This window comes from Porphyromonas sp. COT-052 OH4946 (genome assembly GCF_000765965.1).
In the GTDB taxonomy this organism is placed as follows: Bacteria; Bacteroidota; Bacteroidia; order Bacteroidales; family Porphyromonadaceae; genus Porphyromonas; species Porphyromonas gulae.
Genome location: NZ_JQZY01000002.1, coordinates 167,672 through 225,342 on the forward strand (window position 1 = coordinate 167,672; position 57,671 = coordinate 225,342).

At 51.5% G+C, this 57,671-nt stretch carries 50 protein-coding genes (2 of these 50 running past the window's edge); 39 read left to right on the top strand and 11 right to left on the bottom strand.

The window, feature by feature from the left end; all coding sequences use genetic code 11:
- From HQ50_RS00835 to HQ50_RS00935, 22 genes are all read left to right on the top strand, one after another.
- A protein-coding gene (locus HQ50_RS00835; protein WP_039427603.1) for a C10 family peptidase crosses the window boundary here: on the top strand, positions 1-710 show its 3' portion. It extends 430 nt beyond the left edge of the window; the window shows 710 of its 1,140 coding nt (coding positions 431-1,140); its start codon lies beyond the left edge, outside the window; it ends in the stop codon at positions 708-710.
- A gap of 101 nt (positions 711-811) precedes the next feature.
- Entirely contained in the window at positions 812-1,561 is a 750-nt protein-coding gene (locus HQ50_RS00840) for a hypothetical protein (protein WP_039427605.1), read from the top strand.
- Between the two features lie 392 nt (positions 1,562-1,953).
- Positions 1,954-2,487: a histidine phosphatase family protein gene (locus HQ50_RS00845; RefSeq protein ID WP_039427688.1), complete on the top strand. Its 534-nt coding sequence runs from the start codon at positions 1,954-1,956 to the stop codon at positions 2,485-2,487.
- A gap of 91 nt (positions 2,488-2,578) precedes the next feature.
- Positions 2,579-3,040 carry a hypothetical protein gene (locus HQ50_RS00850; protein ID WP_039427606.1) on the top strand — a complete coding sequence of 154 codons (462 nt, stop codon included), beginning with the start codon at positions 2,579-2,581 and terminating at the stop codon, positions 3,038-3,040.
- Entirely contained in the window at positions 3,037-3,558 is a 522-nt protein-coding gene (ybaK, locus tag HQ50_RS00855) for a Cys-tRNA(Pro) deacylase (RefSeq protein ID WP_039427608.1), read from the top strand. Before HQ50_RS00850 ends, ybaK begins: the two co-directional genes overlap by 4 nt.
- Before the next feature lie 33 nt (positions 3,559-3,591).
- Entirely contained in the window at positions 3,592-6,144 is a 2,553-nt protein-coding gene (locus tag HQ50_RS00860; protein ID WP_039427610.1) for a zinc-dependent metalloprotease, read from the top strand.
- Between the two features lie 414 nt (positions 6,145-6,558).
- Positions 6,559-7,500, top strand: a complete 942-nt coding sequence (locus HQ50_RS00865) for a glucosaminidase domain-containing protein (protein ID WP_039427612.1) — start codon at positions 6,559-6,561, stop codon at positions 7,498-7,500.
- Positions 7,501-7,528: 28 nt separating this feature from the next.
- The gene (locus HQ50_RS00870) at positions 7,529-8,695 is read left to right on the top strand and encodes an AIR synthase related protein (protein WP_039421692.1); all 1,167 of its coding nucleotides are present in this window, start codon (positions 7,529-7,531) and stop codon (positions 8,693-8,695) included.
- A gap of 24 nt (positions 8,696-8,719) precedes the next feature.
- On the top strand, positions 8,720-9,805 hold the full coding sequence (gene prfA / locus HQ50_RS00875; protein ID WP_039427614.1) for a peptide chain release factor 1: 1,086 nt from the start codon (positions 8,720-8,722) through the stop codon (positions 9,803-9,805).
- A 16-nt stretch (positions 9,806-9,821) separates the two neighbouring features.
- Entirely contained in the window at positions 9,822-10,652 is an 831-nt protein-coding gene (pyrF, locus tag HQ50_RS00880; protein WP_039427616.1) for an orotidine-5'-phosphate decarboxylase, read from the top strand.
- 92 nt (positions 10,653-10,744) lie between these two features.
- Positions 10,745-11,794 carry a UDP-3-O-(3-hydroxymyristoyl)glucosamine N-acyltransferase gene (gene lpxD / locus HQ50_RS00885; protein ID WP_039427618.1) on the top strand — a complete coding sequence of 350 codons (1,050 nt, stop codon included), beginning with the start codon at positions 10,745-10,747 and terminating at the stop codon, positions 11,792-11,794.
- Complete coding sequence (locus tag HQ50_RS00890; RefSeq protein WP_039427620.1) at positions 11,773-13,161, top strand: bifunctional UDP-3-O-[3-hydroxymyristoyl] N-acetylglucosamine deacetylase/3-hydroxyacyl-ACP dehydratase; 1,389 nt, start codon at positions 11,773-11,775, stop codon at positions 13,159-13,161. The genes lpxD and HQ50_RS00890 overlap by 22 nt, the downstream gene beginning before the upstream one ends.
- Positions 13,158-13,952, top strand: coding sequence for an acyl-ACP--UDP-N-acetylglucosamine O-acyltransferase (lpxA, locus tag HQ50_RS00895; protein WP_235317894.1), 795 nt, complete (start codon positions 13,158-13,160; stop codon positions 13,950-13,952). The genes HQ50_RS00890 and lpxA overlap by 4 nt, the downstream gene beginning before the upstream one ends.
- Positions 13,953-13,956: 4 nt before the next feature.
- Entirely contained in the window at positions 13,957-15,471 is a 1,515-nt protein-coding gene (locus tag HQ50_RS00900; RefSeq protein ID WP_039427622.1) for a bifunctional ADP-dependent NAD(P)H-hydrate dehydratase/NAD(P)H-hydrate epimerase, read from the top strand.
- Positions 15,472-15,541: 70 nt separating this feature from the next.
- Complete coding sequence (locus HQ50_RS00905) at positions 15,542-15,961, top strand: DUF6769 family protein (RefSeq protein WP_039427624.1); 420 nt, start codon at positions 15,542-15,544, stop codon at positions 15,959-15,961.
- Between the two features lie 540 nt (positions 15,962-16,501).
- Complete coding sequence (locus HQ50_RS00910; protein WP_039427626.1) at positions 16,502-17,725, top strand: efflux RND transporter periplasmic adaptor subunit; 1,224 nt, start codon at positions 16,502-16,504, stop codon at positions 17,723-17,725.
- 19 nt (positions 17,726-17,744) lie between these two features.
- The gene (locus tag HQ50_RS00915; RefSeq protein ID WP_039427628.1) at positions 17,745-20,864 is read left to right on the top strand and encodes an efflux RND transporter permease subunit; all 3,120 of its coding nucleotides are present in this window, start codon (positions 17,745-17,747) and stop codon (positions 20,862-20,864) included.
- A 16-nt stretch (positions 20,865-20,880) separates the two neighbouring features.
- On the top strand, positions 20,881-22,059 hold the full coding sequence (locus HQ50_RS00920; protein ID WP_039427630.1) for a TolC family protein: 1,179 nt from the start codon (positions 20,881-20,883) through the stop codon (positions 22,057-22,059).
- A gap of 431 nt (positions 22,060-22,490) precedes the next feature.
- The gene (locus HQ50_RS00925; protein WP_039427632.1) at positions 22,491-24,470 is read left to right on the top strand and encodes a urocanate hydratase; all 1,980 of its coding nucleotides are present in this window, start codon (positions 22,491-22,493) and stop codon (positions 24,468-24,470) included.
- Between the two features lie 395 nt (positions 24,471-24,865).
- A complete protein-coding gene (locus HQ50_RS00930; RefSeq protein WP_039427634.1) occupies positions 24,866-25,528 on the top strand; it encodes a class I SAM-dependent methyltransferase in 663 nt (220 codons plus the stop codon).
- Between the two features lie 46 nt (positions 25,529-25,574).
- A complete protein-coding gene (locus tag HQ50_RS11775; RefSeq protein ID WP_200880420.1) occupies positions 25,575-25,742 on the top strand; it encodes a hypothetical protein in 168 nt (55 codons plus the stop codon).
- Positions 25,743-25,778: 36 nt separating this feature from the next.
- Positions 25,779-26,300, top strand: coding sequence for an isoprenylcysteine carboxyl methyltransferase family protein (locus HQ50_RS00935; RefSeq protein ID WP_005874835.1), 522 nt, complete (start codon positions 25,779-25,781; stop codon positions 26,298-26,300).
- Between the two features lie 398 nt (positions 26,301-26,698).
- Here HQ50_RS00935 and HQ50_RS11655 read toward each other — a convergent pair whose 3' ends face one another.
- Positions 26,699-26,884, bottom strand: a complete 186-nt coding sequence (locus HQ50_RS11655; RefSeq protein WP_161780798.1) for a hypothetical protein — start codon at positions 26,882-26,884, stop codon at positions 26,699-26,701.
- Between the two features lie 292 nt (positions 26,885-27,176).
- Here HQ50_RS11655 and HQ50_RS00945 point away from each other — a divergent pair, with 292 nt between their 5' ends.
- The 16 genes from HQ50_RS00945 (at position 27,177) to HQ50_RS01020 (ending at position 44,526) form a co-directional block, all read left to right on the top strand.
- On the top strand, positions 27,177-30,401 hold the full coding sequence (locus HQ50_RS00945) for a leucine-rich repeat domain-containing protein (protein WP_235317895.1): 3,225 nt from the start codon (positions 27,177-27,179) through the stop codon (positions 30,399-30,401).
- Positions 30,394-30,840: a hypothetical protein gene (locus HQ50_RS00950; RefSeq protein WP_039427640.1), complete on the top strand. Its 447-nt coding sequence runs from the start codon at positions 30,394-30,396 to the stop codon at positions 30,838-30,840. Before HQ50_RS00945 ends, HQ50_RS00950 begins: the two co-directional genes overlap by 8 nt.
- 12 nt (positions 30,841-30,852) lie before the next feature.
- Positions 30,853-32,013 carry a glycerate kinase gene (locus HQ50_RS00955; protein ID WP_039427641.1) on the top strand — a complete coding sequence of 387 codons (1,161 nt, stop codon included), beginning with the start codon at positions 30,853-30,855 and terminating at the stop codon, positions 32,011-32,013.
- A gap of 138 nt (positions 32,014-32,151) precedes the next feature.
- The gene (locus HQ50_RS00960) at positions 32,152-32,649 is read left to right on the top strand and encodes a flavodoxin (protein WP_018964526.1); all 498 of its coding nucleotides are present in this window, start codon (positions 32,152-32,154) and stop codon (positions 32,647-32,649) included.
- A 169-nt stretch (positions 32,650-32,818) separates the two neighbouring features.
- The gene (locus tag HQ50_RS00965) at positions 32,819-33,172 is read left to right on the top strand and encodes a DUF2023 family protein (protein ID WP_018964527.1); all 354 of its coding nucleotides are present in this window, start codon (positions 32,819-32,821) and stop codon (positions 33,170-33,172) included.
- A gap of 86 nt (positions 33,173-33,258) precedes the next feature.
- Positions 33,259-33,708 (top strand): dCMP deaminase family protein, encoded by a 450-nt coding sequence (locus HQ50_RS00970; RefSeq protein WP_018964528.1) that lies wholly within the window; start codon positions 33,259-33,261, stop codon positions 33,706-33,708.
- Positions 33,709-33,715: 7 nt separating this feature from the next.
- Positions 33,716-35,317, top strand: coding sequence for a S41 family peptidase (locus HQ50_RS00975; protein ID WP_039427644.1), 1,602 nt, complete (start codon positions 33,716-33,718; stop codon positions 35,315-35,317).
- The gene (locus tag HQ50_RS00980; protein WP_018964530.1) at positions 35,310-35,867 is read left to right on the top strand and encodes a 5-formyltetrahydrofolate cyclo-ligase; all 558 of its coding nucleotides are present in this window, start codon (positions 35,310-35,312) and stop codon (positions 35,865-35,867) included. The genes HQ50_RS00975 and HQ50_RS00980 overlap by 8 nt, the downstream gene beginning before the upstream one ends.
- A 355-nt stretch (positions 35,868-36,222) precedes the next feature.
- Complete coding sequence (dnaN, locus tag HQ50_RS00985; protein ID WP_018964531.1) at positions 36,223-37,356, top strand: DNA polymerase III subunit beta; 1,134 nt, start codon at positions 36,223-36,225, stop codon at positions 37,354-37,356.
- Between the two features lie 12 nt (positions 37,357-37,368).
- A complete protein-coding gene (locus HQ50_RS00990) occupies positions 37,369-38,148 on the top strand; it encodes a 3'-5' exonuclease (protein WP_039423953.1) in 780 nt (259 codons plus the stop codon).
- A gap of 25 nt (positions 38,149-38,173) precedes the next feature.
- On the top strand, positions 38,174-39,388 hold the full coding sequence (gene coaBC / locus HQ50_RS00995) for a bifunctional phosphopantothenoylcysteine decarboxylase/phosphopantothenate--cysteine ligase CoaBC (protein WP_039427647.1): 1,215 nt from the start codon (positions 38,174-38,176) through the stop codon (positions 39,386-39,388).
- Positions 39,385-40,293: a DUF4835 family protein gene (locus tag HQ50_RS01000; protein ID WP_039427649.1), complete on the top strand. Its 909-nt coding sequence runs from the start codon at positions 39,385-39,387 to the stop codon at positions 40,291-40,293. Before coaBC ends, HQ50_RS01000 begins: the two co-directional genes overlap by 4 nt.
- Before the next feature lie 14 nt (positions 40,294-40,307).
- A complete protein-coding gene (gene recN / locus HQ50_RS01005; RefSeq protein WP_039427651.1) occupies positions 40,308-41,963 on the top strand; it encodes a DNA repair protein RecN in 1,656 nt (551 codons plus the stop codon).
- Positions 41,960-42,712, top strand: a complete 753-nt coding sequence (gene rlmB, locus HQ50_RS01010; protein ID WP_039427653.1) for a 23S rRNA (guanosine(2251)-2'-O)-methyltransferase RlmB — start codon at positions 41,960-41,962, stop codon at positions 42,710-42,712. Before recN ends, rlmB begins: the two co-directional genes overlap by 4 nt.
- A 22-nt stretch (positions 42,713-42,734) precedes the next feature.
- Positions 42,735-43,115, top strand: a complete 381-nt coding sequence (locus HQ50_RS01015; protein ID WP_039423963.1) for a RidA family protein — start codon at positions 42,735-42,737, stop codon at positions 43,113-43,115.
- A gap of 208 nt (positions 43,116-43,323) precedes the next feature.
- Entirely contained in the window at positions 43,324-44,526 is a 1,203-nt protein-coding gene (locus tag HQ50_RS01020; protein ID WP_039420897.1) for an aminopeptidase C, read from the top strand.
- 121 nt (positions 44,527-44,647) lie between these two features.
- Here HQ50_RS01020 and HQ50_RS01025 read toward each other — a convergent pair whose 3' ends face one another.
- The 5 genes from HQ50_RS01025 to HQ50_RS11060 all read right to left on the bottom strand — a co-directional run bounded on the left by HQ50_RS01025 (position 44,648) and on the right by HQ50_RS11060 (position 50,418).
- Complete coding sequence (locus HQ50_RS01025; protein WP_039427656.1) at positions 44,648-46,684, bottom strand: M3 family metallopeptidase; 2,037 nt, start codon at positions 46,682-46,684, stop codon at positions 44,648-44,650.
- A 16-nt stretch (positions 46,685-46,700) separates the two neighbouring features.
- Entirely contained in the window at positions 46,701-48,185 is a 1,485-nt protein-coding gene (locus tag HQ50_RS01030) for a DUF3943 domain-containing protein (RefSeq protein WP_039418744.1), read from the bottom strand.
- A gap of 31 nt (positions 48,186-48,216) precedes the next feature.
- A complete protein-coding gene (locus tag HQ50_RS10290; protein WP_052073441.1) occupies positions 48,217-50,055 on the bottom strand; it encodes a C10 family peptidase in 1,839 nt (612 codons plus the stop codon).
- An 86-nt stretch (positions 50,056-50,141) separates the two neighbouring features.
- Positions 50,142-50,336, bottom strand: coding sequence for a hypothetical protein (locus HQ50_RS01040; RefSeq protein ID WP_018964542.1), 195 nt, complete (start codon positions 50,334-50,336; stop codon positions 50,142-50,144).
- A complete protein-coding gene (locus HQ50_RS11060) occupies positions 50,326-50,418 on the bottom strand; it encodes a DUF1661 domain-containing protein (RefSeq protein WP_160224176.1) in 93 nt (30 codons plus the stop codon). The genes HQ50_RS01040 and HQ50_RS11060 overlap by 11 nt, the downstream gene beginning before the upstream one ends.
- Between HQ50_RS11060 and HQ50_RS10465 the strand changes: the two genes are divergently transcribed.
- A complete protein-coding gene (locus HQ50_RS10465; RefSeq protein ID WP_152566838.1) occupies positions 50,387-50,536 on the top strand; it encodes a DUF1661 domain-containing protein in 150 nt (49 codons plus the stop codon). The two genes, HQ50_RS11060 and HQ50_RS10465, sit on opposite strands and share 32 nt — an antisense overlap.
- A 26-nt stretch (positions 50,537-50,562) precedes the next feature.
- Here the strand turns inward: HQ50_RS10465 and HQ50_RS01045 are convergent, their stop codons facing one another.
- From HQ50_RS01045 to HQ50_RS01065, 5 genes are all read right to left on the bottom strand, one after another.
- Positions 50,563-53,037, bottom strand: a complete 2,475-nt coding sequence (locus HQ50_RS01045) for a glycoside hydrolase N-terminal domain-containing protein (RefSeq protein WP_039427657.1) — start codon at positions 53,035-53,037, stop codon at positions 50,563-50,565.
- 26 nt (positions 53,038-53,063) lie between these two features.
- Positions 53,064-54,857, bottom strand: a complete 1,794-nt coding sequence (locus HQ50_RS01050; protein WP_081960018.1) for a right-handed parallel beta-helix repeat-containing protein — start codon at positions 54,855-54,857, stop codon at positions 53,064-53,066.
- A gap of 128 nt (positions 54,858-54,985) precedes the next feature.
- Complete coding sequence (locus tag HQ50_RS01055; RefSeq protein WP_039427659.1) at positions 54,986-56,353, bottom strand: TolC family protein; 1,368 nt, start codon at positions 56,351-56,353, stop codon at positions 54,986-54,988.
- Complete coding sequence (locus HQ50_RS01060; RefSeq protein ID WP_039423982.1) at positions 56,350-57,456, bottom strand: efflux RND transporter periplasmic adaptor subunit; 1,107 nt, start codon at positions 57,454-57,456, stop codon at positions 56,350-56,352. Before HQ50_RS01060 ends, HQ50_RS01055 begins: the two co-directional genes overlap by 4 nt.
- A gap of 69 nt (positions 57,457-57,525) precedes the next feature.
- Positions 57,526-57,671: the 3' portion of an ABC transporter permease gene (locus HQ50_RS01065; RefSeq protein ID WP_018964548.1), read on the bottom strand. 1,117 nt of this gene lie beyond the right edge of the window; 146 of the gene's 1,263 nt are visible here — the last part of the coding sequence; its start codon lies beyond the right edge, outside the window; the stop codon is at positions 57,526-57,528.

Sequence of the window (57,671 nt, forward strand, 5' to 3'; positions counted from 1 at the left end):
ACTATCAAGAGATAGGACAAAGAATCATTGATTTTGGCTTGGCGACACGGGAACAAGTAGCAAGCTATACAAGGAGCGACTTACTTCAGTTCACGGACCAATTAGAACCTCTTGGCGACATTCCCTCTCCTCTGATTCCAATCAACATCAATGATTACCTCAATGGAACAATCACATCATCTACTGAGATAACTTATAATGAGGTCGCAAATATGCTTACAGTGAATTGGGGGCAATGGGAACCGTTCAACCTCTTCGCAGAAGTGGTATTGTGCAATGGACAATTGATGCGAGCTCCTGCCGGCTGTGTCGCTATAGCAGTCGCCCAAATTACCACACGCCACCAACACCCTCGAGTGCTGAATGGACAGACATTAGACTGGACTGTATTGTCCAAACCCTATGCCCAAAGCTTCGTAACATCTTACGAGAAAAATACGATTGCTTCCTACATCCGATTTATAGGAGATTTTTGTGAAAACGACTGGGGTTGCGGTGCCACGTCGGCATCTAGTTCGATCGTCCCTCGTGCATTCAGACTATTAGGATACACCTCCTCTGGGTTGAGAAGTTATGGAAAAAATCGGGTAAACGAATCCCTACAACGAAGTAAACCTGTATATATATCGGGTAATAGTAGTGCTGGAGGTCATGGTTGGGCCATTGATGGTAGCCTCGAAAAGGTTATGAAAGAGTACTATTTATGGTAGCGACGGGGAATTGCAACCCAATCAATCTACTCAGTCTGGCTATTATTTCAATGAAAGGTTGAAAGTAGTAACGAACATAACACCGGTAAATTGACAAAGCTATGAAGACAAAACTCTTACTCCATGCCGCTCTGATAACCGCAGTTGCCTTTTTGGCGATCGGAGTATCGGCATGTGACTATGAAGAGGAAGAACCTCCTCAGCCGGGGAGTTATATAAAAGGATATGTCGATGCAACCGGAATATGGCTTAAGCAGAGAGGGTTCTATGAGGAAGGCATATGGTGGCATTACGAATTGATCGGGAAATACTACGGACCCGAATCTGAGCGGTTTAAGGAACTCAGCATCATGTATGGAGACACGGCTTTCTACGACAATATGCTGCCACCTGATGATCCCACGAAGAAGCCGGAAAGAGCTTTGTCTCCTCCTCCCACTTATCTCAACCCGGAGATGCTGTCGGTTCGTATGCATCCTCCTTTCTTTGCTCTATCTATGCCCGTAGTGGCAATAGATGCTATTGCTATGGACGACTATGACGACGAGCATCCCAAAGGAAGTTCTCTGAACGATATTACTTATTACTACTTCATAACAGCTTGGGAGTATATCCAAAGCGGATATGCTCTTGAGGCCTATATGAATATTTATCCCAGATATGTCCGATTATCCGAATTTCCGGCAGATCCGATCAAACTAATCCATAGTATTGTTCTGAATCGTATCCTGATAAATAAAATGCCGGCCACAGAAGGGAACAAGAGGATAAAGATTATTTATCGTTTCGAAGGTGGTGGAGAAGCATACGGGATATTACAGACCGTGGAGGGGAACTATCCGACCTATTAGCACACATATCCTCCGACAAAGGTGAATATAGTATGCAGGTAACATTGACGATGGAGAGTGGGCGCAAGCTGAGCAAGGTCATATCTATCACGATCTGAGACAGAAAGCGCATCCCCTGATAGCATCAGGAGATCGATCAGAAGAGCCGATTGTAATCAGAGAGGGGGACACAGGACACGACAGTCTTCTGTGCCCCCCTCTCTTTATTATATATAACTCCTTAGCCGGTCAAACCGGGAAGGTTATTTTCGTGTCGAAGTGAAATACAAACAACAGAGCCGGGAGCAGAGATACAACGATTGAGCGGCTCTTCAAGCAAGAGAAAGCTCTTTCTACTATCTTTGTGGGACTCGGAAGGCTTTTTTCCGACCGATACTCTCAATAATCCACTGATGAAAGTATATCTGATGCGCCACACTTCCGTGCTGCTCAATGGGAATGAGCATTGCTACGGATACACTGATGTGGACGTTCGCGACACCTTCGAAGAGGAGGCGACGGTAGCTTGCGCCCGACTGAAAGGCCTCGATCCCGAGGCGGTCTTTACCAGCCCCCTGCAGCGTGCTGCCAAGTTGGCGGCCTTTTGCGGCTATCCCGATGCCATCCGAGACGACCAGCTGAAGGAGATGAACTTCGGCGATTGGGAAGGGAAGCCCTGGGAAGAAATCTTGGACACGACAGACATAGAAGCTTTTTTCCGCCGCTATATAGACGAACCCGTACCCGGCGGAGAGTCGCAACGAGAGCAGTTCGATCGCGTGCGGGACTTCATACTGGAAAAGAAAGCTGCCGGCTACCGCTCCATCCTGATATTCTGCCACGGCGGGGTGATCAATTGTGCCCGTACGCTGGTCGGCCAGTGCACGCTGGAGAGTGCTTTCGCATCGCTCCCCCCATTCGGCTCCCTGACCGAATTGATTTTATAAAGGCCGCATGGCTATGGTCTTGCTCGGCACTATGCCGGCGGGGAGGCCTTGTTGTTAAACAAATTGAACCGAATATTGTCATACGAAAACAATGGAGAAACCATTACACGAGAAAGCTCAATCCGACAGGAAGCAAGGGCTGACGCCCCGTTTCTATCTTTACTGGCTGGGAATCCTGATTTTCGCAGCTGCATTCACCGGCATGCTGCTGGATGATTTCAATTCGGAGGGCAGATCTGCCGGTTTGGAGCTGTTCTTCCATATCAGTGGAGGTGTAGCATTTTGTTTCGCTCTGGCAGAGCAGAGCGCCGTCTTTATCGGCCACAAACATGGGCGCATCGATCGAGCTACGGCTATGCGCTATGCAGGCTTCATGGACAGAAACGGCTCGTGGAGTGCCTTGCTGATATGCCTGACTTTCGTGGCTTTCGGGCTGATGAAAATCGGAGACGAAGCGAGTAAGGCCTGGGACCTGGCACTCGGATGGCTCTTTGTGGTAGGCTTCGGCTATGCCATTATCCGTTTTATCCTCAATCGTTTTCGCCGGAAATGACCGGAAAGATGCCCAAGACCAATGTGGCGCGTCTGCTGGATGCAGCACATATACCCTACGAACTTATCTCCTACGAGCCGGACGAGAGAGACCTCTCGGCCGTCCATGTAGCAGAGCAGCTGGGCGAGGACGTCAGGCAGGTGTTCAAGACATTGGTATTGCGCGGCAATAAGACCGGACTGCTCGTCTGCATCGTACCGGGCGATGAGGAGGTAGACCTCAAACTGGCAGCACGGGCATCGGACAACAAAAGCGTGGAGATGATCAGACAGAGCGAGCTCCTTCCGCTCACGGGATATATCCGTGGCGGCTGTTCGCCCATCGGGATGAAGAAGACCTATCCGGTTTACATTCATCATACCTGTATGTCTTTTCCTTATATATACGTCAGTGCCGGCGTGCGCGGCTTACAGCTTCGTATAGCTCCGGCCGATCTCCTGACATACACGGGTGCCCGGTCGGCTTGCCTCTGTGGTGCTACGACAGAAGAAAAATCAACCATACATCAAACCCTATAATCAAGCATGAACAAAAGAATCTTTACTGCGTGCATGGCTGTTGCCTGCATCCTGCCCGTTTTCAAGGCTGAAGCGCAGAGCGATTACTTCTTTCGCTCGAAGAAAAAGAAGCCCGCAACGGAAGCTCCGGCTCAGAAATCCAAATTCGATCAGACCGTAGCCGGTGCAAAAAAGAGCGAAGGCCCTTTCACCGTTTACTTCACGAAGAAGAATGAGATCCTGTTTGCCATGCCCGACTCCGCATTCCGTCGGGAGTATCTCCTCAGCAGCCGTGTGGCCGCTACGAGCAATACGCGCGAAGCCGTGGCCGGACAGATGAGCACGTCTCCTTTCCTGATCAAATTCTCACGTGACAGCATCAACGTCTATCTCCACACGCCTCAGCTGGGTGCCGTGGTCAGAGAAGACGATCCTATCGTCCCCTCGTTCAAGAAGAACTTCTTCGACCCCGTCCTCAAAGCATTCCCCATCGTGGATACGAAAGACGGCAAGGTGCTGATCGACGTAACCAAATTTTTCCGCGAAGATGAAAAGAGCATTACGCCTCTGACGATCCTGCCACCCACGATGCAAAATGTCAATGTAATCAAGGGTATGCTCGACCCGACGGCCAGCATCGTAACGGAAGTCAAGAGCTTCCCCCGAAACGTGGAGATCAAGAGTATGCTCACCTACAAGACTCAGCCCTATTCCGAGCCATACACCCTGATCATGCAACGCTCCATCCTGCTCCTCCCGGAGAAACCGATGCGTATGCGTTTGCAGGACAATCGTGTGGGATTTTTCAATTCTCACCGCCAATACTTCACGACAGACAAGGACAAAGTGGAGTCATACAAGCTGATCCACCGCTGGGATCTCCAGCCCAAGGACAGTGCAGCCTATATGCGAGGCGAACTGGTGGAGCCTGTGAAGCCTATCGTTTTCTACGTGGACTCCGTCTTCCCCGACAAATGGCGCGCTACGATCAAGCAGGCTATCGAGGACTGGCGTACGGCTTTCGAAGCAGCCGGATTCAAGAATGCCATCATCGCCAAGGACTATCCCACGAAGGCGGAAAACCCCGATTTCGATCCGGACGACATTCGCTTCAGCTGTTTCAAATATGCCACTACGGCCACAGCCAACGCCATGGGCCCGAGCTTCGTAGACCCCCGAAGTGGCGAGATTATCTGTGCGGATGTGATCTGGTACCACAATGTGCTCTCCCTCGTCCACAACTGGCGCTTCGTACAGACCGGGGCCGTGGATCCGCGCGTTCGCAAGGCTGTATTCGACGATGATGTGATGCGCGAATCGCTCCGCTATGTGGCGGCTCACGAGATCGGTCATACCATCGGTCTGATGCACAACATGGGTGCCAGCTACTCCTTCACCATCGAGAACCTGCGCGATCCGAAGTTCACGCAGAAATACGGTACTACGCCGAGTATCATGGACTATGCCCGCAACAACTTCGTGGCGCAGCCCGGTGACTTGGAGCGCGGTGTACGTCTGACGCCTCCCATCCTCGGTGTGTACGACATTCATGCCATCAACTGGGCTTATCGTCTCGTGCCCGGAGCCAAAACGGCCGAAGCGGAAAAGCCGACACTGAACGCTTGGATCGCCGAGAAGAAAGACGATCCCATGTTTACCTTCGGTGCACAGCAGTTCCCCTACACCATTGACCCCACAGACCAGACCGAGGACCTCGGCAACGATCACTTCCGCGCCGGCGACATGTCCATCAGCAACCTGAAGATTATCGCCAAGAACATGGACAAATGGCTCCTCGAAAAGGATGCTCGCTACGATGACCTGCGCGACATGCACGAACAGCTCATGTTCCAATACTACCGCCACGTAGGTCATATCATGCCTTATATCGGAGGTGTGGAGCACTTCGAAATCCGTCAGGGCGAAGAGAATACACTTTCCCGTCGTTTCATCACCAAAGACAAGCAACGCAAAGCCATGGATTGGCTCCTCAATCAGGCTCGTACCTACCGCCAATGGCTGGCCGAACCGGCTTTCCTCCACAAGGTGGAACAGAACTCTACGATGACCGACCTCTTGGGCAAGGCCATGGTGGCAGCACTCTTCAATCCGGGCAGTATAGGACGCATATACGAAGCAGAGCAGTCCGGACAACCGGGAGTGTACAAGCTCACGGATTATGCCAACGAGCTGATCGATGTCATCTTCAACGTAAAGGGCAATCTGACCGATGCCGACCGTTCTATTCAGAACCTGGCCATCGACCTCATGTCAGCCTATAGCGGTCTCTCCACGGAAAGCAAGAACACGGCACGCCGTCTGTCCGAAGAGCTGGACGCCCTGTCGCACAAGCTCAGCGAGGACAACCTCCCGTGTGCCCTCGGTTGCAGCGGTCACCACGCAACGGAAAAGGGAGCCAATTCATTCTTCCGTCTTACGGTCTTCTCCAAGCCGGCTCCGAGTGAAGTGATTGCACCCCTCCTGCTGCAACAGCTCAAGCGCGTGCAGACCATCTACCGCAATCGTAAGGCCACCGGCAACGCTGCCGACCGCTCCTTCTACGACTACCAGCTGCTCCGTCTGGAACGCCTAATGAAGACCAACTAAGAGTACGGATTTCCCCGTACCTCGGATCGCAAGGGGGCTGTGTCAAAATTCGTTTTGGCACAGTCCCCTTTTAGATGCGTAAGAATGCATAAAGGACAAAGCACTGGAGCTGATAGAGAGGCAGGAGCGTAGGCGACTGAAGCCGAATGTCGCAAGCAACGCAGTAATTTGCCCTTTATGACAACACTCCGTCGCTTCTTCACAATAGCCATTTCTTGAAACTTGTCGGATTTTCTTTTGGAGGAATCTGCGAGCAAGCAGACGGCGTTTTCCGCCTTAAATCCGATGGAAAACATGGGTTAGAGGTCGTTCAAGATGTGGTTGCCCCGTTGCCATGGCACAATCTCCCTGATAGAGTGCAATTTATTTGTACTTTTGTAGCTAACGTTGTTCTGTTGCAACTATTTCAGACAGATGAGAGTAAACATTTGGCAGATCCTATTCGTTTCGGTTCTCTTTTTCTTCGGGACAGCCGTCGGGCTGGCTCAGAGCCGGAACCGCACATACGAGGCTTACGTGAAGCAGTACGCCGACGAAGCTATCCGGCAGATGAGCCGCTACAATATACCGGCAAGCATCACCATAGCACAGGCTTTGGTGGAGACCGGAGCCGGAGCCAGTACGCTGGCCAGCGTACACAACAATCACTTCGGGATCAAATGCCACAAATCGTGGACTGGCAAGCGTACTTATCGGACCGACGATGCGCCGAACGAATGCTTCCGCAGCTATTCGGCCGCTCGCGAATCGTATGAAGATCATTCCCGTTTTCTGCTCCAACCACGCTATCGTCCCCTGTTCAAACTCGACAGGGAAGACTATCGGGGCTGGGCCACGGGATTGCAACGCTGTGGTTATGCCACCAATCGGGGCTATGCCAATCTGCTGATCAAGATGGTGGAGCTGTACGAGCTATATGCTTTGGATCGCGAGAAGTACCCCTCGTGGTTCCACAAGTCTTATCCCGGGACCAACAAAAAATCCCATCAAACGAGCAAGCAGAAGCAGAGCGGACTCAAGCACGATGCTTACTTCAGCTACGGACTGCTCTACATCATAGCCAAGCAGGGCGATACCTTCGATTCTCTGGCCGAAGAGTTCGACATGAGAGCCTCCAAACTGGCCAAATACAACGACGCTCCCGTGGATTTCCCGATCGAAAAGGGCGATGTGATCTATCTGGAGAAAAAGCACGCACGCTCCATCTCCAAGCATACACAGCACGTAGTGCGAGTGGGTGATTCGATGCACAGTATCTCCCAACGCTATGGCATCCGGATGAAGAACCTCTACAAGCTCAACGATAAGGACGGCCAATATATACCCCAAGAGGGCGATATACTGCGCTTGCGCTAAAACAAGAAAACAAAGACGAAGCAGCTATATGTCTAACGAACGCTATAACCTGCGCGGAGTGTCGGCCTCGAAAGAGGACGTGCATGCCGCCATCAAGAATGTGGACAAGGGTATTTTCCCTCAGGCATTCTGCAAGATTATTCCGGATATTCTCGGGGGTGATCCCGACTATTGCAATATCATGCATGCAGATGGAGCCGGCACCAAAAGCTCACTTGCATACGTTTATTGGCGGGAGACGGGAGACCTCTCCGTATGGAAAGGAATAGCACAGGATGCGCTGATCATGAATATAGACGATCTGCTGTGTGTCGGTGCCGTGGACAATATACTTGTGTCCTCGACCATCGGCCGGAACAAACGATTGATACCGGGCGAAGTAGTATCGGCTATCATCAACGGCACGGAAGAGCTTCTGGCCGATCTGCGTCGCATGGGTGTGAACGCCTATGCCACGGGAGGGGAAACGGCTGATGTGGGCGATCTGGTCAGGACTATCATCGTAGACAGTACGGTGACTTGCCGAATGAAGCGATCGGATGTGATAGACAATGCCCGTATCAAGGCCGGCGACGTTATCGTCGGGTTAGCCTCATTCGGGCAAGCCTCCTACGAGGAGCAGTACAACGGCGGTATGGGGAGCAACGGACTGACTTCGGCTCGCCACGACGTTTTTGCCCACTATCTGGCAGAGAAGTACCCGGAGAGTTTCGATCCCTCGGTGCCGGACGATTTGGTTTATAGCGGCAGCATGAAACTGACCGACGCCATAGCCGGATTGGGATTGGACGCAGGCAAGCTCGTGCTCTCGCCCACACGTACCTACGCCCCTGTGGTCAAGGCCATACTGGACGAGATGAGTCGCCGCATTCATGGCATGGTACACTGCTCCGGCGGTGCACAGACCAAGGTGATGCACTTCGTCAAGAATAAGCGCGTGGTCAAGGACAACCTCTTCCCGACTCCACCCCTGTTCGAGCTGATACAGCGCGAAAGCCAGACCGAATGGGCGGAGATGTACAAGGTATTCAACATGGGACATCGTCTCGAAGTGTATCTGACTGAAGAGAATGCCTCACGCGTGATCGAAATATCCGAGAGCTTCGGCATTCCGGCGCGTATCGTCGGTCGTGTGGAAGAGGCTCCGGCCAACGAATTGATCCTCCAAACGCCCTATGGAGAGATCCGATACTAAACACCTCCACCCCGATACACCCGTATGTCAGAGAATAAACTATTAGACCGATTGGATGGCTTGGAGAGCCGTTTCGAAGAGATTTCCACGCTTATCACGGATCCGGCCGTAATCGCTGACATGAAGCGTTTTACGAAGTTGAGCAAAGAGTATCGCGATCTGGAGAAGATCCATACGGCCGGGCACGACTATCGCAATCTGCTCGCCAATATCGAAGAAGCCAAGCATACCATGGCCAAAGAGACCGACGAGGAGCTGCGCGAGATGGCTCGCGAGATGCTGGCCGAGGCTAACGAACGCTTGCCCATCCTGGAGGAGGAGATCAAGATGCTACTCATTCCGGCCAATCCGGAGGATGACAAGAATGCCATCGTGGAAATTCGCGGTGGAACGGGGGGCGATGAGGCTGCGCTTTTTGCCGGCGACCTCTACCGCATGTACGTCAAGTATTGCGAGACCAAAGGCTGGCAGGTGGAGGTCACCGACCTGAGCGAAGGAGCCACGGGTGGTTACAAGGAGATCGTCTTCTCGGTCAAGGGGGAAGGAGTGTACGGTATCCTGAAATATGAGAGCGGAGTGCACCGCGTCCAGCGCGTACCCGCGACTGAGACGCAGGGGCGCATACATACTTCGGCAGCTACCGTGGCAGTCTTGCCCGAAGCCGAAGAGGTGGACGTGGAGATCAACCCGGCAGACATCGAGATGCAAACGTCCCGTTCGGGCGGAGCAGGAGGTCAGAATGTAAACAAGGTGGAGACCAAGGTGCAGCTTACGCACAAGCCTACGGGTATGGTGGTGGTTTGCCAGCAGGCTCGTTCGCAGATAGCCAACCGCGAGCTGGCTATGCAGATGCTGCGCACCAAACTCTACGACATAGAGCTGTCCAAGCATAACGAAGCTATTGCAGCCCGACGCAAGACGATGGTATCGACCGGCGACCGTTCGGCCAAGATTCGTACCTACAACTATCCGCAAGGACGAGTGACGGATCACCGCATCAATATGACGGTCTACAATCTGTCGGCAGTGATGGACGGTGAGGTACAGCCTTTTATCGATGCCTTGATAATAGCAGAAAACGTTGAGCGGATGAAAGAAGCCGCCTTATAATACAAGTAAATAGACGATGACAACGAAAGAACTTTTTGACCGGATTTGCCGGAAACGCTCGTTTCTCTGTGTCGGGTTGGATACCGATGTAAAGAAAATACCGCCACATTTGTTGAATGAAGATGATCCTATTTTGGCTTTCAACAAAGTCATCATCGATGCTACGGCCGAGTATTGTGTGGCTTTCAAGCCCAATATGGCTTTCTACGAGAGTATGGGCAGCTTCGGAGCCTATTCTTTTGAAAAAACGATCGAATACATTCGGGAGCAATACCCCGACCAGTTTATCATAGCAGATGCCAAGCGCGGAGATATCGGCAATACGAGCGATATGTATGCCCGTTCGTTTTTCGAGCATCTCAAGGTGGATGCCCTCACCGTTTCCCCTTATATGGGCGAGGATAGCATCAGTCCCTTCCTCGGCTATCCAGGCAAGTTCACGGTGCTTCTGGCACTGACCTCGAACAAAGGTTCGCAGGACTTTCAGATGATGCGCGATGCTGATGGCGAATATCTTTTCGAACGCGTTATTCGTATCAGCCGGACGTGGGACAATGCCGGTCAGCTGATGTATGTGGTAGGGGCTACGCAGGCTACCATGCTGAAAGATATTCGCGAGATCGTGCCGGACGCTTTCTTGCTTGTCCCGGGCGTGGGAGCACAGGGCGGCAGTCTGGAAGACGTGGCCGAGTACGGCATGAACGCTCAGTGCGGTTTGCTTGTCAATGCTTCGCGCAGTATTATCTACGCGGATAATACGGAGGGGTTCGCCGCTAAAGCTGCCGGAGAAGCAGCTGCCATGCAGCGTCAGATGGAGATTGCTCTTCGGGCGAAAGGCCTAATCTGATCCATCGGGCTTCTATTAAACGTAAGAGAGTCGTATAGACTCTAAAGGAATAAATGTTTTGAGATCCATTGTACCTTAATTAACCCCGTCACATGGAATTTACAGCCCAACAGATAGCTGACTACCTCCACGGTTTTGTGGAGGGCAATCCTGAGGTGCGACTGCGCGACTTTGCCAAGATAGAGGAGGGTCGTAGCGGCTGTCTTTCGTTTTTGGCCAATGCCAAGTACGAACACTATTTGTACGACACCCAATCCGATGCAGTACTCGTCAATCAGGACTTCGAGCCACGCGAATCGGTAAAGACGACCCTGATACGAGTACCCAATGCCTATGCCGCATTGGCACAGCTGATGCAGTTGGTGGACAGCATGAAGCCTAAAAGAAAGGGAGTCGACTCCACAGCTTTCGTTCATCCATCGGTGACACTGCCGGAGGATTGCTATGTAGGAGCTTTTGCCTACGTATCGGAGGGAGCATCGCTGGGTGTCGGCTGTAGCTTGTATCCGCATGTTTATGTCGGTAGCGGTGTGTCTGTTGGAGAGGGGACGATCCTCTATCCCCATGCGACAGTATATGATGGCTGCTCCATCGGTTCGCGTTGCGTGATTCATTCGGGAGTCGTTATCGGAGCGGACGGATTCGGTTTTGCGCCGAGTGCCGATGGCTACAGCAAGATTCCGCAACTGGGGAACGTTATCATTGAAGATGATGTCGAAATCGGTGCCAACACCTGTATCGACAGGGCTGTGATGGACTCGACCATCATACACCGCGGAGTAAAGCTGGACAACCTTGTACAGATTGCTCACAACTGTTCTGTCGGAAGTCATACGGTTTTTGCTGCTCAAGTCGGCATGGCCGGTTCGTCCCATGTGGGGGAATGGTGCCAGTTCGGAGGACAGGTAGGTTTGTCCGGCCACATCAAGGTGGGAGACAGGGTCAGCTTAGGAGGGCAGACCGGTTTGTTGAGCAACGTCAAGTCCGGTTCCACGCTTCTCGGTTCGCCCGGCATGCCGGTTCGGGATATGCTCCGCGCATCAGTTATCCTCCCCAAACTTCCTGACATGAGTCGCCGCATCGAGCAATTGGAAAAAGAAATATCAGAACTAAAAGAAATATGCAAAAGCAACAAACACTGAAAGACAAGTTCAGTCTGCAAGGCAAAGGCCTACACACCGGGCTGGATATTCATATTACTTTCTGTCCTGCTCCGGAGGAATCCGGATATAAAATCAAGCGTATCGATCTGGAGGGAGAGCCCGTTATAGATGCCATCGCAGACAATGTGCACAGCACTCGTCGCGGTACGGTGCTGAAAAAAGGCGAAGTATCCGTCAGCACGATAGAACATGCCATGGCAGCTCTCTATGCCTTGGGCGTAGACAACTGCTTGATCGAGGTGGATGCACCCGAATTTCCCATCTTGGATGGCAGCGCGGAACCCTATGTGAGCGAAATCAAGCGTGTCGGCTTGGTGGAACAGGAAGCACCACGCGAGTATTATATAGTGAAAAAACGCATGGAGGTGTCCGATCCGGAAAGTAACTCCAAGTTGATCCTGCTGCCGGATGACGAATTTACGGTAGATGTACACATTGCTTTCCCCAGCAAAGTGCTTAGCAATCAATTCGCCTCTTTGGAAACTTTGTCGGATTTCGAAGAGCAGATCGCAGGTGCTCGCACCTTCGTTTTCGTTCGGGAGGTAGAGATGCTGCTGGAAGCCAATCTGATCAAAGGCGGCGACTTGGACAACGCCCTAGTCATCTACGACGAGCCGTTGGCGCAAGACCGCCTCGATGCTCTCAGCGATATGATGGGCGTAGAGCGGAAGCAGGTCAATGAATTGGGATACATCAACAACAAGCCTCTGATCTACGACAATGAACCGGCACGCCACAAGCTCCTCGATGTATTGGGCGATCTGGCTTTGATCGGGAAATATATGCGTGGACGTATCATTGCTACCTGTCCGGGTCACAGCATCAACAACAAGATGGCGCGTCTGATTCGCAAAGAAATCAAACAGAACGAAGCACAGGCTCCTGTCTACAATCCGAACAAAGAGCCGATCATGGACATCAACCGGATCAAAGAGCTTCTACCCCACCGCTATCCGTTCCTGTTGGTCGATAAGATCATCGAAGTAGGGCCGGACTATATAGTCGGAGTAAAGAGCGTTTCCTTCAACGAACCATTCTTCCCCGGTCACTTCCCCGGGGAGCCTGTGATGCCGGGAGTCCTGCAAGTAGAGGCAATGGCACAGGTAGGAGGACTCTTGGTACTCAATACCCTGGCCGAACCTTCGAGCTACTCCACTTACTTCCTCATGATCGACAAAGTGAAATTCCGTCGCAAAGTGGTACCGGGTGACACCTTGGTATTCAAGCTCAGAATGATTTCCGAGATACGCAGAGGAGTGGCCAATATGCGCGGCTTAGCTTTCGTAGGAGAGCAGTTAGCCTGCGAAGCTGAATTTATGGCACAGATAATCCAGAATAAAGAATGATGTCAGAGACTAAAATCAGTCCGTTGGCGTGTGTAGATTCACATGCCGAGATAGGAGTAGGCGTTGAGATAGGCCCTTTTGCCGTTGTAGAGGCCGGAGCGAAGATCGGCGATGGTTCCATTTTGCATCCTCATGCCGTAGTTCGTTACGGATCGACACTCGGTAAAGGCTGTGAGATCCATCCAAATGCAGTGATCGGAGGAGTACCGCAAGATCTGAAGTTCCAAGGAGAAGACTCCACTGCCATCCTGGGCGATTATACCACCGTACGCGAATGTGCTACCGTCAATAGAGGCACCGCCTCTCGTGGCACTACCATAGTGGGCAGCCACTGTCTGCTGATGGCCTATAGCCATATAGCCCACGACTGCGTATTGGGCGACCATATTATCATCGGCAACGCTACGCAGATAGCCGGCGAAGTAGAAATAGACGACCATGCCATCATCAGTGGAGGCGTATTGGTGCATCAGTTCGTACGTATCTCTCAGCATGTGATGATCCAAGGCGGCTCCCGCCTTTCGAAAGACATCCCTCCGTACGTATTGGTGGGACGGGATCCGCTCGTGTACTGCGGAATCAACATCGTAGGTCTGCGCCGCCGGAATTTCACCAACGAGCAGATTTTCCTGATCAATGATGTATATCGGACACTTTACCAAAGAGGTCTGAACAACTCCGATGCGATCGACATTATCCAACAGGAGTATGCCGATTGTCACGAGAAGCAACTGATATTAGACTTTATCAAATCATCCAAGCGCGGTATCGTCCGCGGAACCATGGAGTGAGGCCATGATCGGGATATTCACCGGAGCACGCATCAAGGAACTCGACCGCTACACGATAGAGAACGAGCCTATATCCTCGATCGATTTGGTCGAGCGAGCTGCCGCCACATGGGTGTACGAATTCGAACGTCTCTACACCCAGCAGCGTCGGGTAGTGGTATTCGCCGGCCCCGGCAATAACGGAGCGGATGCTCTGTGTGCAGCCCGTATTCTGAACGAAAACGGCTATTCGGTGGATGTCTTCCTCTTCAATGTCAGCGGAGCCCTCTCTCCCGAATGCAACGAGAGCAGGATACGTCTGCTGGAGACTGCGGGCATCAGGCTGACCGAAGTGGTGGACAACTTCACCCCACCGGAGCTTTCTGCTCAGACCGTGGTAGTAGACGGGCTCTTCGGCGTAGGGCTGAATCGGCCTCTGCAAGGTGGATTTGCCAAGGTGGTGGAGTTCCTCAACCAATCCGGTACCGAGATCGTATCGATAGACATTCCCTCGGGACTGTTCGAGGAGGACAACTTCGGCAACAATCCGAATGCTGTCATCAGAGCCACACACACCCTTACGTTCGAATATCCCAAACTATCCTTCCTCTTCTCCGAAAACGCCGACTATGTGGGCAAGTGGAAAGTCCTGAACATCGGGCTGAGCATCGAGGGGAAGCAAACGATCAAGACAGAGTATTTCCTCAATACCGATTTCGATATATCCGGTATCATCCGGCAGCGTCCGCGCTTTGCGCACAAAGGGACGTTCGGACACGCGCTCCTCATCGCCGGAAGCAGAGGCAAGATGGGCGCGGCTTGTCTGGCAGCAAAGGCCTGTCTCCGAAGCGGTATCGGCTTGCTGACCACTCATATCCCCGCCTGTGGAGAGAGCGTCATGCAGACCGCTGTGCCGGAGGCTATGGTGCATGCCGACGAAAGAGTGGATATTGTCTGTGATTATTCCTCCCCGCTGGTCTTTCAGGCGGTAGGCATCGGGCCCGGTTTGGGACGGGCAGAAGCTACCGTCCGTTTGGTCGAAAAGATGCTTTCCGCTCCTAACGGCCCGTTGGTGATCGATGCCGATGCCTTGAATATCATTGCCGAGAATCGCGGTTGGCTCGATCGCCTGCCCATCAACAGCATCCTTACGCCGCACTCACGAGAGCTCGAGCGACTAACCACCCACTGCAATACGGACTACGAACGCCTGCGCCAAGCCCGATTCCTCGCCTGCCATCATCATGTCTATGTAGTTCTGAAAGGAGCATTCAGTGCCACCTGTATGCCCGGAGGGATGGTCGTATTCAACAATACGGGCAACCCCGGCATGGCCACGGGCGGAAGCGGCGATGTGCTCATGGGAATCATTACCGGCCTATTGGGATCGGGCTATCTTCCCGCTTCGGCCTGCGTCCTCGGCAATTATATCCACGGCTTGGCCGGAGATATCTATGCCGGACGTTATAGTCAGGAGAGCCTGATAGCGTCGGATATTATCGACAACCTGGGTACTGCGTTCAGGCAAGTACGCGATTAGGGCGAAAATCGGCAAAAAATCTGTTAATACAAGAATAAAACCTTATTTTTGTTCCGAAATCGTATCACTCGTGAGAAAGAAGCTATCCATATTCTTCGTAGGCTTGGCCTCCCTTGTCGTGCTGATCATCGGGATTATCCCCCATCATCATCACGACAGAGGAATGGCATGTCTCATGGCAAAGCATTGTCACGATGACGCCCTCTCGGGTAGCGAACACACGCATAGCGAACCGACTTGCGTAGCCAAAACCTTCTACCTGTCCGCTTCCGAACTTCGGATCAAGAGCAGATCTTCTCTGTGCGACGAGTGTCACAATCCGCATCATATCCATCTATATCCTATTCTCTTTGCCGTAGCCGATCTATTGCTACATCCGGTCGACGACCATTCGGCCGATCCCGAATATGGGGAATACCTGGTCTTTTATACCCCTTCCGAAGCAAGACCATCACATGGCTTGCGAGCCCCTCCTTTCATCTTTTCCTAAAACTGCTTGTGCTTCTCTTGGGCACAGCAGAAGGATCTTTCCCATTAGTCCCATAGTTTCTTTCTTTTGAGGCTGTCATAGAGCAGTCCTCATGCTGTCTGCTTTCAGGCTCTGAGGCGATCGTGTACGTCCCATACTACATGTATTCTCCTCTCGCTTTGGGCTAAGCAAACACGCAATCCACTTCGGACAAGGGAGATCCTCCAAGCAAATACGAGCCAAAAATCATCGGATTGCGGTTCGGAAAAATTCAAAAACACGAGCCAAAAAATTTTCGTTTACGAGCGTAAAATTTTCCCTTCCGGTTCGAGAAAAAAACTTTTCTCAGACCGTGTTTTTAGGAGCCATGTTCGTGCCTTTTTCCGGACAAGAGACGAAGATCGTGAAGGATGATCATCCTCGTGGTTTTTCTATTTCGAAAAGAACAAACCGATCGCCCGGCGAACATCTTCCTCTCTGTCCCGAAGGGCTATGAGACCAAGACGATTGTGCTCCTTATCGTGTCAAAAGTTTTACAGCAACAGGAAAACAAACATAAAGATGAAACCATACTATTTGTCACTATTATATATCGTCGCTGCCGCAATCCTTACGGCATGCGATTCGAGCAATGCAGCCACACAGGCGGGGACAGAGCTCCAACACGAACATCCGGCCGGTCACGACCATGACCACGACCATGACGGGGAAGAGGACCATGATCATGACCATGATGAGGATAAAGCAGGAAAAAAATCGGCATCCGCCAACGAGATCCACTTCACATGCCGGCAGGCTGAAGCGGCAGGATTGCAGGTCGAGAAAGTGGCTCCCTCAACCTTCAACTACGTGATCAAAACAAGCGGGCAGATCCTGTCCGCACAAGGCGATGAGGCCACCGTGGTAGCCACAGCCAACGGCATCGTTTCATTCGTCAGCTCGGCCGTTACGGAGGGTGCTTCCGTTCGGGCAGGAGAGTGTATCGTCAGCATTTCTGCCAAGAATCTGCCGGATGGTGATCCCGTGACCAAAGCGAGGATCGCCTACGAATCCGCCAAAAAAGAACACCAGCGAGCCGAAAAACTGGTGAAAGACCAAATAATCTCGAACAAAGAGTACGAGCAGGCATGCAGAGACTATCAGACTGCCAAGACCATATACGAAGCCCAGGCATCCGGCACCGGAGCGGGAGGGATCAGGGTGACGGCTCCCATGAGCGGATATATCAAAAACCGCATGGTGAATCAGGGCGAATACGTGTCCGTAGGCCAACCCATCGCCACCATATCGCAGAACCGCCGCCTCCAGCTGCGGGCAGAGGTGTCGGAAAAACATTTCAAAAATGTAGGCAATATCAGCAGCGCCAACTTCCAAACCTCGTACGACAACAAACTCTACGAACTGTCCGATCTGAACGGAAAGCTCCTCTCCTTCGGGCGGGCATCCACGCAGTCCTCCTACATCCCTGTCACATTCGAATTCGACAATGTGGGCGATGTGGTACCCGGCTCTTTCGTTACCGTGTACCTGCTCTCCAATGTACAGGAAGAGGTCCTCTCCGTCCCGGTGTCGGCCATTACCGAGGAGCAAGGGCTGCACTTCGTATACCTGCAGTTGGACGAAGAGGGGTATCAGAAACAAGAGGTTAAGCTCGGGCAGAGCAATGGCCGTCGGGTACAAATCCTGTCCGGACTGAAAGCCGGAGACAGCGTTGTCACCCACGGAGTGTACCAGGTGAAGTTGGCAGCCATCTCGTCCGTAATGCCCGAAGGTCATATCCATTAATGAGAGAGGACAGTAGATCATGCTGAACAAGATCATTCGGTTCTCTCTGAACAACCGGCTGACCATCCTGGTGGCATCCATACTACTGATGTTGGTCGGTACCTATACAGCCTCCAATATGGAGGTGGATGTATTCCCCGATTTGAATGCCCCCACCGTCGTAGTAATGACGGAGGCACCCGGCATGGCCCCCGAAGAGGTGGAACGCCTGGTAACCTTCCCCGTGGAGACGGCCGTCAATGGTGCTACCGATGTGCGTCGCGTGCGCTCTTCGTCCACGACGGGCTTCTCTATCGTGTGGGTGGAATTCAACTGGGGCACGGATATCTACCGTGCCCGTCAGATCGTGTCCGAAAAGCTGGCCGTGGTCGGTGCCGATCTGCCGGACAATGTGGGCAATCCTACGCTCGGTCCGCAATCCTCCATTCTGGGCGAGGTGCTGATTATCGGCCTTACGGCTGACAGCACGTCGCTCCAGGAGCTGCGCACATTGGCCGACTGGACGATCCGCCCGCGCTTGCTCTCGATCGGAGGAGTGGCACAGGTGACGGTACTCGGAGGCGACATCAAGGAATATCAGATACTGCTCAATCCCGAAAGGATGAAGCACTACGGCATCACTCTGGCCGAAGTGCGCGCCGCTGTCGGCCAAATGAACCGCAATGCCTCGGGAGGTGTGCTGTATGAATACGGCAACGAATATATCCTTCGCGGACTCCTCTCCACGAACGACGCCGCTGCATTGGGACAGACGCTGGTGAAAAGCATCGACGACATTCCCGTAATGCTCGAAAGCGTGGCGGAGGTGACCGTAGGCAATAAGGCTCCCAAGTTAGGTCTTGCTTCCGAGCGGGGGCGGTCTGCCGTGCTTGTGACCATTACCAAGCAGCCGGCAACGAGTACCCTGGAGCTGACCGAGAGGCTGGATCGGTCTCTGGCCGATTTGCAACAGGCTCTCCCCTCCGACGTCAAAGTGAGCACGGATATTTTCCGTCAGGAACGTTTCATCGAAAGCTCCATCGGCAACGTAAAAAAAGCACTTTACGAGGGCGGCATATTCGTTGTGATCGTATTATTCATTTTCCTGATGAATGCTCGTGCTACGATCATTTCGCTGGTGACCATCCCGCTTTCGCTGGTGACGTCCTTTTTGGCTCTCAAGCTGATGGGGCTTACCATCAATACGATGAGTCTCGGAGGTATGGCCATTGCCATCGGTTCGCTCGTGGACGATGCCATCGTGGATGTGGAGAATGTATTCAAACGCCTGCGCGAAAACCGCCTGAAGCCTCGCGAAGAGCGGGATACGGTGCTCAATGTCATATTCGAGGCCTCGAAAGAGGTGCGTATGCCGATCCTGAACTCTACTTTCATCATTATCGCCAGCTTCGTGCCGCTGTTTTTCCTCTCCGGCATGGAGGGGCGTATGCTGGCTCCGCTTGGGATAGCTTTCATCATTGCACTTGTGGCATCTACCTTCGTGGCGCTTACGCTTACGCCCGTACTCTGCAGTTATTTGCTGGCTAAGGGGAAGAAAGAAGACGCACCGGAGAAGGAACCCATAGTGGCCAAGAAGTTGAAAGGTTGGTACGAGCAAGCTCTTCGTCGCGCTCTCGCCAATACGAAAAAGGTATTGCTTGCGACCGGTGGCGTGCTGGTGGCTACGCTCGTCGTCGTCTTCACGCTCGGACGTAGCTTCCTGCCTGCCTTCAACGAAGGATCGTTCACCATCAACGTAAGCACACTCCCCGGCATCTCGCTGGAGGAGAGCGACAGGATGGGGCGTATGGCAGAGGAGATCCTGCTCTCTATGCCCGAAGTACAGACTACGGGGCGTAAGACCGGACGTGCCGAACTGGACGAGCACGCACTGGGCGTCAATGTGTCGGAGATAGAAGTGCCGTTTGTCCTCAAGGATCGCTCCAAAGACGAAGTCCTGGCCGACATTCGCGAGAAGCTGAAAGTGCTACCGGGTGTGAATATCGAAATAGGTCAGCCCATTTCGCACCGTATAGATGCCATGCTATCGGGTACACGCGCCAACATTGCCATCAAGCTATTTGGGTCCGATCTGAACCGGCTCTTTGCAATCGGCAATCAGATCAAGGCTTCCATCCACGATGTGAAGGGAGTAGCGGATCTCAACGTGGAACAGCAGGTGGAACGCCCCCAACTCAAGATCGTACCGAAGCGCGAGATGCTGGCCAAGTACGGACTCACGCCGGCAGGGTTCGCCGAGATAGTGGATGTGATGCTTGCCGGAGAAGTCGTTTCGCAGGTGTACGAAGGCAATCGTTCGTTTGACCTCACCTTGAAGGTGAACGACGAGAGTCGAGAGACTGCTGACCGCATCCGCGATCTCATCATAGATGCAGGCGGACGCAAGATTCCCTTCGCTTATGTGGCCGACGTGGTGTCGGCATCGGGTCCGAACACGATCAACCGCGAGAACGTTTCCCGCAAAATAGTCGTTTCGACCAACGTGGCCGGACGGGATCTGCGCAGCGTAGTCAATGATATTCAGGAAAGAATCGATGCCGACATCTCACTTCCCGAAGGTTATCATATCGAGTACGGGGGGCAGTTCGAGAGCGAGCAGGCCGCATCGCGTACGCTGCTCATCACGTCGGTATTTTCCGTTCTGGTGATCTTCCTCTTGCTTTTCAATCAGTTTCGCAGCCTTACTCAGTCGGCTGTGAGCCTGCTCAACCTGCCTTTGGCTCTGATCGGCGGCGTACTCACGATTTTCTTCACGGGGGGGATCATCAGCATTCCGGCCATCATCGGCTTCATATCGCTATTTGGGATAGCTACGCGCAACGGCATGTTGCTCATTTCACGCTACAACGATTTGCAGCAAGCAGGCCTTTCTCCATACGAAAGCGTCATGCGCGGTTCGCTGGATCGTCTGAATCCGATCCTGATGACGGCGCTCACTTCCGGACTCGCTCTTATCCCGTTGGCTCTCGGTGGCGAACTGCCGGGCAACGAGATCCAGAGCCCGATGGCTAAAGTGATACTGGGGGGATTGTTTTCCTCCACCATTCTCAATGGTTTTATCGTGCCGATTATGTATCTGCTGACGAATAAAAGCTATAGAGAAAGGACGTTCCGAAATCGACAAGTTACAATCGAATAAGAAAGACGGAAAAAGAATGAAAGCAATCTTCATAAGCATATTGGCCATTTTGGCGACTACTCCCCTTTGGGCACAGAAAGGCATGAGCGATGTACTGCGTGCCATCGAAGAGAACAATACGACGCTGAAAGCTCTTCGGGAGAGCACAGAGGCAGAAAAACTGAACAACCGCACCGGAATATTCTTGTCCAATCCGGAAGTGGAGGTCGGCTACCTCTGGGGAAACCCTGCGGAAATCGGCAATCGGACGGACTTCAGCATTACGCAGAGCTTCGACATCCCTACCATCACGGGCATGAAGAGCCGTGCAGCCAAGATGCAGGACAAACTCTTGGACTGGCAGTACAAAACGGATCGGATGAACATCCTGCTGGAGGCCAAGACATGCTGTATCGAACTGATATACAACAATGCCCTTTTGCTCGAACTGGCTCGTCGGCTCCGACATGCCCGCACCATCGCCGAAGGGTACGAAGCTCGCCTGAAAGCCGGCGACACCAATCAGCTGGAATACAACAAGGTGAAGCTGAACCTCGCGGCCGTACAGGGCGAAATATCCCGTGTGGAGGTGGAGCGAAACGCACTGCTCGTCCGGCTCAAGCGACTGAACGGAGGAATAGAGATCGTATTCGACGAAAGCCGCTATCCGGAGGTTATCTTACCACAGGATTTTGCTGCATGGTTCGACGGGGTAGCGGAAAAGAATCCACAGCTGGCATACGCCCGCGAAGAGGTGGTGGCAAGCAGGCAGCAGGTCGCGTTGAGTCGTGCGACAGGTCTGCCGACATTCTCTGCCGGCTATGTAAGTGAGAAAGTAGGCGGCGAAAGATTTCAGGGAGTATCCTTCGGCATCTCTGTGCCTTTGTGGGAAAATAAAAACCGCATCAGACAAGCCAAGGCCTCGACGAGAGCAGCCGAAATGCGTGAGGCGGACACTCGGCAGCAGCTATACAGCGGACTCCAGCTCCTGTACGACCGTGCTGTCGGCCTCAAGGCAACGGCAGAGGGTTATCGCAAGTTGCTGACCACGTCGGACAATGCCGACTTGCTCAAGAAAGCATTGGATACGGGAAAGATCTCTCTGCTGGACTACATCGTGGAAATGGGACTCTACTATGATACGGTCAGCCGAGCAATGGAAGCCGAACGCGACTATCAGCAGGCATTTGCCGAACTCTCGGCAGTCGATTTGTAATTAGTCATCCCTTAAAAAGCATTTGCAAGCGAGAAGTCATTCATCGATGGTCTCTCGCTTGCAAATGCTTTTTAAGGGATGACTAAATAGTAGGACAGCCTCCTTGTTCGCTTTGCAGACAGGGTGGCTGTCTTTTTTATTGGTTCGAAATAAGCTTTCGAAGGCCCTGCGATTGATACCCAAATCGTTTGACAGCCTCCTCTTGCAGACCGTTTGAGAGCACATTCATCCTCCCACGCTGTCATGTGCCGTTTTCGGACAGGTCGGATAGCTTGTTTGTCGAGCCTGTTATCCATATACAAAGTTGTGATTGGCACCGTATTAAAGACTTTTTTGGCTCGGTGTTCGAAAAATGGTAATTTGGCACCGCCTTAGCGATGAGCCCTTTCACTAAGGCATGATACTGACTACAAATCACAAAATATCAAATAATGAAGTTCACTCTGGACAATACGCTGCCTGCTTATCCCAAGTTTGTAGCAGGTATTCGCCGCGCCCCTGACCGCGGCTTCCGTCTTACCCCTTCACAGACACGCACGGCTCTGAAGAATGCTTTGCGCTATATCCCCGTGGAATTGCATAAGGAGCTTGCTCCCGAATTCCTCGAAGAGCTGAAAACCCGTGGGAAGACCTATGGCTATCGCTTCCGTCCCGAAGGGGATCTCAAAGCCAAAAGCATCGACGAGTACGAAGGCCGGTGTATAGAAGGGAAAGCCTTTCAGGTGATGATCGACAATAATCTCTGTTTCGACATCGCCCTCTATCCCTATGAACTCGTTACTTACGGAGAGACCGGGCAGGTGTGCCAGAACTGGATGCAGTACCGTCTCATTATGAAGTACCTCCGAGAGATGACCAATGAGCAGACGCTCGTGATCGAAAGCGGTCATCCCTTGGGACTCTTCAAGTCCAAACCCGATGCTCCGCGTGTGATCATCACCAACTCCATGATGGTCGGCTTGTACGACAATATCAAGGACTGGGAGATCGCTGCCCAGATGGGTGTGGCCAATTATGGACAGATGACTGCCGGTGGCTGGATGTACATCGGGCCGCAAGGCATCGTACACGGTACGTTCAATACCCTGCTCAATGCCGGTCGTCAAAGACTGAATATTCCTACCGGAGGCAATTTGGCCGGCAAACTGTTCGTCACCAGCGGTCTCGGCGGTATGAGTGGTGCACAACCCAAGGCTGCCGATATTGCTGGAGCAGTAAGCATTACGGCCGAAGTGGACAGTAGCCGCATCGATACCCGTCACGGACAGGGATGGGTCAAGTTCCGTACCGAGTCGAAAGAAGAGGCTTTCCGTATGGCTGCCGAAGCACAGAAGAAGGGAGAGCCTTGCTCTATCGCCTATCACGGCAATGTAGTAGACCTGCTCGAATATGCTCTGAGCGAAGGTATTCACATCGATCTCCTTTCCGATCAGACCAGTTGCCATGCCGTATATGAAGGCGGCTACTGCCCGGTGACACTCTCTTTCGAGGAGCGTACACGCCTACTCAAAGAGGATCGTGACGAATTCTGCCGTCAGGTCGATCTCGGACTGAAACGTCACTTCGAAGTGGTGAAAGCTCTGGTCGCACGCGGCTCTTACTTCTTCGACTACGGCAATGCTTTCATGAAGAGCATATACGATAGCGGTATCATCGAGATCAGCAAGAACGGAATCGACGATAAGGACGGATTTATTTGGCCGAGCTACGTGGAAGACATCATGGGCCCCGAGCTGTTCGACTACGGCTATGGCCCCTTCCGCTGGGTATGCCTTAGCGGTAAGCATGAGGATCTTGTCAAGACCGACCATGCAGCCATGGAATGTATCGATCCGGACAGACGCGAACAAGACCGCGACAACTGGATCTGGATACGCGATGCTGAGAAGAATCAGCTCGTCGTAGGTACACAGGCACGTATCCTCTATCAGGATGCACTCGGACGAATGAACATAGCACTGCGCTTCAATGAAATGGTACGCCGTGGCGAGGTTGGCCCTATCATGCTCGGGCGTGACCATCACGATGTGAGCGGTACGGACAGTCCTTTCCGCGAGACCTCCAATATCAAGGACGGTAGCAATGTGATGGCCGATATGGCCGTGCAGTGTTTTGCCGGCAACGCTGCTCGCGGAATGAGCCTTGTGGCTCTGCACAACGGCGGTGGTGTAGGTATCGGGAAGTCCATCAACGGCGGATTCGGCATGGTGCTCGATGGATCGGAACGTGTGGATGCCATCTTGCGTTCGGCTATGCTGTGGGATGTAATGGGAGGAGTGGCCCGACGCTCATGGGCGCGCAATCCCAATGCCATGACAGTAAGCGAAGAGTTCAATACGACTCACGCGGACGGATACCATATCACAATTCCATATCTGGTAGACGAAGGTCTCCTCGATTCGATTCTCTGACCGACAGGTTACGAATCATAAAACTACAGCAGGGGAAGGAACGCACCGGACGTCCTTCCCCTGCTGTCTTTTTTGCTCTTGGGTTCAGTTTTTTAGGACACATCAGGATTAGGTCGTTTGCCGTCGTTTTTACAAGGAGTCGGTACCGATCGGGAGAAACGGGAAGAAAATGGGTGAAAGTGAGCTGCGAAAATCACCATTTTTAGCGATTGTATGCTGTGGACAAACCCTATACCTTTGTGTATCAAGCATAGAGCAGTTTTTAACAATCGAAATCTCGGGATGGATTTTTCTTCCTATACAATCCTTTGGCTTAATCGGCTCGATGCATGGATACCGGCTTTCGGTATGCCCAAGTGATAGCATAAGGGACAGAATGTCGAACAAAATCAAGAATGGATATGAAGCAGAAAAACGCCTACAACCGACTGACTAACCATTACGACGATGTCCTCACCGGACGGAAATGGTGGTCTTGGCTCTATATGCACTGTCTCTGGAAAACGGACGACAATATCATCGCAGGCTCGGTGCTGGACATGATTCCCGGCAACTTCGAGGGCAGAATACTCGACGTCCCCGTAGGAACAGCCATTTTCACCTATGACAAATACAGGCGGATGCCCCAAGCCGAGATTGTCGGGCTGGACTATTCGCAGGAAATGCTCGACATAGCAGCGATGCGCTTCAGTGCAGAGCAAATAACCAACGTATCGCTCCGGCAAGGCGATGTCGGCAGCCTGCCTTTCCCCGATGCTGCTTTCGACCTCGTGCTCTCGATGAATGGCTTTCACGCCTTCCCCGACAAGGACCGTGCCTTTGCAGAGACTTTCCGCGTGCTAAGAGGCGGCCTCTTCTGCGGATGCTTCTATGTCAAGGGGGAACGCAAGCCCGCCGACTGGTTTGTCCGCAAGTTTTTGAACAAAAAAGGCTTGTTCCGTCCGCCCCATTATACGAGGGAGGAGGCTATCGAAAAGCTCCGTTCCTTATATGCTGACAATGTGGAGATTCGGGATGCTCGCTCCCTGTTGGTATTCAAATGTACCAAACCCCGATAACCGCAATCGGATCACACCGGAATCAATAACCAAAAACATATAATCTATGAGTGTAACGAACATTATCGATGACGAAAGGGTTACTATCGTACAAGGCGTAAACGGCATCCTGCTGTGTCAGGAATTCTGGATGGCAGACAAAAGCGACAGATGGGACCGAAACCATCCCAACGCGATTGGCGACACGGAAGCCGATGGGCCGAGTTCAATATGAACGAGATCGGACAATAAAACCAACCCTTAAAAAAGTATGCAAACCATCATCACCACATTCATCCTTTTCTTTTGCTTGCGACTGCTCTCCCTTTCTTATTCCATCTTCAACGAGAAGCGACTGCTACGCAAGGGCGCAGTACAGTATGGCAAGCTCAATTCGCTTTTCCTCACCCTGGCTCACATAGCCTACTACTTCACTTCCCTGTACGAAGCTTATGCCACGGGAGTCGAGTTCAATACGCTATCCGGCTGGGGCGTAGCGATCTTGGTTTTTGCCTATGCCATGCTCTTCTTCGTCATCTATAAGCTGAGGGATGTGTGGACGCTGAAGCTCTATATCGTACCCGATCATCGTATCGAAACGAGCTTCCTGTTCAAGACGGTACGCCATCCCAACTATTTCCTCAACGTCATTCCGGAGCTTATCGGTATCACCCTCCTTTGCAATGCTTGGATTACCTTCTGTGTCGGAATGCCCGTCTATCTCGCTATCCTCTTCGTTCGTATCCGTCAGGAAGAGCGCGCCATGAAGCATCTATGGGCGACGGTACGATAGAGAATGATTTCAGGCAAAAAGGCCTAAAATACAGACCGAAAAAGTTTTCAACAACGAAGACGAGTTTGGAATCATTCCAAATAAGCACCTGAAAGGAAGGAGACTCGGAAGTAAAAAAGCAGGAAAAGCGAACTTTTTCAGTTCGGACAATGCTTTCAAACTCTTTGCAAAGCGATCTGTATATAGATCAAAAACGATTTATATACAGATCGTTTTCGTTTTATATACAAATCGTTTTCCATTTGTATACAGATCGTATCTGATTTATATATAGTTCGGACGGCTCAAAAGGCCCATTCCCGAGCTTATATAAAAGAGGCACGCACCCGATTCCACCACGAATCGAGTGCGTGCCTTATCTGTTTGCAGGTCTTGCGAAAAGTTTTATCGCCTATGCTTCATACGCCCTGTGTCTCTTCCTTTGGATAAGTGGGTAGCATATAGATGAATGCGCCGGAGCGGTCTGTCCGGATGCCTTGGTCGTATGAGCGAAGTCGGAGTAGATGTTGCTGATCATTGAGCCGTTTCGTTATGCTGTTCTGCCGGTAGAATAGCTCTGATATACAGCTGTTTATCTTTTGCATGGAGCTTTCCTCGGCTTGCAAATGTAGCAAAAAAGCCCACATCCGATGAATCGAAAATTTTTGGAGAACAATCTCATCCTTTACGGGATAATCACATTGCCTATATTGTCTTCCAAAGGTTCTATACCAAGCCGATGTCTTTATTGTATTTCCACTGAGTAAAAATACTCACATCATTGAGTAAAATGTATAGGCAAGTATAAAAGAACCAAGTACCGCTATCGACCTTTTTCCTTTCTGTTTAGATTATTATACCTTTGAGGGAGTTACTCTTTTATACACATCTGACGATATGAAAGCCAAGAAACCCCAAGCCATTTTAGACTTAGAGAAGGCCTATAACATTGAAATTCCTGATCTCTCCTCACAAGAAGAGATAGATCCGGGGATAGATAGATATTTCAAGCAAGATTCCTCCGGTGCAGTCGTTGAGCTTTGCTTACAAGAATGTCAGATAGAAAGCATGACTTGGCTTATCGATTTCCCCGCTCTAAAAATACTTGACCTAAGAGGCAATCAACTCCGTAAGCTGGAGGGACTAGAACGTCTCACGTCCTTAACAAAGCTTATTCTATGGCGCAACCAAATCAATAAGCTGGAAGGCTTGGATCGTCTCACGTCCTTAACAGGGCTGAATCTATCGGGTAACCAAATCAGCAAGCTTGAGGGTCTGGATCATCTCACGTCCTTAACAGGGCTTGATCTATCGGGTAACCAAATCAGCAAGCTTGAGGGTCTGGATCATCTCACGTCCTTAACATGGCTTGATCTATTGGATAACCAAATCGCTACGCTTGAGGGTCTGAATGCTCTCACGTCCTTAACAAGGCTTTATCTATCGGATAACCAAATCGCTACGCTTGAGGGTCTGAATGCTCTCACGTCCTTAACAGTGCTTGATCTATCGGATAACCAAATCCGTAAGCTTGAGGGTCTGAATGCTCTCACCTCCTTAACAGAGCTTGATCTATCGGATAACCAAATCGCTAAGCTTGAGAGTCTGGCTTCTCTCACCTCCTTAACAAGGCTTTATCTATCGGGTAACCAAATCAGTAAGCTTGAGGGATTAAAAGACCTGACGCAATTGCAAGATCTTGATGTTTCGGGCAATGATATTCAATCAGTTGATGATATTAAGCTATTGGCTCCGATTCTGGAGCAAACTTTAGAAAAACTGAGAATCCATGACAATCCATTTGTTGCCTCTTTAGACCTGCTACTCTCTCCTTATAAGAATCATTTACCGGAGATTAAAGCTCTTCTTGAAAAAGAAAAACAGAAAAAGATTTCAGTTGAATATCACCCATTTTGCAAGGTAATGCTGTTGGGGAACCACTCTTCCGGTAAAAGTACATTCCTCAAAAAATATGACCCTGATTACCGATTTAAGGGTAGTACGCATGTATTGTCTGTGCATCGGACTGCGGAGCCTAATGCCATCTTTTACGACTTTGGGGGGCAAGACTATTATCATGGGATTTACCAAGCCTTTTTTACCACCCAATCGTTACACCTTCTCTTTTGGCACGCTGATACGGATCGTAATTCTGTGGGTAAAGATCGTAACGGATTCCAAACCCGCAATTTCAATCGCCCCTATTGGTTAGGACAGATAGCCTATGCCTCCAATCGTTGTATGTCCGTTGGAGGAAATCCTGACGGCAAGGACACACCACAGACCACGGACGATACAATTATTATTCAGACTCATGCCGATGAAACGGGCACTAAGCAGCAAACCTTAGGCTGTGCAGCCGGGAATGGAGTATTGGAAGAAATCTATGTATCCTTAGAGCCCAAGGCGAATAGTGCCGTACATGCGCTCAACTATCTGAATGAGCGGGTGCGAGAAGTTGTCGCAAGCAGGAGTAAATCAAATCAGATCACAGAAAAAGATAGAGGATTGTACGAAGCTCTTCCCACAATCGCCGGTGATAATAAACACATCCCGATCTCTCTCGAAGCTCTTGCGGCTCAATTGAATAAGGGAAGAGATGAAAATGATCTTTACACCATAGAGTATCTACAGACCGAATTGAACCAACTCAGTCTGCGAGGGGAGGTGCTTTACTATCGCGAGAATGAGAAGCTGAACAGCTATGTTTGGCTGAATCCTGCAGCTTTTGTTCAAATGATCCATCGGGAAATCCTTAAGAAGAAGAGCGTCGACAAAGGAAAGATTCGGAAAGACACTTTCAGAAAAAAACTGGACAAGCTTTGCCCTGACGGTCAAACGGGCATTGGAGAGAACAATATGACTTTGCAGCTATTATTGGAAGAGCTGATCGTATATGAAGATAAGAACTGCTATGTGATACCGGGATACCTCCCATTGCATTCCGATGACGAAGCCTATCAGTGGCTTACTTTGGGATTCGAGGGGCCGAATTTTGTCCTCAAATTCGAACGCTTTATCCCCTTTGGCCTGATCAACCAGATTATAGCCTACTATGGCCGGGAAGAAGGTGCTCTAAAGCGGTATTGGCGAGATCAGGTCATCTTCACAGCAGGCCGTGAGATGGATAGGCGACAGATTGAACAAGAAGAAAAGAAAGAGGGTTTGCCCAAGGCGAATGCCGAGGATTATCTGATCTGGATCAAGCTCGACTTTACCGACTTGGCCATATCCGTATTCATCAAAGAGCAGAGAAAGACATCCGCTAAGGATATGCAGCGGAAAGAAGTTGCTATCCTCAGTGATATATTGGATATGTATTGGAACAATATCCCTCCGAGGGAGCAAATAGGAGATAAGGGTGCGGAGCAAACGAGAAGCACTATTCGTGAAACAAACAGAAAGAAGAGACCCATTCAGGACCTCTACCTCTCCTGTGCCCAAGCGGATAAAGATTTGACGGAGTCTCATTATATCCATTTGGGCACGCTGGACGATGAGGACAAGACCACGGCAAAGATTGCAGCCTATCCGTTGAAGAACGGCGTTATCGATAAAGAGCGGGTGCGGGAAGTATCTACCCGTCCCTACAAACATCTTTCCGTCAATAAAAATCTGGCTACGGCGAAACAGATCTTTATTTCCTATTCCAAAGAGGATCAGACTGAACTGGAGACCTGTCTGCAATTTTTCAAACCCTTGGAGAAGAATGGTCAGATCGAGATCTACTATGATAAGTTGACTAAGTTTGAAACACCTATTCACCCTGAAATAAGAAAGCGTATTGTCGAAGCCGACTGTATAATCGCTTTGATCAGCCAACGCTATCTGGCCACGGATTACATCCTGGATCATGAGTTGCCTGTATTTCGGGAGTATAACAAGACCATAGTGCCGATATTGATCAAGCCTTGTACATTCGAAGACGATGAGTTCCTTCGGGAGAAATATTTTGCTCAGAAAGCTCAAATAATCAATCTTGGAAAAGAGGGAAAAACCATTAAAGCTTATGATAGTATTACGGCATCAGCCCATCGTGATGAAAATTGGGTGGCAGTAGTCAGAGAGTTCAAAGAGAAGATATTAAGAATAACAAAACAGGAGGTAAATACAGATGAATAAGGAAGAATGCAAGCGTCAGCACTTGGATCATGTGCAGGGCGTCATTACCCGTATGGCGGGCAATTCGTTTCAGATCAAAGGTTTTTGTATGGCTATGGCCACCATTCTCGGAGCCTTGTATGCGGCGAACTTCCGCTGTGAGTTGATGATCGTATTGGCCCTGATAAGCGTGGCATGTGCCTTGGTGGATGCTTACTATTTGCAACTGGAAAGGAAGTATCGCGAGCTATACAAACGAAGCGTAGCAAAAATGGAGGAAGACCGTCCGCACAAGGAAATCTACGATATGGATGTTCGTAAGATCAAGATGAACTATTGGCGTTGCCTCTTCTCCAAGAGTCTTTGGATGCCTTATGGGATCATACTGGCTCTTTTGTTGATTTGGCTTTTCCTCTCATGCTTGCATCCTTGCGGACAGTCGGCCGTATGCTGCCAATAAGGAGGTAGCGGCATGAAGAAGATCGTGATAGCCATAGACTCCTTCAAGGGTTGCCTCTGCTCTGCCGAGGCAGGAGAAGCAGCAGCCGAAGGTGTACGAGCAGCTTGTCCCGCTGCGGAAGTAGTGGTACTGCCCGTGGCCGATGGGGGAGAGGGGATGCAGGATGTGCTGATAGCTGCCACGGACGGGCGGCGTATAACCCTCCGTGCACACTCTCCGCTAATGGAAATGCTGGAAACGTCTTATGGCATATCCGCTGACGGACAGACGGCTTTCATCGAAATGGCAAGCATCAGCGGACTGCCTCTCGTGCCGGAAGACCGGCGCAATCCGATGCTGACCACCACGTTCGGCACGGGAGAGCTGATCAGAGATGCTCTGGATCGAGGTTGCCGTAAGTTTATCATCGGGATCGGTGGTAGTGCCACCAACGATGCCGGACTGGGGATGTTACAGGCATTGGGCTTTCGCTTCTACGATCGGGAAGGGAAAGATATAGGAGAGGATACGGCCCTGTGTGGCGGTTTGCTGTCGGAGGTCTATCGTATCGATGGCTCATTGGCGCATCCGGCTTTAGCCGATTCGCATTTTACGGTGGCCTGCGATGTGCGCAATCCTTTCTGCGGTCCCGAAGGTGCTGCCTTTGCCTTTGCTCCTCAGAAGGGGGCGGATGAGGATATGGTAGCCCGATTAGATGCTTCGATGCAGCATTTGGCTGCCGTTATACACCGACATACGGGGCAGGATATAGTCCATGTCGCGGGAGCAGGAGCCGCAGGCGGTATGGGCGGAGGGCTGTTGGCTTTCCTCGGTGCAGTACTAAGGCCGGGCATCGAGCTGCTATTGGATGCCCTGCATTTCTCCGAAAAGATACGGCATGCCGATTTGATCCTGACCGGTGAGGGCAAAGCCGACCGGCAGACCCTGATGGGCAAAGTGCCGGCCGGTGTGTTGGCTGAGGCCATGAGGCAGGAGATCCCCGTGGTATTGCTGGCCGGCAGTATCGAGGATGCTGTGGCTCTTAATCGCGCCGGTTTCCTCGGCCTTTTTTCCATTACTCCTTCTCCTGTCAGCCTTAGAGAGGCAATGAATCCGGCTTATGCACGGGACAACCTCCGTCGCACGGCCGAGCAGGTATGCCGTCTCTATGCTTTCGCCTCCGCACGGCCTTAGTCGGGCTGCTTTTTTTCGACCGGAATCCCCCTATATATAGGTATGGGCCTATTCTTTTTAGCTATTTGTGGTGATATTACAAGTCGTTGATCTCCTCTACTTTTGCGTAGGTCAAACCAATATAAACTATTCAAAAACATGAAATCAATCGGAATCTTCTACGGTTCTTCTACCGGAACGACGAGCGATCTGGCTCAAAAAATTGCTTCTGCATTAGGCGTTGACTCCGCTAATGTAATGGACGTGGCAAATGCCGATGCTGCCGCTGCAGCGAAATACGATGTACTCCTCCTCGGTTGCTCCACATGGGGTTTGGGCGACCTGCAGGACGACTGGGAATCATTCCTGCCGAAGCTGAAAGGTGAAAACCTGAGCGGCAAGAAGGTAGGTCTCTTCGGCTGTGGCGATGCTTCTTCTTATAGCGATACTTTCTGTGCAGCTCTCGGCACGATCAAGGCCGAACTGGCTAATACGGGCTGTACTTTCATCGGTGCTTATCCAGCTGAAGGCTATAGCTACGACGAGACGACTGCCGAAGAAAACGGCCAGCTCATCGGTTTGTGCGTAGACGACGCTAACGAGCCCGACCAGACCGAAGCTCGTATGGAGCGTTGGATCGCTGCTATGGGATTGTAATTAATGTTCTAAGAGCCGGAGATCGGATCGGAGGGAAGCAGCTTAGCTCGAAATAAAAGCGTATTTGTCTTCAACGCTCACTTCTCTTCCCGGCCTTCGGCTCTCTTTCCATACTCTCTTCTCCTCTCTCCTCCCCTGTAATCTCCCGTTATTTATTCAGCTCCCAACGATGGACACGCAAACACTTAGTAGCGATCTGCGCGTATTCATGCATCATATATACGAGTTTGAAAAGGGTGTGCGAAGCATGGTACTCGCTACACTGGCTAACGACGATATTCCCTATGCGGAAGAACGGCTGCGAAGCCGGCGGATCCCCTATTTCGCTCAGCCTACTCCGAATACGGAGCGTACCAACCTCTTTTTCGGCTGCAAGGAATGTATGGAAGCCATCCGGCTTTTCGTGAGCGGACGCTCTCTGAACAGCCTGACTCCGGAGGAAGATTTCATCATCGGGGCTATGCTCGGATACGATATTTGCAGGCAGTGCGAACGCTATTGTCGTCGCAAATCGAACTCTTAGGAAACAGCACTGACTTTCAACTATTTGCCTTACTTTTGCTGTCGGTTATTAAGCCAATCCGTTTTCTCGATAGATAGACAATGGCGATGACGACAAATGAAGTCAAAGACAAGCAGTTGGAACTGGACAAGCGCTACCTGCGCATGGCGCGCATTTGGGCGGAAAATTCCTACTGCGAACGGCGCAAAGTAGGAGCTCTTATCGTCAAAGAGCAGATGATCATATCGGATGGGTACAATGGTACACCGGCCGGATTCGAGAATATCTGCGAAGACGAGAACAACGTGACCAAGCCCTATGTACTGCATGCCGAAGCCAATGCTATCACCAAAGTGGCCGGCAGCACGAACAACAGCTCCGGTGCCACTATCTATATCACAGCGGCTCCCTGTATCGAGTGTGCCAAGCTCATCATCCAGAGCAAAATAAAACGGGTGGTTTATTCCGAGAAATATCGTCTGGAGGACGGCTGTCGCTTGCTGGAGCGAGCCGGCATTGTCGTCGACTTTATAGACATTTCCGATATTCAGGAATAGGTTTATTATGAAAAATTCATCCGGTCTTGGCGGCGCATTCTCTCATATTCTTGTCGCTGCCATCTTCAGTGCCGTAGGAGCTCTTGCTGCTCATTTCTATTTCACACACAAGAACCCGCGAGATTTGAATGAGGTGCTGAATCTGATCGACAAGCACTATGTCGATTCGGTAGATGTGCAGAAGCTGCAGCGCAATATGATTCCTTATCTCCTGGAGCAGCTCGATCCCCACTCCGTATTCCTTACGAAAACGGACAATGCCGAAGAAGCAGCCACACTCAGTGGCGGATTCTGCGGTATCGGTATTTCCTTCAATACACTGCTGGATACCATCGTGGTTACACAGGTCGTACCTGGAGGTCCGTCCGATCGTGCAGGCATCCGAGCCGGCGACCGTTTGCTTCAGTCCGGATCGCAAAAGCTCTATGGTAAGGGCGTCGATATGAACAATGTCGAAGCAGTACTGCGAGGGGAAAAGGGTTCGGTGCTAAATATTCTGGTGCGTCGAAATGGGAAAGAATCCGTGCACCGGGTGGTGCGTGATGATGTGCCTCTACCTTCACTCAATGCCTATTATCTGATAGAGTCTTCGATCGCCTATGTGCGGATCGATTCGTGGACGGGTACCACGCATGCGGAGTTTATAGAAGCCTTTGGCCGTCTGCGCAAGAAAGGGGCAGCGAGCCTCATCATCGACCTGCGGGAAAACAGGGGCGGCCTGTTGGAGCCGGCTATTGCAATGGCCAATGAGTTTTTGGGCAAGAATCTTCCTATCCTTCAGATCGAGGGCAAAGCTTATCCGCGTGAAGAGATCGCATCCGATGGCAAGGGTATCTTACAACAGATCCCGCTGGTGGTGCTGGTGGATGAGTTCTCGGCCAGTAGCAGCGAAGTGTTTACCGGAGCCATGCAGGATCATGACCGTGCTCAAATCATCGGCCGCCGGACCTTTGGCAAAGGGTTGGTACAGCTTCCGTTCGATTTGGCCGATGGCTCTGCCATCCGCCTGACCGTGGCTCGTTATTATACGCCATCGGGACGTTCTATCCAGAAGCCTTATTCTTCAGGCGTAGATGAAAACTACTATCAGGATCTGAGGAATCGTTTCAATCACGGGGAGCTTTACTCGGCTGATAGCATACCCTTGCTGGGAGGCAAGAAATTCAAGACTGCCGGAGGCCGTGAGGTCTATGGCGGTGGCGGTATCGTACCGGATATTTTCATTCCGCTCGATACGGCAGGACTTAACTCCTATATGATGAAGGTGGAGGATTCGGATTTGATCCCTCGCTATGCCTTCTTATACAGCGATGCCAACAGGGCTTTTCTAAGTCGTTTTAAGACTATCGAGGAGTTGGGAGCTTATTTGGATCGTACTTATCTGATCTTCGACTTTGCTTCTTTCGCCCAGCGATACGGTGTCCCGATGCGTACCTCTTTGATCAACGAAGCCCGCAATCGCATGAAACGGCACATCAATGCTTACATCGCGATGAACTTCTTCGATCTACAGGGATATTATCAACTGATACTGCGTGACGATCCGTTTATATACCAAGCAGTTTCCCTCATCAAAGAGGGCAAAACCTTTCCGTTGAAGCATGACTAAAAAGGTATTAAGAGCGCAGATCCGGCTACGTAATCGAGAGTTGCTCACGGCGGAAAACCGTGAGGCTTGGTCACAGGCAATCGTGGAGCGGATCTGCCGACTCGACGTTTTTGCCGATGCCAAACGTATAGGGCTCTATCATGCTTTGCCGGACGAGCCGGATTTGGCCGGCTTGCTACAGGAGTACGCCCATACCAAACAGCTTTTTATCCCCAGAGTGGAGGGGGACGACATCGCTTTCTATGCCTATACCGGCGAGGCTGATCTTGATGCTGCGGGGGCTTATGGTATCGCCGAGCCTACGGCCGATGCTGCTACAGCCGTTCCTCCCTCTTCGTTGGATCTGCTGCTGGTGCCCGGTGTCGCTTTCGATCGCAAAGGCAGTCGCATGGGGCGAGGTAAAGGCTATTACGACCGCTTCCTGCCCGCTACACAAGCTCGGCTTATCGGTGTCACTTTCTCGTATCGTCTATTGGCTGACTTGCCTACCGATCCATGGGATCGTCCGATGGAGGGTGTGATCACCGACAGCGAAACACTCCTTCTCTAACCGTTTCTTCCTTCCCTTCACCTTTGTATCTGCCCCTAAAGGGTGAATGTCTTCGGGAAAACAGCCCTCTCAGGGGATTCTTAGGCCGGACGCTCGGGATGGAATCATATCCTGTTTTGGTCTGTCTTGCTACAGCCTTCCAGGGCTATCGCATTTGAAAGTTTATACTGTATCCTTGGCCTCTTTCTTCTATAATTTGGGACTTTAGTACATTAATGCGTACTTGTTTTAGCAATCGTTAGGTTTATAAGTGCGTTAACAGTTCAAATGCGATTGCCCTGACAGCCTTCCGAGGGTAGCTTGTCGGTTATACGAAAAGCCCTACTTTTGTAAGAAACCAATAAATATATACACAATGAAGTTTGAAGTAGCCAGCAACGTGTTGTTGCAACACTTGCAATTAATTGCCCGCGTCATAGCTTCACGCAGTACACTTCCAATTTTGGAGTCTGTCCTTTTCGAGCTGGAGGGGGATCAATTACGTCTTACCGCGGCCGATATGGCTAATCGGATGAGTACGGAACTTACCGTGAACAACGTAGGGGGCGAAAACGGTTCTTTCGCCGTTCCCGAACGAATCTTACTTGAACCGTTGAAAGAACTGCCCGATCAGCCTATCTCTTTTGAGATAAATATGGAAAGCAAAGCGGCTGAGATCGCATACAGCAACGGGCATTACAGTTTTGTGGTACAGGATGCTTCGACCTATCCGGTGGCAGCTTCTTTGTCTCCTGAAGCCATCGTTTCTATCGTGAAGGCCGAAGCCTTGCTCAGCGGCCTTTCGGCTACCCTTTTTGCTACCAGTCAGGACGAACGCCGGCCGATCATGACAGGAGTCTATCTGGATTTCTTCGAAGACAAACTCGTTTTCGTAGGCTCGGACGGACAGATCTTGGTGAAGCAGGAGGATGCCAATGTACAAAGCCGTCAGCGCAGTGCTTTCTGTCTGCCGAGGAAGGCCTGTCTTCTGCTGCGCAATGTCCTGCCCCGACTGGAGGGCGATGTGACGCTCACTTACGATAGCAACTATCTCCATATAGAGCTTGGCAATTATACGCTCAGGGCACGCCTGCTGGAAGGTCGTTATCCGAATTATAATAGTGTAATACCCACGAGCAATCCTTTCTCCGTGAAAGTGGATCGTCTCCAGCTGCTGTCGGGAGCCAAGCGCGTATCCATCTTCTCCAATCCGGCTACGAGTATGCTGCGGATGGAGTTTACACCTGCCGGCATCCGCTTGTCGGCCAATGATATAGACTTCTCTGTGGCAGCCGAAGAACATGTGCCGGCAGAATGTCCGGCCGATATCAATATGCGTATCGGATTCAAGTCGGATGTCTTTCAGACCATTCTGCAAGGAATGTCATCGGAAGAGGTGATCATGACTCTGGCAGATCAGACCCGTGCCGGTCTCATCCTGCCGGCAGAGAATGCACCGGGTATCAGCCTCTGCAATTTGCTTTTGCCGATGAAGTTGATCGGCGAATAACAACACAATCGAATGAAATTGAATCTGAAAAATCCACTGGTCTTCTTCGACCTCGAAACAACGGGCGTGGACTTGGTACGTGACAGAATCGTCGAAATTTCTATTCTGAAAGTTATGCCTGATGGGAGTGAAGAGAGCAAAACAAGGCGTATCAATCCCGAACGTCCTATCCCTCCCGAATCGACAGCTATTCACGGCATCACGGATGAGGATGTGAAGGACTGCCCTCCATTCCGTTCGGTGGCCAAAAGTCTGGCGCAATGGATAGAAGGCTGTGACTTGGCCGGCTTCAATTCGACGCGATTCGATGTGCCGATGCTGGTGGAGGAGTTTCTCCGTGCCGGAGTGGACATTGACCTTCGCCGGAGAAAGCTCATAGACGTTCAGACGATTTTTCATAAGATGGAACCTCGCACATTGGAGGCGGCCACTCGTTTCTATTGCAACAGGACTTTGGAAAATGCACATTCGGCCGAAGCCGATACACGCGCTACCTACGATGTATTCAAGGCTCAGTTGGATCGTTACGAGGGAACATTGGAGAACGATATGGCTTTCTTGGCCGACTTCTCCCGCCAGTCTCGCAACGTAGACTTTGCCGGCCGATTGGTTTATGACGATAATGACAACGTCATCATTAATTTCGGTAAGTATCGTGGCCGTAAAGCTCTGGATGTATTGCGTACGGATTCTGGCTACTACGGCTGGATCATGGATGCGGATTTTACGCTGAATACGAAGCAGGAATTTACCCGCTTGCGTATGTCTCTGAACAATCCCGAGACCAAATAAACAAGCATAAGAGAACCTCGTACAGATGAAATCATCTTTGGCCGGCAAGCACATCGTCCTCGGTATCACGGGGAGTATCGCAGCCTACAAGGCTGCCGTTCTGACCCGCCTGCTGATCAAGAAGGGGGCTGAAGTGCAAATAGTCATTACTCCTGCCGGCAAGGAGTTCATTACTCCCATCACTCTCTCGGCTCTGACATCCAAGCCTGTCATCAGCGAATTTTTCTCCGGACGGGATGGCACATGGAACAGCCATGTGGATCTCGGTCTCTGGGCGGATGCTATGCTCATCGCTCCGGCCACAGCCTCTACGATAGGCAAGATGGCACATGGGATCGCCGACAATATGTTGGTAACCACTTACCTTTCCGCCAAGGCTCCCGTGTTCGTGGCTCCGGCTATGGATTTGGATATGTTCCGACATCCGAGTACGCAACGCAATATCGAGATACTGCGCTCTTATGGCAATCATATCATCGAGCCGGGCGAGGGCGAATTGGCCAGCCATCTTGTAGGAAAGGGGCGGATGGAAGAGCCGGAGCGCATTGTGGAGATACTGGAAGCTTTCTTCGATGGGAGCGATCGCAAACCGCTCCTTGGAAAGAACGCATTGGTTACAGCCGGCCCTACATACGAGAAACTCGATCCCGTACGTTTTATCGGCAACTACTCTTCCGGAAAGATGGGCTTCTGCATAGCCGAACGTTTGGCCGAATTGGGGGCTTCGGTTACGCTTGTCGCCGGCCCTACTGCGATGCAGACAGCCATGGAAGGGATAGACCGTATCGATGTGGAGAGTGCCGTGGAGATGCTCGAAGCCTGTCGGAAACCTTTTGAAAAGGCCGACATAACCGTCTTGTCCGCAGCTGTAGCTGACTATCGTCCGGCAGAGCAGGCAGAGAAAAAGATGAAACGAGAGACCAAGGGCGACTTCGACCTCCGCCTGACCGCAAATCCGGATATAGCGGCTACGCTCGGAGCACTCAAACGTGCAGGACAGCGGTTGGTGGGTTTTGCTCTGGAGACGGACAGTGGGGAACAAGAGGCTATGCGCAAGATGAAAGCGAAGCACTTGGATGCAATAGTACTGAACTCGCTTTCCGATGAAGGAGCCGGATTTGGAGTGGGTACGAATAAGATCATCATATTCGACAGCGAAGGCCGGCCATCAGACTATCCGCTCAAGAGCAAGGCCGAGGTGGCCAAAGATATTGTGGACTATATAATCGAATTGGGATGAGAATGAGATTGTGGTGGGGGCTGTGGATCTGCCTGTTTTTCTGTACGGCCTCTGCTGTAAGTCAGGAGCTGAATGCCAAGGTAACCATCAATAGTGAACGTCTTGGCAGTAATGCCAATGCGGAGATGTTCAAGACGCTGGAGCGTCAGCTCATAGATCTCCTCAACCTGACCCGATGGACAACGGCCACATTCAGTTTTGCAGAGCGTATCGACTGCACCTTTTCCATCAACCTTACCGAGGTGAAAGACGAAAGTCAATACAAGGCCGAACTCTTCGTGACTTCCCGCCGTCCTGTTTACAACTCCTCCTATTTTTCTCCTCAGCTCATCTGGCGGGATCAGGAACTGAACTTCGAATACAACCAGTTCGATCCCATCGAATATAATGAGACGGATCTGCAAAGTAATCTGGTAGCCTCCGTCGTATTCTATGCCTACTTCATATTGGCGATGGATTTTGACAGCTTCAGTCCTTTGGGAGGCAATTCGGCCCGTTCTATGATGCGTCAGATCGTAGCCAGAGCACAGACCAAACAAGATTGGAGCGGCTGGAAAGCTTTCGAGAGTACCAAGAATCGCTATGCCCTTGCCGAGGCTATGAATGATGCCGAATTGGAGACTTTGCGCAGGTTTTGGTATGATTATCACCGACGGGCATTGGACGAAATGGTCAGCAATCCTAATCGTGGACGCACTACAGTATTAGAGCTGTTGCCTCAGCTGGAAGCTGTTTACAAGGTACGCCCCATGTCGCCGCTACTTTCCATCTTTGCGGCTGTGAAGCTGGATGAGATCGTGAATATACTGTCGAAAGCCAATGCTTCGGAAAAGCAGGATGCATATAAAATACTGAACAAGGTATTCCCGACTGAGGGAAACAAGCTGAATCCGCTCAAAAAATAATCCTCTTTTTTGGGATGTTAGCCTCTTTGCATATTGCCAACTACGTTCTGATCGACCGGCTTGATATTGATTTTGCCCCTCATTTTTCTGTGATCACAGGAGAAACCGGTGCAGGAAAAAGTATTCTCTTAGGTGCTTTGGGGCTGCTTGTCGGGGGGCGTGCCGATACTTCGGCTATTGCACCCGGTACAGATCGCTGCATAGTAGAAGGGCGTTTTACCGGATTCGTTCCGGAGATGAAAACCGTATTGGATCGCTACGACTTGGATTTCGATCCCGACGAATGTACTATTCGCCGCGAAATATCCTCCAAAGGCAAAAGTCGCGCTTTCGTAAATGATACGCCTGCTCCATTGACGGCTCTTCGTGAGTTGGCCGACTTCTTGATCGACATCCATTCTCAGCACAAAAACCTCCTGCTCGGTGACAGCTTGTTCCAGCTCAACGTACTGGATGCTTATAGCGGAAAACCCGATTTATATACCGGCTACAGGAAGGCCTATCGGGTGTATGCCGAAAAAAAACAAAAGCTGGAAGACCTTCGTAAGGCAGCCACCGCGACAGCATCGGAGTATGACTATTGGCAGTTTTGTTTCGAGCAATTGGATAAGGCCGGTCTCGAATCGGGAGAAGAAACTCGTTTGCAAGAAGAGCAGTCCATGCTGACGCATGCCTTGGACATTAAAAGAGAGCTGGGGCGTTCCTATAGCCTTCTCTCCGACGATGAGAGAGGACTACTGTCGGGGCTGAACAAAGTGGAGGATGCTTTGGTCTCCATAGAGAGCTATTATCCCGACTCGGTTTCTTACCGACAGCGAGTACGCGATGTTCGAATAGAGTTGGCCGATATTGCATCGGATTTGGGGCGGCGTTCGGACGATGTCTCCTACGAACCGGAAAGATTGAATGCTGTGACGGGTAGGCTGGATGAAATTCACTCGCTCCTGCATCGTTACAATGCCGATAGCAGCGATGCTCTTATTGCCATACGAGACGATCTGACCGAACGCCTCTCAAGGATCAGCACCGATGAAGAAGAGATAAGCCGACTTGAGCAAGAAGTCCTAATCCTTTATAAGGAGATTGAGGCCAAGGCATCGATGTTGACCAAAGAACGTATTCGGGCGGCTTCTGCTTTGGAAACCTCTTTGTGCGAATCCTTGCGCAAACTCAATATGCCTCATGTTCGTTTTGTCGTTGATATTCGCTCGACAGAATATGCCCCTCACGGAGCAGACAAGGTCGTTTTTTTGTTTTCGGCGAATAAGCAGATGGAGCCGGAGCCGGTATCGGAGATTGCCTCAGGAGGAGAGATCGCTCGCCTGATGCTATGCCTGAAAGCTCTCATTGCGGACAAGCGTTCTTTGCCGGCCATCGTTTTCGATGAGATAGATACCGGCGTATCGGGTGAAGTGGCTGACCGCATGGGAGAGATTATGGCTCACATGGGGCGAGGTATGCAAGTGCTCGCCATCACGCATCTGCCCCAAATAGCAGCTCGCGGGGAGCGGCACTACTTCGTCTATAAAGATGAAACAGGCGAACGGGCGCGCACTTTCATTCGTGAATTGACTTCCGAGGAACGGATACGAGAGATAGCCCGTATGCAGAGCGGGAACAACCTGACGGATGTGGCCCTGGCCGCAGCCAAAGAGCTTTTAGCAAGATGAAGAATGACAAAATGATATTCGGCCTGCACTCCATATCGGAGGCCTTCGAAGCAGGCAAAGAGATCGACAAGATCTTTATTCGTCGGGGACTCAAGACAGAGCAGACCGATGCAATCATTCGAGAGGCCGCAGAGCGGTGCGTGCCGGTGATGCATGTGCCGACAGAGAAGTTGGACAGGCTTACCTCCAAGAATCACCAAGGTGTAGTAGCCATTCTTTCTGCCATCGAATATACTCGTTTGGATCAACTCATACCGATGCTCTATGAAGAGGGTAAGACACCCTTCCTCTTGCTACTCGATGGTATCACCGATGTGCGAAACTTCGGGGCTATTGCTCGTACAGCAGAGTGTGCAGGGGTGGATGCCATCATTATTCCCGAAAGAGGTAGCGTTTCGGTGGGTGGAGATGCCATCAAGACTTCTGCCGGTGCTTTGCATCGTATTCCGGTTTGTCGCGTGACTTCCATTCCCGGAGCCATCCGTAGCCTGCAAGAATACGGTATACGCATAGTCGCTGCTTCGGAAAAGGCAGCAGATCTATATACCGATGTGCCCATGCAGCTGCCTTTGGGTATAGTCATGGGTGCGGAGGATGTCGGGCCATCGCCCGATACGCTTAGGATGGCCGATGGCATAGTGGCTATTCCGCAGATGGGGGCCATAGGCTCGTTGAACGTCTCCGTTGCGGCCGGTATCGTTATTTACGAGGTAGTGCGACAGCAAAGACTGCAATCATCAAATTCATAATCCAAATAAAAAACAGTACGCAATGAAAAAGGTAATCAACACAAAGAATGCACCGGCCGCAATCGGGCCATACAGTCAGGCTATTCTAGTAGGTAATATGCTCTATGCTTCTGGACAATTAGGTCTCGATCCCGCCACGGGGAATTTTGTTCCCGGCGGAGTAACGGAGCAGACCGAACAAGTATTCAAGAACATTCACGCTATCCTCAAAGAAGCCGGCCTCACGATCGCCAATGTGGTAAAGACCACTTGTTTCTTGGCCGATATGAGCGATTTTGCAGCGATGAATGCCGTTTACGAGAAGCAATTTACCGGCGACTTCCCTGCTCGTTCTGCTGTTGCCGTTAAGACGCTGCCGAAGAACGGATTGGTGGAAATAGAGATCATAGCGATCAAAGACTGATCTTAGATCTCCTTCCTCCTCATGACGAGAGGCTGTGGCGAAAGGAATTTTTTCCTTCGCCATAGCCTCTTTCTTTATCCCCAAGCATCGCAGTATGGGGTATTCCCTCTTATTCGGACGGTCGGCATTTAGGAATCGAATGGGTAGATATTCTTATATTTGCGACTATATGAGAAAATCACTCACCATTAAAAATCAAAAACATAGAATGAAGAAAACGCTTTTGCTCGCTGCGGCAGTTGTTTGCAGCGGTTTCGTCGTACAAGCTCAACAGAAGAGTGCTGACGTTGTAGAGAATCGGTTCACTACTATTAAAGAAGTGCCCATTACGCCGGTGAAAGATCAGGCCAATTCAGGTACATGCTGGTCATACTCCGCATTAGGATTCCTCGAAAGCGAAATCCTCCGTATGGGAAAACCTGCAGTGGACTTGGCCGAAATGCACTCCGTAGCCCAATCATACAAGGACAAAGGCGAGAAGTATGTGCGCCTGCACGGTAAGCTGAACTTCGGACAGGGCGGTTCCTTCTACGATGTCCTCTATGTGGTGAAGCACTACGGCGTCGTTCCGCAGTCTGTCATGGAGGGTCTGAACTATGGCACGAAGAAGAATGCTCACAGTGAATTGGCTGACGGTGCATTGGCTTACCTCAAGGCTATCGTGTCGAATCCTAACGGCAAGCTCACTCCTGCATGGAAAAAAGCCTATGACGGGATCATCGACAGCTACCTCGGCACATGTCCTGAAACTTTCACTTATGAAGGTAAGACCTACACGCCGAAGAGCTTTGCTCAGTATCTCGGCCTTAATGCCGACGACTATGTGTCGCTGACTTCTTACACACATCATCCTTTCTACACACAGTTTGCTCTCGAAATCGAAGACAACTGGCGCGGCTCTCTCTCTTATAACATGCCCATCAACGAGCTGATGGAGACGATGGAGTATGCCATCAACAACGGCTATTCCATCGCATGGGGTTCGGACGTAAGCGAAGTGGGCTTTACGCGTGATGGTATCGGCGTATTGGCCGACGTGGAAGGCATCGAAGCCAAAGGATCGGATCAGGATCGTTGGGTAGGATTGAGCCGTGCCGAAAAGCAGGCAGAGATCGTTCGCACGGTTAATAGTGCCGATTGTCCCGAAATCAACCCCACACAGGAGTTCCGTCAGAAAGGTTACGATGAGTACACCCTCACCGATGACCACGGTATGGTTATCTATGGTATCGCCAAGAACCAGAACGGACGTAAGTTCTTCATGGTGAAGAACTCATGGGGCGAAACCGGTAAGTACAAGGGCATCTGGTATGCTTCTTACAACTTCGTAGCCGGTAAGACGATGAATATCATCGTGCACAAGAAGGCTATCCCTGCAGCCATCGCCAAGAAGCTCGGCATTCGCCAGTAAATCATATCCCCTGCTATCTTAGAAGCAGGTACCCAAAACAGGATAAAGACAGTAAGCCCGAAAGTGATACGTCGCTTTCGGGCTTACGTTTTGCGTGGTACTGAGACTGTGTGAATGGGAGCTAAGCCAAGCCGGTACGCTTCAGCAAGGGAGCAATGTCCGGCTCATGTCCGCGGAAAGCTACATACAGTTCCATGGCATCAGCCGTATCGCCTCTCTCCAATATCTCACGACGAAAACGACCGGCTACCTCGCGATCGAAAATGCCCACTTCCTTGAAAGCTGCGAAAGCATCGGCATCCAGCACTTCCGCCCATTTGTAACCATAGTATCCGGCTGCATAGCCTCCTGAGAATATATGACCGAAGGCCGTGCTCATCACGGCATTGGGGGGCGACGGGGGCAGGATAAGAGCTTTCGACCAAGCGGCCTCTTCAAAAGCCTTGATGTCCAATTTGTCATCCACCGGAGCAGATAATCCGTGCCATGCCATGTCGAGATAGCCGAAGCTGAGCTGACGGCATGCGCCGCTTGCTGCGAGATAATTTCGTGCCGAGAGGAGTTTCTCCACCAATTCCCGAGGCATAGGTTCGTCCGTTATATAATGGCGGGCAAAGGTGTCGAGGAACTCCTTCTCCGTCAGCCAGTTTTCCATTATTTGGCTGGGAAGCTCCACGAAGTCACGGGCTACTGAGGTGCCGGACAAGGAGCTGAAGCGGCATTTGGACAGCATGCCATGCAGGGCATGACCGAACTCGTGCAGGAAAGTCTCCACCTCACCTGCCGTCAGGAGCGAAGGCTTGTCCGCCGAAGGAGGGGTGAAGTTCATCACGATGATAATGTGCGGATGCTGATGCTCGGACTGATCTCGGAGGTTGTTCATCCATGCTCCGTTTTGCTTGCCTTCGCGTGGGAAGAAATCCGTGTAGAGCAGACCGATATAAGAGCCGTCCTCATCCGACACTTCGTACACCTTTACATCCGGATGATAGACCGGCACATCCGTCCGTTCGGAGAAATGAAGCCCGTACAGTCGGTTGGCCAAGCCGAAGATACCACGTGTGACGCGCCCTAATTCGAAGTATGGGCGCATCATCTCATCGTCCAGATCGTAGTGGGCCTGTTTGTACTGTTCCGAAAAGTATGCCCAATCCCAAGGTTGTATCGTGAAGTTATCGGCCTCGGATATCTTGTCGGCAGCCCATTGGCGGATCATCTCCAATTCTTGTGTCGCTTTGGGTTTGTACGCATCCAGTAGTTTGTCCAGCAGCTCTTGGACTGCTTTGGGGGTCTTGGCCATTCTGTCATGAAGGGCAAAGTGGGCAAAGGTGTCGTAGTCCAAGAGTCGGGCCTCTTCGAGACGGCCGTTCACCATTCTACGGATCAGAGCCTCGTTGTTATACTCATTGTCTACGAAGCCCACACACATTTTCGCTTCATACATCTGCCGGCGCAGGTTCCCATCGGGACAGTGCTTCATAAAAGCAAAATAGCTCGGAGCAGAAAGGTCGAAAAGCCAACCGTACGTATAGCCCTCTCGCCGGGCTTTCTCCGAAGCGAGTGCAAGAGCCGTCTCGGGCATCCCGGCCACAGCTGCCGGATCGCTGAGGTGGAGTTTGTAGCGTTTCTCGTCCTTGAGCACATTCTGTCCGAAGGTCAAGGACGCCATACTCATCTCTTCGGACAGGGTACGCAGCCGGTCTTTTTTCTCAGTAGGAAGGAGTGCTCCACTATCGACAAAGCCCCGATAGCAATTGTACAGAAGGCGTTTTTCTTCCTCCGATAGCTTTTCTTTCTCATCGCTCTCCCATACAGTCCGGATGCGCCCGAACAAGGGTTCGCTCAGGGCTATATCCGTACTGAGACGGGTCAGTTCGGGCATTATCTCTTGGGAGAGATTCATCAGTTCGTCGTTGCTGTCGGCATGCAGGAGATTGAAGAAAGCTCCACAGACAAGCTCCAGCTTTTCGCCACACAGCTCCAGTGCTAAGATCGTATTGGCGAAAGTCGGCGGTTCGGTACTGTTGATGATGGCATCTGCTTCTGCCCGTTTTTCTGCTAAGGCATACGCGAATGCTTCCTTGAAGTCCGCTATCGAAATTTTGTCGAAGGGGTAACTGCCGAAAGGCGTATCGAAGGGTTGTAAGAAGGGATTCATTATTAAAGATTGGGGATTAGAAATGAAATCCGACACGCAGCTGTATGTCGCCGGTATCGAATGACACGTTTGGGTAGAATTTGTAGGCTGTTTTGCGGATGAATCGACGCCCCACGATGGCTACATGCCAAGGCCCCGGATGGAATGCAAACTCCGAACTCGTCACCAGCAGGCGCGCTTTGCTTTCGTCGCCCTGCACCAGAAAAGAGCTGACGTCGCTCTTTCCCTGTTCAGGTTCTTCGTGTCCGATCCATGTATATAGGTGGTAGGTCTCTAAACCGATGAGCAAACTCCAGAGATCGTTGTATGTAGCTCCCAGAAATGCCTTGCCGCTGAATCCAGTGCCGAGGTTATAGTCCCGATTGTCCACGTTGTAGTGATCCGAGAGACTGGCACCCATCGGTACGGCATTCAGGTAGGTTTCGGCATACAGATGCAGAGGCCTATGCCTCAGTCTCCCACGATGCTGGAAGATAAGGCCGCCACCCAAAGCCGCCACTTGCGAGATACGGTAAGGGGTGACGAGTATCTCTTCCGAATTCTTGCTTATGCGTTTTTCCGAATTGTAGTAGTCGAAGTGCTGAAAGAGACCTCCCACCAAAACCGTTCGTTCGCGTGCGAGCAGCTGGAGTCCGCTCAGGATCCCGATCAGATTGATCTGGCTCAGCAGAGGTTGCGATTCGGAGAAGCTCAATCCGGCTTTGAATTGGAAAAAATCGTATGGAGAGAAAGTTTCGCTTCGGAATGGATCGCCGTAGTCGAATCTCAGATTCAGGGTCAGAGCCGTGGCACCGGTTCGGGCATGCCGCTTGTCCGCCAAAAACCGAAAGCCTGCATCGACGATGATATTTATAGGGACAGATTGGAACACGCGGCCACTCCTACTTCCCACGGAAGTGACCTCTCCGGCTGTCAAGCGGTTGAGAAAGCGCATCGGATTGATCAGTGCTGCAGCTACCTCACGCCCCGTACGTTCCCATCCTGTGGTTCGATTGTCTATGAGCAGATCGGACAGTCTATGCCCCATCTCTCCCAAGGCTACACCGCCTATGGTCGTGGCAAAGAGGTCGTTGATGCTGGGCGGTTCGGTCTCCATGAGCAGCTCCCACATCAGACTGCCGAAGAAGGCAAAGGGAGCCGAGTGCTTGAAACTCAAACCGTTCGATCTGGCAGCGTTGAAGTAGAGGGATCCGTGATAAGGATGTGCGAAGAGGTTGGTGACGAACTTGTCATTGTCCCAGCCGAAGCCTGTCTGGAAGTTGTTCTTGATCGTCTGCCAGCTGATGTCTGCAAAGTCCTCGTTCATGATGTAGTGATCGAAGCCCCATACAGCCAGATTCACACCTATCGTTTTGCCGATGGCGCGCCAAGGACGTTTGGACAGTGTCGAAAGCGAGTCGGTACGCAATTCAAGCCCTTGTGCCATAGGAAACCGCTGAGCGGAAAGTCCGATGGAAGAGAGTATGTACAGTAGTAGCAGCGATAGAAGCCTTCTTTTCATCTTTGTTCTGATGCCTGGAGGATGTGTGGTACTAACGTTTGACTATCTTTTCGGCCATGGTGCCGTCGTGAAGGAAGTAGACCCCTGCCGGAAGGTGATGCAGGTCCATGCGCACAGTCGTAGCGGATGTCCGGGCTTTGGCCACTACTCGGCCTTCATTGTCGAACAGGTATATCGTCCGCCCCTCCGGCAGACTCTGCGGATATTCTACGGTAATATGATCCGATGCAGGATTGGGATAAACCCTATACCCTGAGCCGATCGGTCCGATGGCATTAGACCCTTTCAGATAGGCGCGCAGGTAGAAATTGATATCCAACTTCGTATCCCTTCTGTTGATGGAGGCGAAAGGAGCACCTTCCGATGGATTCATGACGTACAAATCGCCCTTGCCAAGCATGGCCGGACCGGCATCGATACCCATGGGATAGCCTTTTGAGGCATCGGCCGTGTAGCCTATGTACAGATCTTTGCCCGATGGGATGACGAAAGGCGTAGAGAGTTGTACGCGGAAAGGATCCCCGGCCTTGAATCCCGTCACCTCCTGCTCGAACAGCAGTTCCTGCCGCGAAGCATCGCCCCAGATGCAGAGGCGGTACGCGCACTGCTGCTCGCCGGGGAAAAATTCGATGGCTTCGATGCTTTTCCCCTCATAAGGGGCGAGATCTGTAGCCGTATAAAGATGAGCTGCGGCGTATTCCATCTTTTTATTCTCGCCCATGTAGAGAAAAGGCTTGGTACTCCACGAAAGGATATTCTCATCTATCTCCTCCTCTATTGCCGGACGGATGTTTGTGATCATAATGGCATTGTCGTTGTAGCCACGCTTTTGGCTTTGCGGATTGAAGAAGCCGAGCGAATAGTAGCCATCGGCATAGCCTTTCCATCCCCAGTTGATATGGATACGCCCTTCCGCATCTATTCCGTCCAGCACGAATATATGTCCGCCGTATCCGTTGGTATTGGCCAGATATATGATCGGAAGCCCTCGCTCCATATCCGCTGCGATATAAGCATGCCATTCGTCCTGCGGAACCTGATGCACCACCTGATTGCGTGAAAAAGATTCATAGCCGAAGTAGCGGCGGAGGCAGAAGTCCAGTTTGTGGATGTATGCACTGCTGCCACCGGCACCGTAATTCATCTGCATCCCCACACCGCAAGCCAGCATCAGATTGGCAACGGCTTTGGCTTCGAGGGTGCTGTATGCTCCCTCTTCGTAAGTGTCTATCATATTGTCCCAATCCAAGGGAATGGTGTCGAGGCTCATTGAAATCGCTATCTGGCTGTTGGAAGTCGTGTAGTCGATCTGTCCTGTAGCTTTCTCGGGGTAACGATAATGAGCCACTACCTGCGCCATCGATGTAGCTCCGCAACCGGTGGGGGACTGGCTTCCATTGACGAGGGGCGTAAGCAAGTTGAAAGGGGCATTCTGTCCCCACTTCGTGCTTAGCAAAGGCCCTGTCGGGTTGTAGCTGCTTCCGCGTGTGCCATCATCGGAGGCATCCGAATGGATCGAAAGCAGTGCTTTGAGAGCCGGAGGTGCCGGCTCGTAATCGAACCGCCCTTCTCGGCTATAGCCGAGTATCTGTGTAGGAGCACTTGTCCCGGAGGATACGAGGACAAACCCTTCCCGATCGCCTATGTTGAAGGCGGAAGCCGGAATGCCGGCAGGGAGGGCTGCTCTGGAAAGGCTGAGCGTCTCTCTCTCCGGATATAGCCGCCGGGCGTATTCCCATGCCACCCGTTCATCATCGGGCATAGGCGACTGTGCTTCGATAGTCGATGCGTGGATAGCAATAAAAAGAAGAGAGAAGAATAATGATCGGAAGCCGGAGGCTTCTCCTTTGAAAAAGTATTTTAGCAGCATTGCCCAACGAATGTCTTATATATTTTCGTCCCAAAAGAATAAACGAAGATAAACAAATCTATCCCAGTTTTTAGCGCAGCTTTACTTTAGATAGCACGAACAAAAGCATAAAAGCCTGCCAAAAGCTTCCCACCCCAATACCACTCCCCCATCATAAGCGAACCGAAGAGGTCAATAGGGCGAGTTCTCCATAGGAGGTCCGACGAGTGGCCGGAGCGTCCTGTACGAACCGATTTGAAAGACATGGGGCTGTCATCTGTATTGCAGCGTCTACGCACCATTTTTTTCTCTATTAACCTGCCAAAAAATGTGGCGCGAGAAAGTTTTCGTTTTGGTTCGAGAAGTAAAAAATTCTCGCGCCAAAACGAAAAAAATCTCGCGCCGTTTCTTCAAGATTCACGCGCCACAATCGGAGCGTTTTCGGCTCGTATTTCGTATTGCCGAAAACGTCCGTTCGTTCTTCTTCGAGGCAGACTGCTGACGAAGTGCGAAGACGTGACGATCAGGTCAATTCATCATCAAATTTCCATCGAGGATATACTCCCGGCCTGCAACGGTTTGGAATGTCTTGGTAAGGGAGCCGTAGCGCAGCGTGCAGGGGGAGCCGCTTTTGGAGAGGATGGTCGCTCGGGTGAGTTTCCCGTCAGCCCATTCAAGGGCGATCTCGAAATTGCCTCTGGCACAAAGTCCGCTCACACTCCCGTCAGCCCATGCATCAGGCAGAGCGGGCAGCAAGTGGATGAAGCCGAGATGGCTCTGGAGCAACATCTCGGTGACACCTGCCGTGCCGCCGAAATTGCCATCTATCTGGAAGGGCGGATGCGTATCCCAGAGGTTGTCCAATGTGCCGTTTTTCAGCAGATTGCCGAAGAGCATATAAGCATGGTTGCCATCGTGCAGGCGCGCCCACTGGTTCAGCTTCCAACCCATACTCCATCCCGTAGCCCCATCGCCTCGGTGTTCGAGTACGATGCGTGAGGCTTCGGCCAACTTCGGGGTAGTGATCGGAGAGATCGTACTGCCCGGGTGCAGGCCGAAGAGATGGTTGACGTGGCGGTGGCGGCTTTCCGGATCGTCTATATCCTCCGACCATTCCATGAGCTGTCCATAGCGACCGATTCGATAGGGGGCAAGCTTTTTCAATACAGACTCCCACTGCTTGCGCTCCTGCTCGTCTACACCCAATACCTCGGCGGCTTCGATGGCATCGGCCAGCACTTCCCGAATGACTGCATGGACAAAGGTCGCCCCCTCGTCCACCGGCCCATGTTCGGGCGATGTAGAGGGTGCAGCGGTGTAGGAGCCGTCAGGCTTTTTCCATAGATAATCCACTGCGAAACGGGCACTGCTCTTGAGGAGTCCGTACCCGGTCTCACGCAGAAATCGGATGTCGCGCGTATAGTCATAGTAGTCCCATACATGCGTGGCCAGCCACGGGCCGGCCATGGGATTGAAGTTCCAAGCCATGTCCGTGCTTTCCAGCGGAGAGGTGAAGCCGAATATATTGCCGGATATGGAAGCTGTCCAACCTCGTGCTCCGTAATAAGCTTGTGCAGTCCGTTCGCCGGGCTTGACCAGTGTGCGGATAAAATCGATGAGGGGGTGTACGCATTCGCTTAGGTTGGCAGGGCAAGCCGGCCAATAGTTCATCTGAAGATTGATGTTGTTGTGGTAGTCCACTCGCCAAGGGCCGTCCACATTGTTGTGCCACATCCCTTGCAGATTGGCCGGCAGATTCCCCGGACGAGAGGAGGCAATGAGCAGGTATCGGCCGAATTGATAATAAAGCTCCTCCAAGCCGTAGTCGGGTTTGTCGGCGCGATACTCTTTGAGTCGTTGGGGGGTGGGCAGATCGGGAGATGCCGCCGTCGGGTTCAGGCTCAATCTGACACGATCGAATAGCGATGCGTAGTCGGCATAATGTTCCTGCCACAGAGCTTCATATCCTTTGGATACGGCCCGGTCTATCCACGTACGGGTCGTTTGCACAGGATCCGTACCGACATAGGTCTTCGGATCGGAGAAGTCCGGGTCGAAGTTGATACGATAGTCCGTATCGGCCGTTACATAGAATACAACTTCGTCGGCATCCCGAACGGAGAGCTTACCGTCTGCATTCGATACGGTACCTCCTCGTGTGGCAACCCGTATGCGGACGACGAATTGCATCCCGTTGTTATCCAGCGTGCCCGTGTAGATCAGTCCGTCGTCCCCGGCGGATGCCATTCGTCCCGTAGAAAGGGGGTTGGGAGCGTAGCTGAAAACGAGGTTTTGTCTCTTGGCGCGATTGGCGGAGAACCGCATAACCATGACATTGGCGGGATAAGAGATAAAGAAGGAGCGTCGATAGTCCGTGCCGGCCATACTGAATTGCACCACGGCCAGAGCCGAATCTATCGACAGAATACGCCGGTATGAGTCGGGATCGTCTTCGTTCAGATCGGTTTCCACATAAAACTCGCCCATCGTGGTGAAGTTGCCGAATCGAAAAGGTTTTTCGCGCGAAGCTTCGTAGGGAACCTCGCTGTTGAAATTCTCTCGAGTAAGCCGTTCTGCCACATCTTTTTTCCCTTCTGCAAATGCTTTTCGTATGGCAGGCAGGAGGTGGGCCGACTGTTTGTTCACATTCCAATAGTAACCGGCTCCTTTAGCCGTATTGGGGCCTCCTCTCCACAGTGTCTTTTCGTTGAAAGTGATACGTTCGGTCTTCACCGATCCCATGATGTTGGCACCGATACTTCCATTGCCGATAGGAAGGGAGCAGGACTCCCATTCCCGGTCGGGATTTTGAGCGGTGTCGCCTGCCGTTTCGGGTTTGTTGTCCCCGCTCCACATTTCGGGGCGGCCCCCGTACCAAACGGCACGCCCTTGCAGGGTATTAGGCGTATCGAACCGGATGATGAGACCTCTCCTATAATCGGAGGCCCTTACAAGGGCTGATGTAAGCAAGAGGAAGGATAAGAGGACAAAGCGTTTTGCCATGATGTATGCAAGTATGACGGTTCTTTCTATTCGGTAATCCTCACCCTGTTGGTCCGTTCGAGCAGGAAGCGACTGCGATTGGGGTGGAAGGGTCGGTATCGGGTATTTACCTCTATGCGGTTGTTCCTGAAGACCAGTCCGTCCACCGACTTGGCGTACAGGATGGGGTGGTCGAACGTGTCGAATACATTGTCTTCGATCAGGATGCTTTCCTCCTCTCCTCCGTGGAAGAATCCTTGCTGGGCATCGAGTCGAGGTATTTCGGGGTAGATGGAGATAATGGCATTGGTGAACTGGAACAGATTGGTCAGCGCATTGACGAAGCGATTGCGACGGATGACTACCCGACGGCAGGCTCCCGTTTCGTACCAGCCGTTGCAATCGCCGCAGAGCAGGATGGCGGTTCCCGATGTGTGATCGAAGAGATTGTTTTCCACCAAAACAGGACGAGGTGTGCTGAACAGTGTGCCGCGAGCGCGATTGTTGCGGATGATGTTGTCGGAGAAGATGACTTCGGGAGTCCATGAGAGGTTTTCCACGCCGAATCCCTCTCTTTCGTTTATATCGGGATGGATCGGCTCGCTAAAGGAGAGGACGAACTCACGTACACCCTGTATCGATTCGCTATCATGGGGGCGGATGGCCACTAACCGATTCTTTTCGCCGATCAGATCCATTGTTGCCGAACGAATGAATTGCACGCTGTCTCCCACTTGTCCCCAGTCGAATCCCCACGATTGAGGGTGCATATAACGTCCGATGAGGGTGTGGTCGTCTATACGGCGGACGACTTTGAGGTAGGTGCCGTGGACATTGATGGCATCGTCCATCATATTTTCGTAGAGTCCACCCGTTGAGATGATTCTCCCCTTACAAGCAGAGAAGTGGGTGGCATCGGCCTGTGTGGTGAAGTAGCGTGGATCATCCTCCCCTTTCAGGCAGACGTTGAAAGATGAGAGAGTGATATTTTCGCATAGCTGTGCCAGCAAGCCCATTCCCTCGGCATAGTGTATGCGGATATTTTGTAAGAGGGTATTCCGATTGCCCGCCATGAAGATACCCGGAGCGGGACGAGAGTATGTGCGCATGGCTACCACGGTTCCCGGTGTGAGGCGTGTATCTTTCCAGAGCGGAGCACGAAGGGTGCGTGATCCAAAGTCTTCTACACCCTGTGTGGAATAGCTGAGGTCGCCGGTTCTATAGACCAGGTGCTTGCTGTCCGGCTCAAAAGCAATCCCCGTAATCGGACGAGCTGTCCATCCTTCGCCGTAGGTCTCGAAGAAACCGTCTTTGTCGATGCGGTACTTGACCCATGGAGCTACTTGGAAGAGCATTCCTTGCAGGCTGTCGCTCTTCAATATCTTTACCTGTGCGATATGCGGATTCTCGAAGTCGATACTGAAGTCGCGTAAGGTGCAGTCCGTGGAGTTCAAAAGAGAAAGGGGCAACATTCGTCCGTGAAAGACGAATTGTGCCCCTTGTCCGTCCAGTGTAAAGCGTTGGAATCCCTCCAAGACCATGCCCACTCGCTTCGGATTGGTCTGATCGTGATTGGATATGTAATAGGTACGCGTTTCGGCTCCCTCCTCATGGAAATGATATGTGCCTGAAGAGAAACGCAGCACGATACTGTCTCCAGACCGGCATTCGGTTCGTATTCGGGCAAGCAGTTTGCGCAATATGGGCGATGCGTTCTGCTTCGTGCCGGCTTTCAGTCCGTAGTGGGACACATCATAGACTCGTACTTCGGATAAAGAGGGCGTGACGATAAGCAATGCCAGCAGAGCAAAGAGCAAGACACGTTTCGTTTTTGTCATCATAGCTGTACAAGAATTATTGCAGCGGACACCTCCTTCTTGAGAAGGAAGAGTCCGCTACGATGTCGGGATCCTGATGGATCTGATGAACACCTCACTGAGGGTTCAAAGATAGTTTTCTTAGGAATCTTTTAGAAGTCTATGCCCCGATAGAAGTCCAGAACCTTGGCTTTGTATATGAAGTCATACTTGGCACGAAGTTCTTCCACTTGGCTGAGGGCGTATTTCGTTTTGGCTTCGGCATATTCGTAAGCAGACAAGCGACCGGCCTCGAAGCTGTCCCGGGCATATTCGTATGCCTTGAGCGTAGCTGCCTTGCTGTTTTCGGCTGCTGCGATGGCTTTGTCGGCTGCCACGGCATTGCTGTATGCTTGCCTGATCTCTTTATAGAGGGCTTTCTTCTCTTCAGCCAGTCGGAGTTCGCTTGACCGCACTTGCAGGCGACTGCTTCGAATGCGGTCTTGCGTTTGCATGGCAGAGAAGATGGGGATATTCAAAGAGAGTCCGATGCTGTAGCTGCCGTTGTTCTTCCATTGTTCGGAGAAGGAGGGGGTGAGGGCGGCATACTCCTTGCCGAGGTCGCGGAAGTAACCGTTGCTGTATCCGGCGGAGAGGCTGAGCGTCGGGAAGTATGCTGCACGAGCCGAAGCCAGACCTTCGCGTGCCGAGGCTATTTGCAGCTCGCTCGAACGCAGTACCGGCTTCAAACCGAGAGCCGCACGATAGATTTCTTCGGGAGCAAGGAGAGATCCCAACCTTTCTGCTACGAGAGCATCTGTGTCGGGAGCCTTGACAGTAATGCTTTCGGGATGCTCCAGTTCGAGGGCTTGCCCCAAGTCCAGACGAGCCAGCTCCTCCTCGGATCGATATTGTACGAGGAGCTGTTCGTCCTTGGCCATCTGGGCATCTATGTCGAGGAGTCTACCCTCTGCCCATTTACCTACGCGAACCATTTCGGCCGTGCGATTGCGTTGCTCACGGATGAGTGCCAATTGTGTTTCTGCCGTCCGAGTCATTTCCTGACGGAAGAGCAGATTGATATAGAGGGCCGCGATTTGCAGGCTGAGGTCTTCACGCGCTTTTTGAAGTCGGGCTATGCCGTCCTCGACGTTGTACTTCTGCTGCTTGAGATCGTGCAGACGGCGCGTGCCGCTGAATACTTCCACCGACGCTCCGATGCTGAGATTGGTATTCATCGAGGAGCGATCTACGGTTACTCCCGTTTTGTCTTTCGAGCGTCCGAAACTGTAATTGTGTCCGATGCCGGCATTGACCGTGGGCAGGAAGCTGTGTCGTGCTGCATCGAGACCGATGATTCGGCTTTCTTGTTCGATCTCCTGTCTGCGCAGATTCAGGTTGCTCTCCTTGGCTATCCGGATACAGTCTTCCAGAGAGAGATCTGACACCGGATTGGCCGATACACCGGATTCATTCTGTGCACGAAGTAAGGAGAGCGAAGATAGGACGGTCAGTGCCGTCAGGAGGATTGTCCGTTTCATTTCTTCTGTTCGGTTTTTTCTATTCCACGCACCTTTTCACCGACTTTAAGTCCGCTTTTGATTTCGATATTCGAACCGTTGGACACACCGGTTTTCACCTGACGGCGTTCGGTCTGTAGCGGCTTCTCTGCTTTTACTACCTGCACAAAAGTGCTATCGCCACTGAACTCTATACAAGCTTCGGGTACGGCCGGTACACCATAGGCTCCTTCGAGTACGATCTCTGCATTGGCGCTATAGCCGGCACGGATCACTCTATCGCTTGGAATATGTACCGAGGCTTTCACTTCGAATAGCACAGCTCCGTTCACGATGCTGCCCTTGGGCGCAAGGTATTCCACTGTGGCAGGAAAACTTTCTTTCCCCAACGCTCCCACCGAAATGCGCATGGGAGAACCCAGTCGAATGCGACCTACTTCCGTCTCGTCTATCTTCCCGACAAAAATCAGATCGTTCATATCCGCTATCGAAGCGATGGTCGTTCCCTCGTTGAACGTATTGGCCTGAATGACCGAATTACCCACCTTGACGGGGACATTCAAGATCTTACCCGTTACCGTGCTGCGCACAAGCGTATTGCTCTGCTTGGCTGTACGGCTGCTGGCACCTTTCTTTACGATCTCCATGGCTTCACGCGCATTGGACAGCTCTTCTTTGATTTTGGCGAAATTCGCTTCGGCTGCCTCGAACTCTTCGCGGGCGATGACCGACTTGTCGAAAAGATCTTTGCTGCGAGTATAGGATTCTTTGCCTTGCTCGTATGAAATCTCCGCCATACGGACACGGCTCTCGGCTTGACTGAGCTGGATCATTTCCGGAACGACTGTGAGGCGAGCGATCACGTCACCGCTCTGTACCACATCGCCGGCTTCGTGCAGCAGTTCGGCTACGATACCGTTCATCTGTGGCTTGATGAGCACTTCATCCCGTGGCTCCACCGTACCGGTGATCACCGTCTTGCTCTCGATCGTGTCTTGCTTGGTTACCGTTTCGATTTGGTACTCTTTGGGTTTGGCTTTGGATTTTTGCCAGAGGAACATGAAGGTGCCGATCACTGCAACGGCCAACAGCACCCAAAGGAAGATCTTGAAATACTTTTTCATCTTGGTTCTTATCTTATTTGTTTTTCTTTATTCGAATTATGAAGGGGCAATAATCTAATGTAAAGGCTGTCATTCATCCCTGATGGCATCGATCGCTTTGATCTGAATAGCCCGATAGGCAGGGAGCAGCCCTCCGAGGATACCGCCGGCTATGATGATAAAAAGAGAGAGCAAGGCAGTACCGAATGGTATCAGAGGATTGTAGAAAGGGAAAT

Excerpts from the sequence above, each read along its gene's own strand:
- HQ50_RS00870 (WP_039421692.1), top strand. The coding sequence starts at position 7,529 with ATGTCTAACGAACGCTATAACCTGCGCGGAGTGTCGGCCTCGAAAGAG.
- ybaK (WP_039427608.1), top strand. The coding sequence starts at position 3,037 with ATGACCGGAAAGATGCCCAAGACCAATGTGGCGCGTCTGCTGGATGCA.
- HQ50_RS00980 (WP_018964530.1), top strand. The coding sequence starts at position 35,310 with ATGACTAAAAAGGTATTAAGAGCGCAGATCCGGCTACGTAATCGAGAG.
- HQ50_RS01025 (WP_039427656.1), bottom strand. The coding sequence starts at position 46,684 with ATGAATCCCTTCTTACAACCCTTCGATACGCCTTTCGGCAGTTACCCC.
- HQ50_RS11775 (WP_200880420.1), top strand. The coding sequence starts at position 25,575 with ATGAGTGTAACGAACATTATCGATGACGAAAGGGTTACTATCGTACAA.
- HQ50_RS00930 (WP_039427634.1), top strand. The coding sequence starts at position 24,866 with ATGGATATGAAGCAGAAAAACGCCTACAACCGACTGACTAACCATTAC.
- dnaN (WP_018964531.1), top strand. The coding sequence starts at position 36,223 with ATGAAGTTTGAAGTAGCCAGCAACGTGTTGTTGCAACACTTGCAATTA.
- HQ50_RS01015 (WP_039423963.1), top strand. The coding sequence starts at position 42,735 with ATGAAAAAGGTAATCAACACAAAGAATGCACCGGCCGCAATCGGGCCA.
- HQ50_RS01000 (WP_039427649.1), top strand. The coding sequence starts at position 39,385 with ATGAGAATGAGATTGTGGTGGGGGCTGTGGATCTGCCTGTTTTTCTGT.
- HQ50_RS00970 (WP_018964528.1), top strand. The coding sequence starts at position 33,259 with ATGACGACAAATGAAGTCAAAGACAAGCAGTTGGAACTGGACAAGCGC.
- pyrF (WP_039427616.1), top strand. The coding sequence starts at position 9,822 with ATGACAACGAAAGAACTTTTTGACCGGATTTGCCGGAAACGCTCGTTT.
- HQ50_RS00975 (WP_039427644.1), top strand. The coding sequence starts at position 33,716 with ATGAAAAATTCATCCGGTCTTGGCGGCGCATTCTCTCATATTCTTGTC.
- HQ50_RS00865 (WP_039427612.1), top strand. The coding sequence starts at position 6,559 with ATGAGAGTAAACATTTGGCAGATCCTATTCGTTTCGGTTCTCTTTTTC.
- HQ50_RS00945 (WP_235317895.1), top strand. The coding sequence starts at position 27,177 with ATGAAAGCCAAGAAACCCCAAGCCATTTTAGACTTAGAGAAGGCCTAT.
- HQ50_RS11655 (WP_161780798.1), bottom strand. The coding sequence starts at position 26,884 with ATGCAAAAGATAAACAGCTGTATATCAGAGCTATTCTACCGGCAGAAC.
- lpxD (WP_039427618.1), top strand. The coding sequence starts at position 10,745 with ATGGAATTTACAGCCCAACAGATAGCTGACTACCTCCACGGTTTTGTG.
- HQ50_RS00955 (WP_039427641.1), top strand. The coding sequence starts at position 30,853 with ATGAAGAAGATCGTGATAGCCATAGACTCCTTCAAGGGTTGCCTCTGC.
- HQ50_RS01030 (WP_039418744.1), bottom strand. The coding sequence starts at position 48,185 with ATGAAAAGAAGGCTTCTATCGCTGCTACTACTGTACATACTCTCTTCC.
- HQ50_RS00840 (WP_039427605.1), top strand. The coding sequence starts at position 812 with ATGAAGACAAAACTCTTACTCCATGCCGCTCTGATAACCGCAGTTGCC.
- lpxA (WP_235317894.1), top strand. The coding sequence starts at position 13,158 with ATGATGTCAGAGACTAAAATCAGTCCGTTGGCGTGTGTAGATTCACAT.
- coaBC (WP_039427647.1), top strand. The coding sequence starts at position 38,174 with ATGAAATCATCTTTGGCCGGCAAGCACATCGTCCTCGGTATCACGGGG.
- HQ50_RS00910 (WP_039427626.1), top strand. The coding sequence starts at position 16,502 with ATGAAACCATACTATTTGTCACTATTATATATCGTCGCTGCCGCAATC.
- HQ50_RS00925 (WP_039427632.1), top strand. The coding sequence starts at position 22,491 with ATGAAGTTCACTCTGGACAATACGCTGCCTGCTTATCCCAAGTTTGTA.
- HQ50_RS01050 (WP_081960018.1), bottom strand. The coding sequence starts at position 54,857 with ATGATGACAAAAACGAAACGTGTCTTGCTCTTTGCTCTGCTGGCATTG.
- HQ50_RS00845 (WP_039427688.1), top strand. The coding sequence starts at position 1,954 with ATGAAAGTATATCTGATGCGCCACACTTCCGTGCTGCTCAATGGGAAT.
- HQ50_RS00915 (WP_039427628.1), top strand. The coding sequence starts at position 17,745 with ATGCTGAACAAGATCATTCGGTTCTCTCTGAACAACCGGCTGACCATC.
- rlmB (WP_039427653.1), top strand. The coding sequence starts at position 41,960 with ATGAAGAATGACAAAATGATATTCGGCCTGCACTCCATATCGGAGGCC.
- HQ50_RS01055 (WP_039427659.1), bottom strand. The coding sequence starts at position 56,353 with ATGAAACGGACAATCCTCCTGACGGCACTGACCGTCCTATCTTCGCTC.
- HQ50_RS01060 (WP_039423982.1), bottom strand. The coding sequence starts at position 57,456 with ATGAAAAAGTATTTCAAGATCTTCCTTTGGGTGCTGTTGGCCGTTGCA.
- HQ50_RS00960 (WP_018964526.1), top strand. The coding sequence starts at position 32,152 with ATGAAATCAATCGGAATCTTCTACGGTTCTTCTACCGGAACGACGAGC.
- HQ50_RS00860 (WP_039427610.1), top strand. The coding sequence starts at position 3,592 with ATGGCTGTTGCCTGCATCCTGCCCGTTTTCAAGGCTGAAGCGCAGAGC.
- prfA (WP_039427614.1), top strand. The coding sequence starts at position 8,720 with ATGTCAGAGAATAAACTATTAGACCGATTGGATGGCTTGGAGAGCCGT.
- HQ50_RS00850 (WP_039427606.1), top strand. The coding sequence starts at position 2,579 with ATGGAGAAACCATTACACGAGAAAGCTCAATCCGACAGGAAGCAAGGG.
- HQ50_RS00950 (WP_039427640.1), top strand. The coding sequence starts at position 30,394 with ATGAATAAGGAAGAATGCAAGCGTCAGCACTTGGATCATGTGCAGGGC.
- HQ50_RS00920 (WP_039427630.1), top strand. The coding sequence starts at position 20,881 with ATGAAAGCAATCTTCATAAGCATATTGGCCATTTTGGCGACTACTCCC.
- HQ50_RS01020 (WP_039420897.1), top strand. The coding sequence starts at position 43,324 with ATGAAGAAAACGCTTTTGCTCGCTGCGGCAGTTGTTTGCAGCGGTTTC.
- HQ50_RS00935 (WP_005874835.1), top strand. The coding sequence starts at position 25,779 with ATGCAAACCATCATCACCACATTCATCCTTTTCTTTTGCTTGCGACTG.
- recN (WP_039427651.1), top strand. The coding sequence starts at position 40,308 with ATGTTAGCCTCTTTGCATATTGCCAACTACGTTCTGATCGACCGGCTT.
- HQ50_RS00890 (WP_039427620.1), top strand. The coding sequence starts at position 11,773 with ATGCAAAAGCAACAAACACTGAAAGACAAGTTCAGTCTGCAAGGCAAA.
- HQ50_RS01040 (WP_018964542.1), bottom strand. The coding sequence starts at position 50,336 with ATGGTGCGTAGACGCTGCAATACAGATGACAGCCCCATGTCTTTCAAA.
- HQ50_RS00900 (WP_039427622.1), top strand. The coding sequence starts at position 13,957 with ATGATCGGGATATTCACCGGAGCACGCATCAAGGAACTCGACCGCTAC.
- HQ50_RS01045 (WP_039427657.1), bottom strand. The coding sequence starts at position 53,037 with ATGGCAAAACGCTTTGTCCTCTTATCCTTCCTCTTGCTTACATCAGCC.
- HQ50_RS10290 (WP_052073441.1), bottom strand. The coding sequence starts at position 50,055 with ATGCTGCTAAAATACTTTTTCAAAGGAGAAGCCTCCGGCTTCCGATCA.
- HQ50_RS00990 (WP_039423953.1), top strand. The coding sequence starts at position 37,369 with ATGAAATTGAATCTGAAAAATCCACTGGTCTTCTTCGACCTCGAAACA.
- HQ50_RS00965 (WP_018964527.1), top strand. The coding sequence starts at position 32,819 with ATGGACACGCAAACACTTAGTAGCGATCTGCGCGTATTCATGCATCAT.